37 protein-coding genes and 1 pseudogene (1 of these 38 running past the window's edge) are annotated in these 57,671 nt (G+C 75.2%); 15 read left to right on the top strand and 23 right to left on the bottom strand.

Annotated features, from left to right (window positions below; translation table 11 throughout):
- The 3 genes from ACFXHB_RS17600 to ACFXHB_RS17590 form a co-directional block, all read right to left on the bottom strand.
- Positions 1-35, bottom strand: the 5' end (the start) of a protein-coding gene (locus tag ACFXHB_RS17600; RefSeq protein WP_380575193.1) for a hypothetical protein. 862 nt of this gene lie to the left of the window's left edge; the window shows 35 of its 897 coding nt (coding positions 1-35); it begins with the start codon at positions 33-35; its stop codon lies beyond the left edge, outside the window.
- A gap of 176 nt (positions 36-211) precedes the next feature.
- Positions 212-790, bottom strand: a complete 579-nt coding sequence (locus ACFXHB_RS17595; RefSeq protein WP_380575192.1) for a hypothetical protein — start codon at positions 788-790, stop codon at positions 212-214.
- A gap of 141 nt (positions 791-931) precedes the next feature.
- Positions 932-2,323, bottom strand: coding sequence for a histidine-type phosphatase (locus ACFXHB_RS17590; protein WP_380575191.1), 1,392 nt, complete (start codon positions 2,321-2,323; stop codon positions 932-934).
- 240 nt (positions 2,324-2,563) lie between these two features.
- On the opposite strand from ACFXHB_RS17590, the gene ACFXHB_RS17585 reads away from it, so the two are divergent.
- Positions 2,564-3,214, top strand: coding sequence for a DedA family protein (locus tag ACFXHB_RS17585; protein ID WP_380575190.1), 651 nt, complete (start codon positions 2,564-2,566; stop codon positions 3,212-3,214).
- Positions 3,215-3,440: 226 nt separating this feature from the next.
- On the top strand, positions 3,441-3,734 hold the full coding sequence (locus ACFXHB_RS17580; protein WP_380575187.1) for a hypothetical protein: 294 nt from the start codon (positions 3,441-3,443) through the stop codon (positions 3,732-3,734).
- 43 nt (positions 3,735-3,777) lie between these two features.
- Here the strand turns inward: ACFXHB_RS17580 and ACFXHB_RS17575 are convergent, their stop codons facing one another.
- The 4 genes from ACFXHB_RS17575 to ACFXHB_RS17560 all read right to left on the bottom strand — a co-directional run bounded on the left by ACFXHB_RS17575 (position 3,778) and on the right by ACFXHB_RS17560 (position 7,469).
- Positions 3,778-4,479: a ribonuclease H gene (locus ACFXHB_RS17575; protein WP_380575186.1), complete on the bottom strand. Its 702-nt coding sequence runs from the start codon at positions 4,477-4,479 to the stop codon at positions 3,778-3,780.
- A 426-nt stretch (positions 4,480-4,905) separates the two neighbouring features.
- On the bottom strand, positions 4,906-5,919 hold the full coding sequence (locus ACFXHB_RS17570; protein WP_380575184.1) for a right-handed parallel beta-helix repeat-containing protein: 1,014 nt from the start codon (positions 5,917-5,919) through the stop codon (positions 4,906-4,908).
- A gap of 173 nt (positions 5,920-6,092) precedes the next feature.
- Positions 6,093-6,584, bottom strand: coding sequence for a MarR family winged helix-turn-helix transcriptional regulator (locus tag ACFXHB_RS17565; RefSeq protein WP_380575183.1), 492 nt, complete (start codon positions 6,582-6,584; stop codon positions 6,093-6,095).
- Between the two features lie 45 nt (positions 6,585-6,629).
- Positions 6,630-7,469: a class I SAM-dependent methyltransferase gene (locus ACFXHB_RS17560; protein ID WP_380575182.1), complete on the bottom strand. Its 840-nt coding sequence runs from the start codon at positions 7,467-7,469 to the stop codon at positions 6,630-6,632.
- A gap of 272 nt (positions 7,470-7,741) precedes the next feature.
- Between ACFXHB_RS17560 and dhbA the strand changes: the two genes are divergently transcribed.
- From dhbA to ACFXHB_RS17530, 6 genes are read left to right on the top strand one after another with little or no spacing between them, the layout of a single operon-like run.
- The gene (gene dhbA, locus ACFXHB_RS17555; protein WP_380575181.1) at positions 7,742-8,557 is read left to right on the top strand and encodes a 2,3-dihydro-2,3-dihydroxybenzoate dehydrogenase; all 816 of its coding nucleotides are present in this window, start codon (positions 7,742-7,744) and stop codon (positions 8,555-8,557) included.
- Between the two features lie 57 nt (positions 8,558-8,614).
- Positions 8,615-9,799, top strand: coding sequence for an isochorismate synthase (locus ACFXHB_RS17550; RefSeq protein ID WP_380575179.1), 1,185 nt, complete (start codon positions 8,615-8,617; stop codon positions 9,797-9,799).
- Complete coding sequence (locus ACFXHB_RS17545; RefSeq protein ID WP_380575178.1) at positions 9,796-11,388, top strand: (2,3-dihydroxybenzoyl)adenylate synthase; 1,593 nt, start codon at positions 9,796-9,798, stop codon at positions 11,386-11,388. The genes ACFXHB_RS17550 and ACFXHB_RS17545 overlap by 4 nt, the downstream gene beginning before the upstream one ends.
- Before the next feature lie 33 nt (positions 11,389-11,421).
- Positions 11,422-12,054, top strand: coding sequence for an isochorismatase family protein (locus tag ACFXHB_RS17540; RefSeq protein WP_380575176.1), 633 nt, complete (start codon positions 11,422-11,424; stop codon positions 12,052-12,054).
- The gene (locus tag ACFXHB_RS17535; RefSeq protein ID WP_380575175.1) at positions 12,051-12,869 is read left to right on the top strand and encodes an ABC transporter ATP-binding protein; all 819 of its coding nucleotides are present in this window, start codon (positions 12,051-12,053) and stop codon (positions 12,867-12,869) included. The genes ACFXHB_RS17540 and ACFXHB_RS17535 overlap by 4 nt, the downstream gene beginning before the upstream one ends.
- Entirely contained in the window at positions 12,866-13,348 is a 483-nt protein-coding gene (locus ACFXHB_RS17530; protein WP_380575174.1) for a GNAT family N-acetyltransferase, read from the top strand. Before ACFXHB_RS17535 ends, ACFXHB_RS17530 begins: the two co-directional genes overlap by 4 nt.
- An 84-nt stretch (positions 13,349-13,432) precedes the next feature.
- Here ACFXHB_RS17530 and ACFXHB_RS17525 read toward each other — a convergent pair whose 3' ends face one another.
- Both ACFXHB_RS17525 and ACFXHB_RS17520 read right to left on the bottom strand, forming a co-directional pair.
- On the bottom strand, positions 13,433-14,545 hold the full coding sequence (locus tag ACFXHB_RS17525; protein WP_380575173.1) for a FecCD family ABC transporter permease: 1,113 nt from the start codon (positions 14,543-14,545) through the stop codon (positions 13,433-13,435).
- Positions 14,542-15,651 (bottom strand): FecCD family ABC transporter permease, encoded by a 1,110-nt coding sequence (locus ACFXHB_RS17520; RefSeq protein WP_380575172.1) that lies wholly within the window; start codon positions 15,649-15,651, stop codon positions 14,542-14,544. The genes ACFXHB_RS17525 and ACFXHB_RS17520 overlap by 4 nt, the downstream gene beginning before the upstream one ends.
- A gap of 149 nt (positions 15,652-15,800) precedes the next feature.
- On the opposite strand from ACFXHB_RS17520, the gene ACFXHB_RS17515 reads away from it, so the two are divergent.
- The gene (locus ACFXHB_RS17515; RefSeq protein WP_380575170.1) at positions 15,801-17,198 is read left to right on the top strand and encodes an RNA-guided endonuclease InsQ/TnpB family protein; all 1,398 of its coding nucleotides are present in this window, start codon (positions 15,801-15,803) and stop codon (positions 17,196-17,198) included.
- On the opposite strand, the pseudogene ACFXHB_RS17510 reads toward ACFXHB_RS17515, so the two are convergent.
- The 12 genes and pseudogenes from ACFXHB_RS17510 to ACFXHB_RS17455 form a co-directional block, all read right to left on the bottom strand.
- A pseudogene (locus ACFXHB_RS17510) lies at positions 17,176-17,871 on the bottom strand (siderophore-interacting protein); the annotation flags it as partial. The gene ACFXHB_RS17515 and the pseudogene ACFXHB_RS17510 overlap by 23 nt on opposite strands.
- A 145-nt stretch (positions 17,872-18,016) precedes the next feature.
- Positions 18,017-19,747: an ABC transporter ATP-binding protein gene (locus tag ACFXHB_RS17505; RefSeq protein WP_380575169.1), complete on the bottom strand. Its 1,731-nt coding sequence runs from the start codon at positions 19,745-19,747 to the stop codon at positions 18,017-18,019.
- A complete protein-coding gene (locus ACFXHB_RS17500; RefSeq protein ID WP_380575168.1) occupies positions 19,740-21,581 on the bottom strand; it encodes an ABC transporter ATP-binding protein in 1,842 nt (613 codons plus the stop codon). The genes ACFXHB_RS17505 and ACFXHB_RS17500 overlap by 8 nt, the downstream gene beginning before the upstream one ends.
- A gap of 89 nt (positions 21,582-21,670) precedes the next feature.
- On the bottom strand, positions 21,671-21,895 hold the full coding sequence (locus ACFXHB_RS17495) for an MbtH family protein (protein WP_380575167.1): 225 nt from the start codon (positions 21,893-21,895) through the stop codon (positions 21,671-21,673).
- A gap of 55 nt (positions 21,896-21,950) precedes the next feature.
- Positions 21,951-31,685 carry an amino acid adenylation domain-containing protein gene (locus ACFXHB_RS17490; protein WP_380575166.1) on the bottom strand — a complete coding sequence of 3,245 codons (9,735 nt, stop codon included), beginning with the start codon at positions 31,683-31,685 and terminating at the stop codon, positions 21,951-21,953.
- Positions 31,682-44,155 carry an amino acid adenylation domain-containing protein gene (locus tag ACFXHB_RS17485; protein WP_380575165.1) on the bottom strand — a complete coding sequence of 4,158 codons (12,474 nt, stop codon included), beginning with the start codon at positions 44,153-44,155 and terminating at the stop codon, positions 31,682-31,684. Before ACFXHB_RS17485 ends, ACFXHB_RS17490 begins: the two co-directional genes overlap by 4 nt.
- A gap of 271 nt (positions 44,156-44,426) precedes the next feature.
- Positions 44,427-45,416 (bottom strand): ABC transporter substrate-binding protein, encoded by a 990-nt coding sequence (locus tag ACFXHB_RS17480; protein WP_380575164.1) that lies wholly within the window; start codon positions 45,414-45,416, stop codon positions 44,427-44,429.
- A 90-nt stretch (positions 45,417-45,506) separates the two neighbouring features.
- Complete coding sequence (locus ACFXHB_RS17475; protein WP_380575162.1) at positions 45,507-45,767, bottom strand: phosphopantetheine-binding protein; 261 nt, start codon at positions 45,765-45,767, stop codon at positions 45,507-45,509.
- Between the two features lie 157 nt (positions 45,768-45,924).
- Positions 45,925-47,295 (bottom strand): lysine N(6)-hydroxylase/L-ornithine N(5)-oxygenase family protein, encoded by a 1,371-nt coding sequence (locus tag ACFXHB_RS17470; RefSeq protein ID WP_380575160.1) that lies wholly within the window; start codon positions 47,293-47,295, stop codon positions 45,925-45,927.
- A gap of 131 nt (positions 47,296-47,426) precedes the next feature.
- Complete coding sequence (gene argB, locus ACFXHB_RS17465) at positions 47,427-48,422, bottom strand: acetylglutamate kinase (protein ID WP_380575159.1); 996 nt, start codon at positions 48,420-48,422, stop codon at positions 47,427-47,429.
- Between the two features lie 262 nt (positions 48,423-48,684).
- Complete coding sequence (locus ACFXHB_RS17460; protein WP_380575262.1) at positions 48,685-49,371, bottom strand: siderophore-interacting protein; 687 nt, start codon at positions 49,369-49,371, stop codon at positions 48,685-48,687.
- A 662-nt stretch (positions 49,372-50,033) separates the two neighbouring features.
- A complete protein-coding gene (locus ACFXHB_RS17455) occupies positions 50,034-50,192 on the bottom strand; it encodes a hypothetical protein (protein ID WP_380575157.1) in 159 nt (52 codons plus the stop codon).
- A gap of 151 nt (positions 50,193-50,343) precedes the next feature.
- Between ACFXHB_RS17455 and ACFXHB_RS17450 the strand changes: the two genes are divergently transcribed.
- From ACFXHB_RS17450 to ACFXHB_RS17430, 5 genes are all read left to right on the top strand, one after another.
- A complete protein-coding gene (locus tag ACFXHB_RS17450) occupies positions 50,344-51,309 on the top strand; it encodes an immunity 49 family protein (protein WP_380575155.1) in 966 nt (321 codons plus the stop codon).
- A 29-nt stretch (positions 51,310-51,338) separates the two neighbouring features.
- On the top strand, positions 51,339-51,662 hold the full coding sequence (locus tag ACFXHB_RS17445) for a plasmid stabilization protein (protein WP_380575153.1): 324 nt from the start codon (positions 51,339-51,341) through the stop codon (positions 51,660-51,662).
- A 395-nt stretch (positions 51,663-52,057) separates the two neighbouring features.
- Positions 52,058-52,309 (top strand): amphi-Trp domain-containing protein, encoded by a 252-nt coding sequence (locus ACFXHB_RS17440; protein WP_380575152.1) that lies wholly within the window; start codon positions 52,058-52,060, stop codon positions 52,307-52,309.
- A gap of 151 nt (positions 52,310-52,460) precedes the next feature.
- Positions 52,461-53,075 (top strand): histone deacetylase, encoded by a 615-nt coding sequence (locus ACFXHB_RS17435; protein ID WP_380575151.1) that lies wholly within the window; start codon positions 52,461-52,463, stop codon positions 53,073-53,075.
- A gap of 278 nt (positions 53,076-53,353) precedes the next feature.
- Complete coding sequence (locus ACFXHB_RS17430) at positions 53,354-53,941, top strand: lytic polysaccharide monooxygenase (protein WP_380575150.1); 588 nt, start codon at positions 53,354-53,356, stop codon at positions 53,939-53,941.
- 255 nt (positions 53,942-54,196) lie between these two features.
- On the opposite strand, the gene ACFXHB_RS17425 is transcribed toward ACFXHB_RS17430, so the two are convergent.
- Together ACFXHB_RS17425 and ACFXHB_RS17420 are read right to left on the bottom strand one after the other, a co-directional pair.
- Positions 54,197-54,877 (bottom strand): fasciclin domain-containing protein, encoded by a 681-nt coding sequence (locus ACFXHB_RS17425; RefSeq protein WP_380575149.1) that lies wholly within the window; start codon positions 54,875-54,877, stop codon positions 54,197-54,199.
- A gap of 105 nt (positions 54,878-54,982) precedes the next feature.
- A complete protein-coding gene (locus ACFXHB_RS17420; RefSeq protein ID WP_380575148.1) occupies positions 54,983-56,662 on the bottom strand; it encodes a molybdopterin-dependent oxidoreductase in 1,680 nt (559 codons plus the stop codon).
- A gap of 347 nt (positions 56,663-57,009) precedes the next feature.
- Here ACFXHB_RS17420 and ACFXHB_RS17415 point away from each other — a divergent pair, with 347 nt between their 5' ends.
- Positions 57,010-57,591: a hypothetical protein gene (locus tag ACFXHB_RS17415; protein WP_380575146.1), complete on the top strand. Its 582-nt coding sequence runs from the start codon at positions 57,010-57,012 to the stop codon at positions 57,589-57,591.
- The last annotated feature ends 80 nt before the right edge of the window (positions 57,592-57,671 follow it).

Raw genomic sequence — 57,671 nt, 5'->3', positions numbered from 1 at the left:
ACCGCGCCCGTGGGGATGCCCTGTTCGTCCGCCACTCGGCCACACCTCCTCGGCGTGGCCATCCTCCTCCCCCGGCCACGGGGCCGCCACCGGCCGTGTCACGGGCGGCAGCGCACCGGAGCCGGCCGGCGGCGCACCGGAGCCGGGCGGCGGCCGGCGCCCGCCGGGACGGCGGGTCGCGGCGGACCGGGTCAGGACACCACGGGCCGGGTCAGGACACCACGGGCCGGGCGTCCGGGCCGAACGCCCGCTCGGCGGCGGTCATCACCCAGAACGGGAACTGCTCCGGCGGTATCGCCGGCGACGCGGGGAACCCCGGCCGGATCGACTCCTCGGGGAAGTAGGCGACCCGGCAGCGCCGGCACAGCCACCCCGCCTGCCAGACCAGGAGGTGCTGCTTCCGGCGCGCCACCTCCTCGGGCGAGCCGGCACCGGAGACCCGCGGGCGGCGGTTCCGCTTCACCACCTCCACGATCGCGGCGATCGCCAGCAGGATCAGGGGCAGGACGAACGGACCCATCAGGTAGCCGGTCCGGTAGGCCGGGTCGTAGCCGGCGAGCTCCTCACGGTTGCGGACCAGTGAGAGGACCCCGAGCAGGCAGAAGACGGCCGCCAGGACGGACAGCGCGATCGCGGCCCCGCTGAGGCCCTCGCCGGCCGGCGGCGGCTCGGGCGGCGGTGACAGCAGCGCACGCAGCGGCTCGTCGAGCGGCTGCGCGGTGTCCCCGAGGGCGTGCGACACCGGGACGGACCGGTCCGGCGTCGCGCACTGCGGGCAGGTGGCACTCATCTGACGGTTCGCTCCTGAGGACGGGCTGTGGGTGAACGGTGAACGCGTAGTACAGCACGACGGAGTGTCACCCCGCTCGACGCTGCCCCGGGCCCGCTCGACTCCCTGCCCCGGCCGGGCCCGGGACCCTGCCCGCAGCCGCTACGACGCCCGGCCGAAGCAGCGCTCCAGCTCGTCGACGTCGTAGAAGTAGCTGCCCTTGGAGACCGGCACACAACCCGGCCGGAACGCGGTCTGCTTCTCGTTGTAGAGCATCCGGACCAGGTACTTCTCGCCCTTGCGGTACAGGTCCCACTGGATGTTGGCGCCCATCGGCGCCACCGTCGCACCGCGCCAGGCGTTGTTCGCGTAGGAGAAGGGCGACGCCTCGGCCGCCTGCGTCGTGCTGCCGGGCAGCCGCATCAGTGCGGCGAGCGGGATGATCTCCTCGGCGTGCGTGAAGCGCAGCTCCGCGGCCAGGCCGCCGGTGCCCGCCCGTCGCTCCTCGACCTTGCGGAACAGGTCGTCGAGCAGCACCCCGGCCATCCTGTACGTGATGTCCCGGCCCTCGAAGCCCGGCCCCTTCGTGTAGAACTCCTCGGCGTTGTCGAGGTAGCCGAACCAGGCCGCCTCGTCGGGGCCGATGTAGCGGCCGAGGTGCCAGTCGCCCTCGTCCGTGAGGTCGGCGGTCACGCTGTACAGGCTGAAGACCGTCTGCGCCGCGTCCAGCTCGTTCCCCGCGAAGGGGTAGGCGCCGGCCGCCAGGCGGGCGACGAACTGCTTGGTGAAGATCCGCTCCAGGACGTGCCGGGCCGCCTCGTGGCTGCGCGGCTGGTCGCGGATCGCGGCCAGCGTGGCGGCCAGCCGCGGGTCCTTCTTGACGTAGTCGGTGTAGTCCTTGTTCAGGGCGGACTTGTGGAAGTAGAGCAGGTCGGTGTCGGTCCTGGCCGGGTCGACGGCCTTCGCCAGCGACGGCTCCCCCGCCACCAGGCCCTTGGTGAACTCCGTCCCCGAGTCGACCGCCCGCGGCTGGCCCGAGCTGACCACATCGATCCGGTCCGGACCCGCCGGGTCGTCGGCACCGGCGGCGATCCGCTCGAAGAGGCCGGGCAACCGGCGCTCCATCCGCTCCGCCGTGTCCCGCAGCGCGCGCCGGCCCTGGCCGGTCAGGGCTCCGTAACCCACCTTCGCGTTGGCGTCGAGCAGCTCGCGGACATCGGGGCCGAAGCTCCTGCCCAGGCGGGTCAGGGCACCCTCGTCGGCGGCCTGCTGCCAGAGCTTCAGCAGGAGGTCGCCGTCCTCGCTGTCACTGAGCGCGCGGGCCCCGTGCCGGGAGACGGTCTGGGTGAGGACCGCCGTGTAGCCGGCGGGCGCCTGCTGAAGGCTCCGGACGCTCTGCGACGGCCGGTAGGGCGCCTTCGTGGTGGCGCCGGCCGGCGTGCCGAAGCCCGCGCCCGCCGCCGGGCCGTCGTGCGCCCGGGCGGGGGCAGCGACCGCCACGGACAGCAGCACGGAGGCGGTCAGCGCCACGGTGGAGGTGAGGGTGCGTCGCATGGGGAGTCCAGGGGGTCGCTGGGGGACGGAGAGCCGGGCCGATCCCACCCGATCCGCGTGGCCACCGGGCGTCCCACGCGTGTCGGCCCGGTGCACGGGCGGGCAACTCACCCGCACCTGGGCGGGCCCCGGCCCCGGCTGCTGTGGCGGGTGGAGCGGCGCCGCGAGTACGGTTCACCACGTGTCCAGTACTCCCGCAGGACGGCCCCCGAGCCGTCGGACGGCTGCGGTCGGGCCCGCGTGACCGGGGCGCTGCTGGCCGTCGACCCGACGAGCGGGGACTCCCTGCTCGCCGCCTTCGGCGCGCTGGCCGTGCTGGTGGTGGTCTTCGCCGAGTCGGGGCTGCTGGTGGTGGGCTTCTTCCTCCCCGGTGACACCCTGCTGCTGCCCGCCGGAGTGCTCTGCGCCGCCGGCACCCGGACCGGCCCCCACCTGTCGCTCTGGCAGGTGATGGTCTGCGCCGCGGTGGGGGCGGTGGCCGGGGCGCAGGTGGGCTTCCTGCTCGGGCGGCACGGGGGCCGGCCGGTCCTGGCCCGGACCCGGAGCGGACGCCTGCGATCGGCGGCGGCCCGGGGGGAGGCGCTGCTGCGGCGCTACGGCTACCGGAAGGCGATCGTCCTGGGCCGCTTCGTACCGCTGGTCCGCACGGTGCTCAGTCCGCTGGCGGGCATGCTGGACGTGCCCACCCGCACCTTCACCGTCTGGCAGATCGTCGGCGGCGTGCTCTGGTCGCAGAGCCTGGTGCTGCTGGGGTACTGGCTGGGCGCCGCCGTCCCCGGGATCGAGCACTACCTGTGGCTGCTGGTGGCCGGGGTCGTGGTGCTCTCGCTGCTGCCGCTGCTGCTGCGCTCCCGCAAGGGGCCGGACCCGCGGGGGCCGGACCCGGGGTGACACCCGGGGGCGCGGTGCGGCCCCGGGCGGGCCCTGGCGCGCGGGCCGGCGGGGAGCCCGGCCCCAGCGCCGACCGCGCTTCGGCGGTGTCGTTACACTGCGCCGATGACCGGGGAATCGACGCCACAGGTGCCCTTCCGGCGTTGGACCGACGCCTACGGTCCCGGCGGCCGCCGTCCGTCGTCCGACGCCTGTACCTGTGTCGAGTGGGTCGCCGTTTCCGCCGTTGCCTGCCGCGACGACCGGGGCCGCCGACCTCGGCGATCTCGACCCCGGGGTGCGGGGCGCGGCCTCGATCCGTACCTGCAGCGTCTGCGACCGGCGCTTCGGTGCCGCGGAGCTGCGCCAGGTGTGGATCTCGCTCCACACCTCGGGGGCCGATGTGCTGCCCCTGCTGGTCAACGCCTGCTCGACCGGCTGCGTCGACGCTCTCCCCGTGCCGGCCGGGGGCTACGTCCGGACACCGCACACCGGCGGACCTGGCGTGGACCAGCCACCCGCCGGCCGGCGACCACACTGACGCGCGGCGGCCGACGCGGGCGGGTGTCCGGGTCACCGGGCCGCTAGGCCGCCTGGGCGCAGTCCGGGTGTCCCCAGCCGTCGGGGTTCTTGGCGATCGGCTCGCCCACGGCGTAGGGGCGGCCGCAGCGGCACGAGCCGGGGAACTTGGCCTTGAGGCGGCCGCCGGCGGACTTGCCGGCCGGCCGGGCCGCGGACTTCTTGGCGGCCGACGACCCGGCCGGGCGGGAGCGCGCCGGTGCCGCGGCGTCGGCCCGGAGGGCGGGCAGCGCCGCGTCGAACGAGGTGCCGCCGGCCGGCTCCTGGGCCACCGCCGCGTCGCTGGCCGCCCGGTCGGCGACGGCGTTCAGCGGGTCGCCGTCGACCTGGTGGGCGGGGACGTAGACGAACTCGACGTCGCGCCCGGCCAGCAGCGCGTCGATCGCCACGATCAGGTCCTTGTTGGCCACGGGTGTCCCGGCGGCGGTCTTCCAGCCCTTCCGGCGCCAGCCGGGCAACCACTGGGTGACCGCCTTCATCGCGTACTGGGAGTCCATCCGGACCTCCAGCGGTACGTCGGGCTCGACCGCGCCCAACAGCTCCTTGAGCGCGGTCAGCTCGGCGACGTTGTTGGTCGCGCGGCCGAGCGGCCCGGCCTGCCAGCGCCCCGGCCGGCCGTCGTCGCCGGCGATGACCCAGGCCCAGGCGGCCGGGCCGGGATTGCCCTTCGAGGCGCCGTCACAGGCGCCGATGATGCGTTCTGCCATGCGGCGATCATGCCAGTGCCCCGCCCGTCGGCGCACGTACCGGGCACCGCCGGCCGGGCCCGACCGGTCGTCCGCCGGGGCCGCGCGGCTGGGCGGATCCGGGCGAGCGATCCGTTCAAGACCCGGTGGCCGCGCGCCGCCGACACTGGCCCGCACGACCGAACGAGCCTTCACTCCCGTGCCGGGCCGCTTCGCCCCCACCCGCTTCCACGACCCGGTGATCGCCCTGACCCGCGAACGCCCGTGGCGCGCCCCGACCGCCGTGCACGCCGTGCCGCGACCGGAGGACGTCGTCGTCGACGTGGACTGCGGCACCGGGACGCCGGCCCTGCTCCTGCGACGGATCGAACCGCGGGCGAGAATCGTCGGGGTCGACCCCGACCCCGAGGTCCTGGCCCGGGCCCGCCGTCCGGAGTCCCCGCCCGGTCAGCCGACCGGAATGCCCGGATTGACGAGGCCGCGCCCGCCGACCACGGTGTTGTCGGCGGTGACGGTGGTCGGGCAGGAGCCCGCGGCGTAGGCGGTGACGTCGATCGCGTACCGGGTCGCGCCGGTGGCGCCGGTCAGGTCGGAGCGGTTGCCGCGGAACACCGTGCCGCAGCCCCAGCCGGGCGCCTGGGAGTGGGTCTGGAACCCGTCGTTGCGCGTCCGCACACCGGAGTTGTTCTCCACGACGTAGTCGTTGCCCTTCACGTCGACCCAGGAGTCGTCGTAGTTGACGTCGGTCAGCCCGTTGCCGTCGAAGGTGTTGCCGGAGACCAGGCCCCCGGTGGTGCCCTCCTTGAGGTCGATGTTCTCCCCGCCGATGTCGGGGCCGATCACGTTGTTCAGGATCCGGACGTGGTCGCTGTGGTCGGTGAGCGTGTTGGCCGTCCCCACGTACACCCCCTCGCCCTTGCCGTCGTGGGCGGTGCCGGTGTCGCGCACGGTGGAGTTGCGCAGCACGCCGTAGCTGCTGGAGTTGCGGAAGTGCACGCCCTCCATCGTCATGTGCTGGACCGTCACCCCGTCGATCTCGACGTGGTCGGCGGCGTCCACCATGACGCCCTTCTGGGCGCCGGTCACGGTGACGCCCTGCACCGTCCAGTAGGCCGCGCCGTTCAGGTACAGCCCGTAGCCGCCGCCGGTGGTGGTGGTCAGCACGGCCTTCGGCGAACCGGTCAGGGTGATCCGGGCGGTGGCCGTCCCGGGCGCGGCGGCCTTGAAGTTGCCCTTGTAGGTGCCGTCGGCGAGCCGGATCGTCTGACCGGGAACCGCGGCGGTCAGCGCCGCCTGGAGCTCCTTGGCGGTGGCGACGTCGACCACCCGGGCGTCGGCGGCGCCCGCGCCGGACACGGGGGCGGGGGCGGCGCCGGCCGCGGTGGGCAGCAGGGCGAGCACCGCGGCGGCGAGGCCGAGCGCGGCGGCCGGAACCGCGGTGCGGAAGGGGGAGTTGGTCATCAGGGGTCGCTCCGAGTGGGGGTGAGAGCGGTGCCGGGACAGGTACGCGTTCAATGTGGACTGGACCACTGCGGATCGTCAATGACCCCGGCCGCCCGGCGCGGCCGGCGCGCGCCCCGCGTACGTCGACGAAGTCGGCGGCGCCGCGGGGCCGGGCCGGTGCGCCGGCGCCGTCACCGGCCCGGCTTGCGGACCGGCCGGGCGGCGCCGGGCGCCGGGCCTGGACCGGCCTGCCCCAGATGCCCGTTCAGGCGGTTCAGCATGTCGAACAGCCGTCGTCGCTCCTCCCCGGAGAGCGGGGCGAGCACCTCGTCGTCGGCGGCGGCCAGGTCCGCGTTGATCCGGGCCGCCGCCGTCCTGCCCAGCGCGGTGAGGTCGACCTGGACCCGCCGGCGGTCGACCGAGGACCGGGTGCAGGTGACGTACCCCGCGACGAGCAGGTCGTCGACCACCTTGATGATGTCGCTGGGGCCGATCTCCAGCCGGGCGGCCAACTGACCCTTGGAGTGACTGCCCCCGTCCTCCAGCGCGCCGAGCACCATGACGTGCCAGAGCCGGAGCCCCCGCCGTTCCGCCTGGTTCGCGAGCCGCCGGCGGGCGGCCTGGCCGGTGCGGGACATCAGGTAGCTGCTCAGTGCCAACAGGCCCGGCGCGGAGGGGTTCATCCGGCGGCCCGATCGTCGCCGGGACACGCGGCAGGGCGGGAGCCGTCACACATGGCGGGGCTCCCGCGCGGCGGTCCGCAGGTCGGCGACGGCGTAGGGGCGGTGACCCCGCAGCACGACGCGCAGCAGGGCCGCGGCGATCCGCTGCGGGGTGCCGATCCGCTCCATGACGGGGTACTCGGCCGTCGCGGTCCAGCCGGGGGTCACCGAGGCCAGGCCGCGGGCACCGCGCGCGCCGGAGCGGAAGCGGGCGCCGGTCGCCCGGACGATCGGGTGCAGCCCGCTGCGGGCGACCCACGGGTGGAAGAAGTCGGCGACGAGTTCGGCGCCGGGCCCGAGCCGGGCCCGGACGTCGGCGAGGAAGCGCGCCACCTCCCGGTCGGTCAGGTACATCAGCACGCCCTCGACCACGACCAGGGTCGGCGCGGGCTCGGCGGGGAACGCGTCGACCCAGTCCGGGTCGGTGATCGAGCCGGCGCGCAGCCGCACCGCGCTGTCCGGCAGCAGGCGACGGCGCAGCTCCACCACCTCCGGGGCGTCGATGCCGATCCACCGGACTCCCGGCGGGGTGGTGCCGGCCAGGCGCGCGTCCCGGGTGCAGAGCCCCACCCCGGCCGAGACGACCACGCCGTCGGGGTGACGCCGGAGGAACGCGGCGACCAGTCGGTCGAAGACGATCGCCCGGTGGACCGCGCCGACGGCGTTGGAACGGTCGGTCAGCACCTCGTCCGGCCGGAAGCCGGTGGCGGCGAGGACGGTGGCGGCCAGTGGGTCGTGGAACCCGCTCCCCGGGAGCAGACGGTCCGCGTGCGCGCGGCCGTAGAGCGGCGTCAGGAGGGTCTTGGCGACCCCGGTCAGCCCATGGCTCGAAGGATCATTCGACATAAGGTTAGCCTCACCTAATCTCCGAAGCATCGTCAAGAACCCTTGCGGACACACCGACAGGAATCTGCCCGCACCCGAACCACCGGCCTCGGCGCCGACCTTGAGGCACCGACACGGGAGCCACCGTCGAGCAGCCCCGCCCCGGGGCAGCCATCGGCCCCGCCCGCGGGCACACCCACCCTGGTCGCCCCTCGAAAACATGGTTAGGCTAGCCTTACCGAACTGTTGTGCTTCGGCCATTCGACCGACCTGCCCGCCACCGGAGAGCCCTCATGTCGACTTCCCACGCGGACGTCCCCGCCCAGCCCGTCACCGACACGGGAGCGCGGGCCGCCGCGGCCCCCGGCCGCGACGCGGAGTTCGAAGGCCGGGTCGCGCTCGTCACCGGCGCGGCCCAGGGCATCGGCGCCGCGGTCGCCCGCCTGCTCACCGAGCGCGGGGCCCGGGTCGTGGCCACCGACCGACGGGCCGACCACCCCGGTCTCGGCCGCCTGGACGTCACCGACGCGACCGCCGTCGAGGCCGAGGTCGAGCGCGTGGAGCGCACCCTCGGCCCGATCGACATCCTCGTCAACGTCGCCGGGATCCTGCGCCCGGCCCTCGCCGTGGAGACCACCGACGAGGACTGGGCGGCCACCTTCGCCGTCAACACCAACGGCGTGTTCCACACCTGCCGGTCCGTCGGGCGCCGGATGGCCGAACGCGGGGGCGGCAGCATCGTCACGGTCGGCTCCAACGCCGCCGGGGTGCCGCGCACCACGATGGCCGCCTACGCCGCCTCCAAGGCCGCCACCGCGATGTTCGTCCGCTGCCTCGGCCTGGAGCTCGCCCGCTCGGGGGTGCGCTGCAACCTGGTCTCCCCCGGCTCCACCGACACCGAGATGCAGCGCTCCCTGTGGCGCGACCCCTCCGCCGAACAGCGCGTCATCGACGGCGACCCGGCCAGCTACCGGGTCGGGATACCCCTCGGGCGGATCGCCTCCCCCGAGGACATCGCCGAGGCCGTGGTGTTCCTGGCCGGCGACCGGGCCCGGCACATCACCATGCAGGACCTCTACGTCGACGGCGGCGCCACCCTCCGCGCCTGATCCACCGGTCGGACGGTCCACCGGGCACACCGACCCCGCCTTTCCGAACGGAGCAGCATGACCACAGTGAACGAGACCGGCGGCGCCACCGCGGCCCACCACGTCGGCGGCGCCCTGCTCGCCACCTACCGCCCCGGGCCCGACCGGGCCTTCCTCGCCGGCCCGAGACGGACACTGCTCGCCACCGGCCGGCACACGGCCGTCACCGATCCCGCCGAGGCGGGCCGGCTGCTGCGCGAGGCGCGCACCGGGGAGCGGCCCGAGCCGCTCGTGGTCGGCGCCGTCCCCTTCGCCCCCGGCCGCCCCGCCGCGCTCTTCATACCCGAGCAGGCCCGGTGGGCCGAACCGGTCCATGACGACCCGTTGCTGCGGCTCGCCCCCGAGCCGCGGACCGGACCGGCGTGGACCAGCCGCCCCGTCCCCGCCCCCGAGGGCTACCGGAACGCCGTCGCCGACGCCGTCCGGATCCTCGGCGAGGACCCGGAGCTCAGCAAGGTCGTCCTCGCCCGCACCCTGGAGCTGTCCGCCCCCGGCGGCGCCGACCTCCCGGCCATGCTGCGCCGGCTGATCCACCGTGACCCGCACGGCTACACCTTCGCCGTCCCCGGCGAGGGCGGCGCGACCCTGGTCGGGGCCAGCCCCGAGCTGCTGGTCTCCCGGCACGGCACCGCCGTCACCTCCAACCCGCTGGCCGGCTCCGCCGCCCGCAGCGACGACCCCGTCGAGGACCGGCGGCGCGCCGCCGCGCTGCTGGAGTCGCCGAAGGACCTCGCGGAGCACGCCTTCGTGGTGGACGCCGTGCGGCGCTCGCTCGAACCGCACTGCTACGACCTGGTGGTGCCCGAGACCCCGTCGGTGATCCGCACCGCCGCGATGTGGCACCTGTCCACCGTCGTCACCGGCACCCTGCGCGACCCCGCCACGAGTGCGCTCGACCTCGCCCTCGACCTGCACCCCACGCCGGCGGTCTGCGGGACACCGACCGACCGGGCCCGCGCGCTGATCGGTACCCTGGAACCCTTCGACCGCGGCCTCTACACCGGTGTGGTCGGCTGGGGGAACGCCGACGGCGACGGCGAATGGGTCGTCACGCTCCGCTGCGCCGAGGCCGACGGGGACCGCCTGCGGCTGTTCGCCGGCGCCGGCGTGGTCGCCGGCTCCGTGCCCGATCACGAACTCGCCGAGACCACCGCGAAGTTCCGCACCTTTCTCCACGCTGTTGGACTGGGAGACGACAAGTGACCGACTGGCCCGACGAGTTCGCCCGACGCTACCGGGCGGCCGGCCACTGGACCGACGAACGGCTCGACCACATGGTCCGCCGGCACGCCGCCGAGCGGCCCGAGCGGATCGCGGTCGTCGACGGCGCCCGGCGCTGGAGCTACGCCGAACTCGACCGGCGGGCCGACCGGATGGCCACCGGACTGCTCGCCCGGGGCATCCGCCGCGGCGAGCGGATCGTCCTCCAGCTGCCCAACACCGCCGAGTTCTACGAGGTGTTCATCGGCGCGCTGCGGGCCGGGGTGGTCCCGGTGATGGCCCTGCCCGCCCACCGGCACGCCGAGATCTCGTACTTCTGCGAGTTCGCCGGGGCCCGGGCGCTGATCATCGCCGACCGGCACGCCGGCTTCGACTACCGGGAGATGGCCGGCAAGGTGACCGCGGCGGTACCCGACCTCGCCGAGGTCTTCGTGGCCGGGGCCCCAGGGCCCTACACCTCGCTCGACGACCTGCGGGCCGACGAGCCCGCCCCCGTCCAGGACCCGCCGGCCGCCACCGACCTGGCCTTCCTCCAGCTCTCCGGCGGCAGCACCGGCCTGCCCAAGCTGATCCCCCGCTACCACTTCGACTACCTGTACAGCGTCCGCGAGTCCGCCGAGATCTGCGAGCTGGACACGGACACCGTCTACCTCTGCGCGCTGCCGGCCGCGCACAACTTCCCGCTCAGCTCCCCCGGCAGCCTCGGCGTCTTCCACGCCGGCGGCAGGGTCGTGCTCGCCCCCGAACCCAGCCCGGCCACCGCGCTGGCGCTGATCGAGAGCGAGCGGGTCACCCTGACCGGCGTCGTCCCGCCACTGGCCCTCGCCTGGGCCAACGCGGCGCCCGGCGCCGGGCGGGACCTCTCCAGCCTGCGGCTGCTCCAGGTGGGCGGCGCCAAGCTCAGCGAGGAGGCCGCCCGGCGGCTGGGACCCGCGCTCGGCTGCCGCCTCCAGCAGGTCTTCGGGATGGCCGAGGGGCTGGTGAACTACACCCGCCCCGAGGACTCCGAGCAGACCGTGCTGACCACCCAGGGCCGCCCGATCTCGCCCGACGACGAGGTCCGCGTGGTGGACGACCAGGACCGCGACCTGCCCGACGGCACCACCGGCCACCTGCTCACCCGCGGCCCGTACACCATCCGCGGCTACTGGCGGGCGCCCGAGCACAACGCCGCCGCCTTCACCGAGGACGGCTTCTACCGCACCGGTGACCTGGTCCGCCGGACCTCCACCGGCCACCTGGTGGTCGAGGGCCGGGCCAAGGACCAGATCAACCGGGGCGGCGAGAAGGTCGCCGCCGAGGAGGTCGAGAACGTCCTGCTCGCCCACCCGGCCGTGCACGACGTGTCCGTCGTCGCCGTGCCCGACGAGCACCTCGGCGAACGCACCCGGGCCTACGTCATCCTGCGCCCCGACGCCCCCCGCCCGCGCGGCGTCGAGCTGAAGGCCTTCGTCCGGTCCCGCGGCCTCGCCGACTACAAGGTGCCCGACCTGGTCGAGTTCGTCACCGAGTTCCCGCAGACCGGGATCGGCAAGGTCAGCAAGAAGGACCTCCGCACCACCGCCCGCTAGCGCGCCGCCCCACAGAGAGCACGTCCAGACACCATGGCACTGCCCAGCATCGCCCCGTACGACCCACCGCGGGTCGACCAGCTCCCCGCGCCCAAGGTCCCGTGGCGGGTCGACCCCGCCCGGGCCGTCCTGCTCGTCCACGACCTGCAGAACTACTTCCTGTCGGCGTTCCCCTCCGACGGGCCGCCGCTGGCCCCGGCGCTCGCCCGGACGGCCCAGGTCCTGGAGTACGCCCGCGGGCACGGCGTCCCCGTCGTCTACTCCCACCAGCGCGGCGGACAGACCCCGGCGGAACGCGGCCTCCAACTGGACTTCTGGGGCCCGGGACTGCCCGCCGACGCGTGGGCCCAGGCCGTCCCGGACGTCGTCGCCCCGGCCGAGGGCGACACCCTGCTGCTCAAGTGGAAGTACAGCGCCTTCGCCCGCACCGAGCTGGCCGACATCCTGGCCCGCTCCGGACGCGACCAGCTGGTCCTGGTCGGCGTCTACGCCCACATCGGCGTGCTGATGACGGCCGCCGACGCGTGGAGCCGCGACATCCAGGCCTTCGTGGTGGCCGACGCCACCGCCGACTTCTCCGCCGAGAAGCACCTGGAGGGCCTGCGGTGGGCCGCCGAGAAGTGCGCCGTCGTCCTGACCACCGACCAGCTGCTGGAGGCCTCGTGACCACCCCCGCGGCGTCCGGGCGGCTCTACGCCGACCACGTCACCCTCCGCTACGGCGACCGCGCCATCGCGACCGACCTGTCGATCGGCGTCCCGGACGGCTCCTTCACCGTCATCGTCGGCCCCAACGCCTGCGGCAAGTCCACCCTGCTGCGGGCGTTCGCCCGGCTGCTCAAGCCGGCCGCCGGCCGGGTCCTGCTGGACGGCGAGCAGATCAGCGCCCTGCCGTCGAAGGAACTCGCCCGCCGGCTCGGCCTGCTCCCGCAGAGCTCCACCCCGCCCGACGGCATCACCGTGGCCGACCTGGTCGCCCGCGGCCGCTACCCGCACCAGGGGCTGTTCCGCCAGTGGTCCAAGGAGGACGACCGGGTCGTCGCGGAGTCGATGGCGGCCACCAACGTCGACACGCTCGCCGCCCGTTTCGTCGACGAGCTCTCCGGTGGCCAGCGCCAGCGCGTCTGGCTGGCGATGGCCATCGCCCAGCAGACCCCGCTGCTGCTGCTCGACGAGCCGACCACCTTCCTCGACATCGCCCACCAGGTCGAGGTCCTCGACCTGTGCGCCCGGCTGCACGAGGAGCAGGACCGCACCCTGGTCGCCGTCCTCCACGACCTCAACCAGGCCGCCCGCTACGCCAGTCACCTGATCGCGATGCGCGACGGCGCGGTGGTCGCCCAGGGCCCGCCCGGCGAGATCGTCACCGCCGAACTGGTCGAGAAGGTCTTCGACCTGCCCTGCCAGGTGATCGAGGACCCGCAGACCGGCACCCCGCTGGTCGTCCCGATGGCGCCCGGACACCGGTCGAGGACTCGGTGAGCCGCACCGGCACCCTGCCGGTCCGGGCGGCCACGGCGGCCGACGCGGCGGCGCTCTTCGCGCTCTCCGCGCCGTCCATGGCCTCGGGCGAGCTGCGCCGCCGCCGGGTCGCCGACTACCGCGCGCCGCGGGACCGGTTCCTGCTCGTCGACGGACCGGCCGGCCCGGACGGCTGCGTGGCGCTGCGCCTGCTCGCCCCCGAGCCGCCGGCCCACCCCGCCCCCGCGCTGCTGCACAACTTCTGTGTCCGCGCGGGCCTGCGGGGCGCCGGCCTCGGCTCGCAGCTGCTGGACGCCCTGCTGACCGAGGCCGGCCGGCACGGGGTGCGCACCCTGGTCACCGCCAGCACCGGCGACGGGGCGCTCTTCCGCCGCTACGGCTTCGAGGAGATCCCGGCCGGCCTCGCGCCCCGGGCCTTCGCCGCCGAGCTCGACCCGGCCCGGGGCTCCCGCGTCTACCTCCGGACCTTCGCGGACTGACCCCGCCGAACACCACGGAGCGAGCCCCGGATCCGATCACGGATCCGGGGCTCGCTCCGTCGTGCGGGTCGCGGCGACGCTCCCTCAGGAACGCCCGGCCCGCCACTGGCCGGCGATCAGCCAGACCAGGTAGCAGCCGCCCACCACGCCCGTGAAGACACCGACCGGCAGCTGGGTGGGCGCCAGCAACCGCTGCGCCGCCAGATCGCTCACGGCCAGCAGCACGGCGCCCAGCAGCGCGGAGCCCACCAGGTTGGGGCCGGTGGCCCGGGTCAGCCGGCGGACGGCCTGCGGGGCGATCAGGGCCACGAACGGGATCGGGCCGGCCGCGGCGGTGGCGGCCGCCGTCAGCGCGACGCCGATCAGCACCAGCCAGATCCGCACCCGCTCGGTACGCACCCCGAGCGAGGAGGCCGCGTCGTCGCCCATCTCCAGCATCCGCAGCGGGCGGCCGAGCAGCACCGCCGCGGGCAGCAGGACGGCCAGCGCGAGCGCCATCGGGCCGCAGTGCTCCCAGCCCCGGGCGTTGAGGCTGCCGGTCAGCCAGACCGCCGCGCTCTGCGCGTCGCTGAACGAGGCGCGGGCGATCAGGTAGGCGTTGAGCGAGGAGAGCAGTGAGCTGACCCCGATGCCGACCAGCACCAGCCGGTAGCCCTGGGTGCCGCCGCGCCGGGCCAGCAGGTAGACCAGGGCGGCGGTGACCAGTCCGCCGACCACCGCGCCGAAGGCGACGGTGGCGGCGCTCCCGCCGATCACCAGGATGACCGCCAGCGCGCCGGTGGCCGAGCCGACCGTGAAGCCGATGACGTCCGGGCTGCCGAGCGGGTTGCGGGCGAGCGTCTGGAAGAGCGCGCCGGCCAGGCCGAGCGCGGCGCCCACCAGGAGGGCGGTCAGCAGCCGGGGCAGCCGCACCTCCCTCACGATGTAGCGGTCCGCCCGGACGCCGCCGCCGGTGAGCACGTCGATCACGTCGGAGACCGGCAGCGGGTAGTCACCGGCCGTCAGCAGCCAGGCGGAGACGCCCAGCAGCGCGAGCACCAGCAGGGCGCCGACCACCGCGGCCCGGCGGTGCCAGCGCAGCGAGCGCCCGCCGGGGAGCCGCAGGGCGCGCAGCGGGACGGGGGGCCTAGCGGCGGGTACGTCCGGCCCGGCCGCGACCGGCGCGGCCGGCCGGGAGACCGTCAGGGGGCTGTTCACAGTTGGGCGATCCTTCGGCCGCGGACGAGAGCGATGAAGAGCGGTGCGCCGATGAAGGCGGTGACCACACCGGCCTGGAGCTCGGCCGGATGCAGGAGGACCCGGCCGAGGATGTCCGCGCCGACCAGCAGCACCGGGGCCAGGACCGCCGAGAGCAGCATGATCCAGCGCTGGTCCGGGCCGCAGACGTGGCGGGCCAGGTGCGGAACGGCGAGGCCGACGAAGGCGATCGGGCCGACCGCCGCGGTGGCCGCGCCGCACAGCAGCGTGACGGCGACCAGGCTGAACGCCCGGGTGCGGGCCGGGTGGGCGCCCAGGGCGTGCCCGGCGTCGTCGCCGAGCGCGAGCGCGTTCAGCGGCCGGCCGAGCAGCAGGGCGAGCACCCCGCCGACCGCCAGGAACGGCAGCACCTGGCCGAGGACGGCGGAGTCGACGCCGGCGAGCGCGCCGACCTGCCAGAACCGGAACCGGTTGAGGGTCAGCGGGTCCAGCAGGATCAGGCCGTTGACGAACGCGGTCAGCACGGCGGTGACGGCGGTTCCGGCCAGCGCGAGGCGCGCGGGGGTCGCCGAGGCGCGGCCGCCGCCGCCGAGGATCTGCACCACCAGGGCCGCGACGGCGGCGCCGGCCAGGGCGAACCAGACGTAGGAGTGGAAGCTCCGCAGGTCCAGCAGGGCCGTCCCGGCCGCGACGGCCGCGGCGGCTCCGCCGTTGACGCCGAGCAGGCCGGGGTCGGCCAGCGGGTTGCGGGTGAGCGCCTGCATCATCGCGCCCGCGACACCGAGGGCGGCGCCGACGGCGATGCCTAGCAGCGTGCGCGGGATCCGCGCGTGGTGCACCACGATCCAGTCCTCGGACGTCGGCTCGTGGTGGAACAGGACGTGCAGCACCTGGCCGGGCGGGATGTAGCGGGCGCCGATCGCGATGCCCGCGAGGGCGAGCAGGGCCAGCAGCAGCAGGGCGCCGAACAGCCAGGCCAGCCGTCGGCCGGTCCCGATCCGCCCGGGCAGGACGGGCGTGGCCCCGGTTCCGGCCCCGGCTCCGCCCTCGGCCTCGGCCTGGGCCTGGGCGGGATCAGCGGCGCTGGGCGGGGCGGCGGTCCTCATCGGGGACCTCCGGGAACGGACCCCGCCTTGACCGGGAGAGGGAGCGGACTGCCTGCGGAGCAGGTCCGGGGAGGGTGTTTCGCCGTCGAGGCGGACCGCAGCGCAGGTGACCGCACGGCGGTGTCAGTGCCTGCCGCTAGGTTGCTCTCGTGCATCTCAGGTACTCCTATCGGATCTATCCGACGGCAGGTCAGCGGCAGGCACTGGCCCGTACGTTCGGTTGCGCGCGGGTGGTGCACAATGACGCGCTCGCCCTGCGCAAGGCGGCGTGGAAGGCGGACCGGTCGAGGATTCCGACCGGGGCGCTGGCCAAGGCAGTGATCACCGACGCGAAGAGGACCGATGCCAGGTCGTGGCTCGGGACCGTGTCGGTCGACGCCCTGCAGTCGTCGGTCCGTGATCTGGACACGGCCTACCGGAACTTCTTCGACAGCCTGTCGGGCAAGCGACCCGGTCAGCGGGTAGGCCTTCCAGTGTTCAAGTCGCGGAAGGAGAACCGGCAGTCGCTGCGGTTCTCCCGCAACGGCTTCCGCCTGCGAAGCAACGGCCGGCTGAACCTCGCCAAGATCGGCGACGTGCGGGTCACGTGGTCCAGGGCGCTGCCCGCCGATCCGTCCTCCGTGACGATCGTGCTGGACCGGGCCGACCGGTACTTCGCCTCGTTCGTGGTGGACATCGAACCGGTCCATCTGCCGGCGCTCGACACCGAGATCGGCATCGACCTCGGGCTGACCACCTACGCTGTGATGTCCGACGGCAGTGTGATCGACAATCCGCGCTTTCTGCGGAAGGCGGAGAAGAAGCTCAAGGCCGAGCAGCGGGCGCTGTCCCGCAAGCGGAAGGGGTCGCAGAACCGGGCGAAGGCCCGCAGGAAGGTGGCCAGGGCACACGCCAGAGTGGCGGACGCCCGGATGGACTGGCTGCACAAGCAGACGACCGGGCTGATCCGCGAAACCCAAGCGATCTACCTGGAAGACCTGAACGTACGCGGCCTGGCCCGCACCCGCCTGGCCAAGACCGTCCACGACGCCGGCTGGTCCACCTTCCGCCGGCTCCTCACCGAGAAGGCCGCCCGCTACGGACGGCACCTCGGTGTGATCGGCCGGTACGAACCCACCAGCCAGGTGTGCTCCACCTGCGGGGTTCCGGACGGACCCAAGCCGTTGAACATCCGCACGTGGACCTGCGGCGCGTGCGGCACCTGCCATGACCGTGACCTCAATGCTGCTCGGAACATCCTGGCCGCCGGACGGGCGGACAGGCTAAACGCCTGCGGAGGGCCGGTAGGAACCAGCGTGGCGATCCCACGCCGGGCACGGCCCGTCGAAACAGGAACCCACCGGAACGCCGGCCGCACCGGGCGCCAGCCCCGTGCCGCGGGCGCGGCCGGAATCCCTGCGCCGGAGCACGGGGAGGATGTCAAGCGTGCTCGTGCTCGCCCTCGTGGTGGTCGTGGTTGGCGACGCCGCGCTTCCAGTAGCCGTCCACGTCGACCTGGTGGCGGTCCAGGCCCCGCTCCGCCCGCAGGTGACGGCGGATCGGCTTGAGGGTGTTGGCCTCCCCCGCGACCCAGGCGAAGCCCATACCGGGCGGCAGCTGCGCCGCGCGGACGGCCCGCTCCAGCAGGTCGGTGCTGCCGGCCGGGGCGTCGCCGCGGTGCAGCCAGGTGACGGTCGCGTCGGTGGCGGTCTCGAAGACCTGCTCGTCCTCGGGCCCGGGCACCTCGGCGAAGGCGATCACCTTGACGCCGGCCGGGAGCATCTCCAGCCAGCGGCCCAGCGCGGGGATGGCGGTCTCCTCGGCCGCGAGCAGGTACCAGTCGTGGACGAAGGGGATCTCCTCGGACCCGCGCGGGCCCAGGACGCCCAGCCGCATGCCGGGTTCGGCGGCCGCCGCCCAGCTGGAGCCGACCCCGGTGCCGTGCAGCACCATGTCGATGTCGAGCTCCTGCTCGGCCCGCCGGTAGTGGCGGATGGTGTAGTCGCGGGTGATCGGCTCGACCGGGGCGTCCATCCAGGTGTCGTTCTCGACCACCGGCTCGACCGGCAGGTCCGCGCCGTCCTCGGCGAAGCAGAGCTTCACGTGGTCGGTCGGGGCCTGCTCGCGGAAACCTTCGAGGTCCGGGCCGGCGAAGGTGACCCGGACCGTACCGGGGGTGATCCGGGTGACCCGCCGGACTTCCAGCAGACGGTACTTCAGGGGGTGGCGAACGATCCGCATGCGCGGCGGGGCGGTCTCTGTCGTCATCGGTCAGCCCAATCCGGTGGAAGGTGTGCGCAGGCCCGCAGGCGCCGGTGCCGCCACCCGTTCGACGGGTGGCGGCACCGGTACTCACTTCCGATTAGGTTAGCCTAACCTCGCATCTTCAGACCAGTCGCGGAGCCTCGATCAGCAGCTCAGCTGCCGGTTCGTCACCGACCAGGTGCCCGCCGTCCAGACGGACCACCCGGGGCAGCCGGGCGATGGTGGCCGGGCGGTGCGCGATCACGATCAGCGTGCAGTCGGCCCGCAGCTCGTCCAACGCGTGCTCCAGCCGGGCCGCGGTGGCCGGGTCGATGTCGGCGGTCGCCTCGTCGAGGACCAGGACGGCCGGGTCCGCCAGCACCGCGCGGACCAGACCGAGGATCTGCCGCTCGCCCGCCGACAGGTTGCCGCCGCGCAGCCCGACCTCGGCGTCCAGACCGCCCGGCAGCTCGGCGAGCCAGGCCCGCAGGCCCAACTGGTCGACCGTCCGCTCGATGGCCGCGCGGTCCGGGGCGCCCTGGACCAGGGCCAGGTTCTCCGCCACCGTGCCGGTGACCATCCGGACCTCCTGGGGGACCAGCACGATCCGCCGGCGCAACCGCGCCTCGGGCACCGCCGCGAGGTCGGTGCCGGCGAAGCTGACCGTCCCGGCGTCCGGGTGGTAGAGGCCGCAGAGCAGCTTGGACAGCGTGGTCTTCCCGGAGCCGGTCTCGCCGACGACCCCGGTCCGGCTCCCCGCCGGGAAGTCCAGGCTGATCCCGTGCAGGGTGCGGCCGTCCGCCCGGTAGGCGTACTCGACGCCCTCGCAGCGCAGGTCGCCCCGGGCGGGCAGGTCGCCGGCCGCCGGCTCCCGGCGGTCGGCCGGAGCGGTCGCCGCCAGCAGGTCCAGCAGCCGGGCCAGGCCGGTGCGCGCCGTCTGCACCTCGCCGACCAGCTGCGAGAGGTCGGCGAAGGAGTCGAAGAGGTTGCGGCTGGCGAGGACGAACACGACCACGGCACCGATGCTCAGGGCGTCCTGGCCGACCAGCCAGCCGCCGACCAGCAGCAGCACCACCAGGGCCAGACCCTCGATCAGGCTCACCAGGTCGATCCGGTTCTCCACCCGCAGCGCCCGGCGGGCGGCGTGCACCGCGCGGACGTTCTCGCCGGCGAAGCGGCGGGTCCACCCGGTCAGGCCGAGCGAGGTCTGCAGGGCCTCACGGGCGGTCAGCGTCTCGGAGAAGGTGGCCGCTACGGTGGCCTCGGCGCCGGCCTTGGCGCCGAAGGCCGCACCGGCGTCGCGCTGGAACCAGCGGGTGACCAGCAGGGTCAGCGGGACGAAGACGGCCAGCTGGACGAGGAGCAGCAGCCAGGAGTACCCGACCAGCACGACCAGGGTGAAGACCAGGGTCGCCACCGAGGCGACCAGGTTGCGCAGGTGCAACCGGACGAACGCGGCCAGCGCCGCGACCTCGCCGGTCGAGCGGCGCAGCAGCTCGCCGCTGCGGTGCGTCTCCAGGAAGCGCAGCGGCGCGACGGCCAGGTTCTCCACGCACTGCTCGCGCAGCGTGCGGACGACCTGCTCGCCGCCCTTGATCAGCAGCAGTTCGCCGACCCGGGCCAGCACCAGCTGGCCGACCGCGAGCAGGGCGAGCAGCAGGACGGCCTGGCCGAGGACGCCCCGGTCGCCGCGGTCGAGCGCGTCGGCGGCCACGCCGACCAGCGGGGCGACGGCCACCAGCGCGGCGGAGTCGGCCAGGCCGACCAGCAGCGCGACGAGGAGCCGGGCCCGGTGCGGGCGCAGGTACGGCGCCACCCGGCGCAGCACCCCCCGGTGGTCCGCCTCGTCCTGGAGCAGGGGCTGCTCAGCCATGGGCCGCCTCCGCGGTGGTCACGGTCATGGCGCTCTCGGGCCTTTCGGTCGGGTCGGCTCCGGGGGTGCCGGAGGGCGTGGTGGCGGTGTCCGCCGCCGGGGGGCGCAGCTCGACCACGCGGTCGGCGGTCTCCAGGACGGCGGCCCGGTGCGAGGCGAAGACCACCGTGCGGCCGGCGGCCCAGGCGCGCAGGCGTTCCAGCACGAGCTTCTCGGTCGTGGTGTCCAGCGCGGAGGTCGAGTCGTCCAGCAGCAGGACCCGGGGGTCGCCGAGCAGGGCGCGGGCGATGGCGAGGCGCTGGACCTGGCCGCCGGACAGCGCGGTGCCGCCCTCGCCGAGTTCGGTGCGGTAGCCGTCGGGCATCGCGGTGAGCTGGTCGTGGATGCCGGCGGTCCGGCAGGCCTCGTGCAGCGCCGCGTCGTCCAGCTCGCGGCCGAGCCGGAGGTTGTCGGCGACGGTGCCGGAGAGCAGGACCGGCCGCTGGGAGACGTAGGCGATCCGCGAGCGGACCTCGTCGAGCCGGGCGTCGCGCAGGTCGACGCCGCCGTAGGAGACGGTTCCGGAGTCCGGGTCGTCGAGCCGGACGACGAGACGCAGCAGGGTGCTCTTGCCGGAGCCGGTGGCGCCCTCCAGGGCGACGAACTCGCCGTCCTCGACGGCCAGGTCGACCGGGCCGAGCACGGTCCGGCCGTCCCGGACGGCGGTCACGCCGGTGAGCCGCAGGGCGCCGGAGTCCGGCAGGTCCCGGGCGTCGCCGGGGGCGGGTTCGGCGACGACGGGCCGGATGGCGAGCGCCTCGTCGATCCGGGCGGCCGCGACGTCGGCCTGGCCGCGCTCCAGGAGCCGGTCGACCAGCACCCGGGTGGCCAGCGTGACGATCGCCATCCAGGTGGTGAAGGCGACCAGACCGCCGAGGCTGAGCCGGCCGTCCAGCACGGCCAGGCCGCCGATGCCGACGCCGGCCGCGACGGCCAGCCGGGGGACGAACGGTGCCACGGCGGCCCAGCCGGCCTCCACCCGGGCGGCGACGACGGTCCGTTCGGTGACCTCGGCGCTGGCGGTGTGGTGCCGCTCGACCAACGGCCGGTGGCCGCCGGTGCCGCGCAGGCCGGTGCCGACCTGGAGCAGGTCGGCGACGGCGTCGGCGCGCTCGCCGTGGGCCCGGGAGAGCTCCCCGCTGGCGGCGGCGAACCGCTTGGGGAAGTGGAGGTTGACCCAGACCAGGAACGGCAGGGTCGCCAGGGTGACCAGCAGCAGGCTGAGGTCGAGGAAGGCGAGGGCGGGCAGGACGACCACGAAGGTGGTGGCCAGCACCACCCAGACGGCCAGGCCGTGCACCCACTCGCGGACCAGGTCGGTGTCCCGGGTCGCGCGCATGGCGAGGTCGCCGTGCCCGCGCGAGGCGAGGGCGGCCCGGTCCAGGCCGGAGAGGTGGTGCAGGAGCCGCGCCCGCAGGTCGGCGCCCACCTTGGCGTCGGCGTACCCGGCCCAGTACTGCCAGCCGTAGAGGCCGACGAACTGGACCAGGGCGGCGGCGGCGGTGGCGCCGGACCAGAGCAGCAGGGCCCCGTCGTCGCCGGGCTTGAGCCCGTCGTCGACGGCGTGCTGGACGCACCAGGGCACGGCCAGCAGGGCGAGCTGGCGGATCGCCGCCGCCACCATCGCCGCGGCCACGGTGGCCCGGTGGGGCCGCAGCGAGTTCCGCAGCAGGGCGCGCGCCCGACGGCGGCGCTCCGGGGAGAGCGCCCCGGGCGCCAGGTCCTCGTCCGCGAGTTCCTCGGCCGTCAGGCCGTCCCGGGGCCCCGCGGCGGGTTCCGTCTGTCGGTTGCTCACATCGCTCACAAGATCGCTCGCCCGTCTGGTCGCTGAATCGGTTACGGGGCGGGGGGACGGCCCGGTCGGGCCGTCCCCCCGGGTGGTGGTCAGACGCCGGCGGCGGCCGTACGGGCGACCAGGCCGGCCGGACGCATGTCCGTCCAGTTGGCGTCCACGTAGGCGGTGCACGCCTCACGGGTGTCCTCGCCGTGCACGACCGTCCAGCCGGCCGGGATCTCGGCGAAGGCGGGCCAGAGGGAGTGCTGGTTCTCCGCGTTGACGAGCACGAAGTAACGGGCGTCGTCGTCCTCGAACGGGTTGGTGGCGCTCATGTCGTCTCCTTGGGGAGTGGGGAGTGGTGGGTGGTCGGTGGTGGGTGGTGGGTGGTCAGCCGGAACAGGCCGGCGTGCTCGCGGGCTCCTCGCCGAGCGAGGTCCGGACGAGGCGGTCGACGAGGAACTCGGCGAGCGCCGCCACGGTCGGCCGGGCCAGCAGGTCGGCCAGGCCGAACTCGCCGGAGAACTCCGCCCGGATCCGCTGGAGCAGCGACAGCGCGAGCAGCGAGTGGCCGCCGAGGTCGAAGAAGTTCTCGTCGATCCCGAGCGCGGGCAGGCCCAGCACGTCGCTGAACGCCGCGTGCACGGCCTGCTCGCTCGGGTACCTCGGTCCGCGCAGCGGTCCCGCCGCGGTGAAGTCGGTGGCGCTGGGGGCGGGGAGGGCCTTGCGGTCGAGCTTGCCGTTGACGGTCAGCGGAAGCTCGGTGAGCACCACGAACGCCGAGGGCACCATGTACTCGGGCAGCCGGGCGGCCAGCATACGCCGGACCGCGGCGACCTCGATAAGGGTACCCTCACCCGGCACCAGGTAGGCGACCAGGCGCTTGACGCCCGGGGTGTCCTCACGGACCACCACCGCGGCCTGCGCGACCGACGGATCGAGCGCGACGGCGTCCTCGATCTCACCGGGCTCCACCCGGTACCCCCGGATCTTCACCTGGTCGTCCGCCCGGCCCAGGAAGTCCAGCAGACCGTCCTGACGCCAACGCACCACATCACCCGTGCGGTACATCCGCGCACCCGGCTCACCGAACGGATCCGCGACGAACCGCTCCGCCGTCAACCCCGCCCGGTTCAGGTAACCCCGCGCCAGACCCACACCCGAGACGTACAGCTCACCCGCCACACCCACCGGCACCGGCCGCAGATACGCGTCCAGCACATGCGCCCGGGTGTTCCAGATCGGCCGGCCCACCGTCGCCGTCGCCGAGTCCAGCGTGCCACCACCCAACGTGTTGATGGTGTACTCGGTCGGCCCGTACAGGTTGTACCCCATCACCCCCGGCGTCTCGCGCAACCGCGACCACAGCGTCTCCGCCACCGCCTCACCACCCAGCAGCACCAGCACCGGACGGTGCCGCCCCTCGTCCAACAGGCCGGACTCCACCAGGGCCTGGGCGTAGGACGGGGTGACGTTGATGACGTCGATGGCGTAGTCGGCGCAGTAGGCGGAGAGCGCCTCGGCGTCGCGGCGCAGCGCCTCGTCCATCACGTGGACCTCGTGGCCCTCGACCAGCCAGAGCAGTTCCTCCCACGACATGTCGAAGGAGAACGAGACCGTGTGCGCGATCCGCAGCCGACGGCCGCCCGCGGACTCCACCACCGGGTCGAAGATCGCCTCACGGTGGTTCAACTGCATGTTCGTCAGACCCCGGTACGGCGTGACCACACCCTTCGGCCGGCCCGTCGAACCCGAGGTGAAGATCACATACGCCGGACTGTCCTGGTCCACCACCACCCCCAACGGGGCGTCCGGCAGCACCGACAACTCCGCCACCACCTCGGGCGAGTCCAGCAGGACCTTCACCACCCCGGCGGCCTCCGGCATCCGGGCGATCGCGGTCGAGTCCGTCACCAGGCAGACCGGGGCGGTGTCCTCCACCATGAACGCCAGCCGGTCCACCGGGTAGTCCAGCTCCAACGGCAGGTACGCCGCACCCGTACGCAACACCGCGAACAGCGCCGCCACCATCTCCAACGAACGCGGCAGCCCCAACGCCACCACCTTCTCCGGCCCCGCCCCCCGCGCCACGAACAGACGCGCCAACCGGTTCACCCGCGCGTCCAACTCCGCGTACGACCACGACACCCCACCGAACACCAACGCCGTCTCGCCCGGCACCAACGCCGCACGCTCCGCCAACAGATCCGCCACCGTCGACCCCGGCAACCCACGACCCGTCGCCGCCCACTCCCCCAACACCAACCCACGCTCCCGCACCGTCAACACGTCCAGGGCGCCGATCCGGCGGTGCGGGTCGGCCGCGACCTGCTCCAGCAGGGCGAGCAGCCGCTCGACCAACGCCTCGGCGGTGGTGCGGTCGTAGAGGTCGGCCGCGTACTCGAAGGCGATGTCGATCTCCTCCGCGGCGGAGGTCTCCTCGAAGTTGAAGTCGAGTTCGAACTTGGCGGCGCCCAGCTCGAAGGGCAGGATCCGGCTCTCCAGGCCGAGCAGGCGCCCGGCCTGGCCGTCGTTGTGCTGGTAGCCGAGCATCACCTGGAACAGCGGGTGCCGGCCGGGCACGCGCGGCGGGTTGACCGCCTCGACCAGGCGGTCGAAGGGCAGGTCCTGGTGGGCGAAGGCCGCCAGGTCGGTGTCCCGGGTACGGGCCAGCAGCTCGGCGAAGGTCGGGTCGCCGGCCAGGTCGTTGCGCAGTACCAGGGTGTTGACGAAGAAGCCGACCAGTCCGTCGAGCGCGCTGTCGGACCGCCCGGCGACGGGTGCGCCGAGGGGGATGTCCGTGCCGGCGCCCAGGCGGTGCAGCAGGGTGGCCACGGCCGCCTGGAGCACCATGAAGGTGGTGGTGCCGGTGGCCCGGGCCGCCTCGCGCAGGCCGCGGTAGACCGCCGGGGGGACCTGTCCGCGCACGGTGTCGCCGCGATGGGCCGCCACCGGCCTGCGCGGGTGGTCGGTCGGCAGCGGGAGCTCCTCCGGCAGCCCGGCGAGCGCCTGCTTCCAGTAGCCGGCCTGCCGGGTGTGCAGGCTCCGCTCGTCCTCGGCCGAGCCGAGCAGCTCCTGCTGCCACAGGGTGTAGTCGGCGTACTGGACCGGCAGCGGCGCCCAGCTGGGGGTGCGGCCGTCGGTGTGCGCCGTGTAGGCGGTGGTGAGGTCCTCGACGAAGGGGAGCATCGACCACTCGTCACCCGCGATGTGGTGGAACAGCACCACCACCACGTGGTCCTCCGGGGCGAGCTCCAGCAGGCTGACGCGCAGCGGCAGTTCGGCGGAGAGGTCGAAGCCGTGGCGCACCGCGGCCTCGACGTCGGCGTCCAGGGTCGCGGGCGAGGACCGCACCACGTGGACGGCGGCCTCGGCGGCCGGCGCGTCCAGGATCCGCTGGTGGACGTCGCCGTCACGCTCGGTGAAGACGGTGCGCAGGCTCTCGTGGCGCTGGGTCACCGAGCGGACGGCCGCCCCCAGGGCGGCCCGGTCGAGCGGGCCGCTGACCCGGACGACCAGGGGCACGTTGTAGGTGGCCCCGGAGCCGTCCAGGTTCTGCAGGAACCACATCCGGCGCTGGGCGTGCGAGAGCGGCAGGTCGGCCGGGCGCTCGCGGCGGCCCAGGGCGGGGCGCGGGTCGTCGGCGGCGCCGGCCCGGTGGGCCAGCCCGGCCGGGGTGGGGGCCTCGAAGAGGTCCCGGACGGTCAGCCCGGCGCCGCCGGGCAGCGCGCGGATCCGGCTGATCAGCCGGGTGGCCAGCAGGGAGTGGCCGCCGAGGTCGAAGAAGTGGTCCTCGGGGCCGACCTCGGTGAGGCCGAGCACCTCGGCGAAGGCCCCGCAGAGGATCTCCTCGCGGGCGTCGCGCGGGGCGCGGCCGGTGCCGGTACCGGTGCTGGCGGGGGCGGGGAGGGCCTTGCGGTCGAGCTTGCCGTTGACGGTCAGCGGCAGCGCGTCGAGCAGCACGAACGCCGAGGGCACCATGTACTCGGGCAGCCGGGCGGCGAGTTCGTTGCGGACGGCGGCGAGGTCCACGGCCGTCGCGGCGGGGACGAGGTAGGCGACCAGGCGCTTGACGCCCGGGGTGTCCTCACGGACCACCACCGCGGCCTGCGCGACCGACGGATCGAGCGCGACGGCGTCCTCGATCTCACCGGGCTCCACCCGGTACCCCCGGATCTTCACCTGGTCGTCCGCCCGGCCCAGGAAGTCCAGCAGACCGTCCTGACGCCAACGCACCACATCACCTGTGCGGTACATCCGCGCACCCGGCTCACCGAACGGATCCGCGACGAACCGCTCCGCCGTCAACCCCGCCCGGTTCAGGTAACCCCGCGCCAGACCCACACCCGACACGTACAGCTCACCCGCCACACCCACCGGCACCGGCCGCAGATACGCGTCCAGCACATGCGCCCGGGTGTTCCAGATCGGCCGGCCCACCGTCGCCGTCGCCGAGTCCAGCGTGCCACCACCCAACGTGTTGATGGTGTACTCGGTCGGCCCGTACAGGTTGTACCCCATCACCCCCGGCGTCTCCCGCAACCGCGACCACAGCGTCTCCGCCACCGCCTCACCACCCAGCAGCACCAGCACCGGACGGTGCCGCCCCTCGTCCAGCAGACCGGACTCCACCAGGGCCTGGGCGTAGGACGGCGTCACGTTGATGACGTCGATCTCGTGCACGTCCAGGTAGTCCGCCAGGCCCTGGGCGTCGCGGCGGTCGTCCTCACCGAGGACGTGGACCTCGTGGCCCTCGACCAGCCAGAGCAGTTCCTCCCACGACATGTCGAAGGAGAACGAGACGGTGTGCGCGATCCGCAGCCGACGGCCGCCCGCGGACTCCACCACCGGGTCGAAGATCGCCTCACGGTGGTTCAACTGCATGTTCGTCAGACCACGGTACGGCGTCACCACACCCTTGGGCCGGCCCGTCGAACCCGAGGTGAAGATCACGTACGCCGGACTGTCCTGGTCCACCACCACCCCCAACGGGGCGTCCGGCAGCACCGCCAGCTCGGCCACCACCTCGGGCGAGTCCAGCAGCAGCACGTCCGGGAACGCGGGCATCTTCGCGGCGGCCGTGGAGTCGGTGACCAGGCAGACCGGGGCGGTGTCCTCGACCATGAACGCCAGCCGGTCCACCGGGTAGTCCAGCTCCAACGGCAGGTACGCCGCACCCGTACGCAACACCGCGAACAGCGCCGCCACCATCTCCAACGAACGCGGCAGCCCCAACGCCACCACCTTCTCCGGCCCCGCACCCCGCGCCACGAACAGCCGCGCCAACCGGTTCACCCGCGCGTCCAACTCCGCGTACGACCACGACACCCCACCGAACACCAACGCCGTCTCGCCCGGCACCAACGCCGCACGCTCCGCCAACAGATCCGCCACCGTCGACCCCGGCAACCCACGACCCGTCGCCGCCCACTCCCCCAACACCAACCCACGCTCCCGCACCGTCAACACGTCGAGCGTGCGGACGGGACGGTCGGGCCGGTCCAGGATCTGGTCCAGCAGGGCGAGCAGCCGCTCGGCGTGCTCCTCGACGACGGAGCGCTCGAAGACGTCCGGGCGGTACTTCCACTCGAAGGTGAGGTGCTCGCCGGGGTTGGTGATGAAGATCAGCGGGAAGTGCGTCGCGTCGACGTCCGTCACCTGCCGCAGGCCCAGGCGCTCGCGCAGACGGTCCCGCAGGCCCTCGTCGGCCGGGGTGTTGCGCAGGACCTGGAGGGTGTCGAACAGCCGGCCGAAGCCGGTGCCGCGCTGGATCTCGCCCAGCCCGGTCTGGTGGTGCGCCAGCAGGGCGCTCTGCTCGCCCTGGAGGCGGGTGAGGAAGGCGGCGACGCCCTCCTCGCCGTCCAGGCGGACCCGGACCGGCACCGTGTTGAGGAACATGCCGATGGTGGCGTCGATCCCGGGCAGCTCGGCCGGGCGGCCGGAGACGGTGGCACCGAACACCACGTCCTCGCGGGCCGTCAGGCCGGCCAGCAGCAGGCCCCAGGCGCCGGAGAGCACGGTGTTGAGGGTCAGGCCGTGCTCCCGGGCGAAGCCGGCCAGCCGCTCGCCCAGCCCGGCGGGGGCGTCCACGACGACCTCCTCCGGCAGCAGCGCGGCCCGCTCGCGGGCCTGCGGGGCGAGCAGCGTCGGCTCGGCCAGGCCCGCCAGCGAGGAGCGCCAGGCCTCCCGGCCGGCCTCCTGGTCCTGGCCGGCCAGCCACCGCAGGAAGTCCCGGTAGGGCAGGCCGGCGGCCGGCGGCCGCTCACCGGCGCACCGGGTCAGCACCTCCTGGAGGAACAGGCCGGAGGACCAGCCGTCCCAGAGCAGCGCGTGGTTGGTGATCAGGACGCGCTGGCCGCCGTCGGGGGCGAGCACCGAGACCAGCCGCAGCAGCGGCGGCGCGGTGAGGTCGAAGCGGGTGAACGCCTCGCGCTCCTTGAGCCGACCCAGTTCGGCCTCGAAGTCGTCCGCGCCGAGGGCCGACAGGTCGATCTCGGTGAGCGGCACGTCGACGGCGCTCGGCAGGAACTGCAGCGGGCGCTCCAGGCCGTCCTGGAGGAAGCCGGCCCGCAGGTTGGGGTGGCTCTCCAGCACGGCGGCCACCGCGCCGCGAAGCACCTCCAGCGGGATCCGGGCGGTCAGCGAGAGCACGTCGCGCGAGGTGTAGACGTCCAGCGCCTGCTCGTCGTAGCCCGCCTCGAACAGCAGGCCCTCCTGGAGCGGGGAAACCGGCCAGACGTCCTCGATCTCCAGCTTGGGCACGGCGGCTCGGACGAGGGCCAGTTCGGCCGCGGCCACCGGGGGCAGCTCGGGCAGCTCGGGGGCGGCGCCGGCCGCCTCGCGACGGTCGGCCAGCTCGGCCAGGGCGGCCGGGGTGCGCCGCTCGAACACGTCGCGCGGGCTGAGCGAGAGGCCCTCCGCGCGGGCGGCGCCGATCAGCCGGATCGAGGAGATGCTGTCGCCGCCGAGGCGGAAGAAGTCGTCCTCGACGCCGGCCCGCGGCAGGCCGAGCACCTCGGCGTACAGGTCGCAGAGCAGCTGCTCGGTCTCGGACTCGGCCTCCCGGCCGGCCGCCAGGCCGGTGTAGGCGAGCGCCTCGTCGGGCAGCGCGGCCCGGTCGAGCTTGCCGTTGACGGTCAGCGGCAGCGCCTCCAGCACCGCGAAGGCGGACGGCACCATGTACCCGGGCAGCCGGGCGCCGAGCGAGTGGTGCAGCTCCTCGGCGTCGATCCGGGCGTCCCGGGCGGGGACGACGTAGGCGACGATGCGGCGGACGGCGCCGGGGCGGACCAGCACGGCGGCCTGGGCGACGCCCGGCTGCTCGGCCAGGGCGGCCTCGATCTCGCCGAGTTCGATCCGGTAGCCGCGGATCTTCACCTGGTCGTCGGTGCGGCCGAGGTACTCCACCTCGCCGTCGGCGCGGCGGCGCACCAGGTCACCGGTGCGGTACATGCGCTCACCGGCGGCGAACGGGTCGGCGACGAACCGGCCGGCGGTCAGACCGGGGCGGTCCAGGTAGCCGCGGGCCAGCTGCGCGCCGGCCAGGTACAGCTCACCGGGCACCCCGGCCGGGACCGGCCGCAGCAGGCCGTCCAGCACATGGGCGCGGGTCCCGCGCAGCGGGCGGCCGATGACCGGGCCGGCGCTGTCCGCGAGGTCGGCGACCAGGGCGTCGACGGTGAACTCGGTCGGGCCGTAGTAGTTGACGGCGGTGACGCCCGCTTCCGCGCGCAGCCTGGTCCAGAGCGGCTCGGGCAGGGCCTCGCCGCCGAGCAGCAGCACGCCGGGGCGGTGCTCGCCGGCCAGCAGACCGCTGTCGAGCAGCTGCTGGGCGTAGGACGGGGTGACGTCCAGGGCGTCGACGCGGTGGGCGCGGGTGTAGCCGACCACCGCCTCGGCGTCCCGGCGGTCGTCCTCGCCGAGGACGTGCAGCTCGTGGCCGCCGATCAGCCAGATCAGCTGCTCCCAGGAGGAGTCGAAGGAGAACGAGGCGGTGTGCAGCGCGCGCAGCCGGGCCCGGCCGGTGGCGCGCAGCGCGTCGGCGAAGGTGGTGGCCAGGTGGTCGTGGATCAGGTTGCCGAGGCCGCGGTGCGGGATCACCACGCCCTTGGGGCGGCCGGTGGAGCCGGAGGTGTGGATGACGTACGCGGCGGCGTCGGGGTGGACGGGCCCGCCGCGTTCGGCGTCGGTGAGCGCTCCGGCGGGCAGCGCGGCGAGGCGGGCGGCGGTCGCCGGGTCGTCCAGCAGCAGCACGGCGGCGCCGGGCACCTCGGGCAGCCGGGCGGCGACCTGGGCGGTGGTCAGGACGACGGCGGGGCGGGCGTCCTCCAGCAGCAGGGCGAGCCGCTCGTCCGGGTGGTCGAGGTCGATCGGCAGGTAGGCGGCGCCGGCGCGCAGGACGGCGAGCAGGGCGGTGACCGACTCGGCGGAGCGGGGCAGCGCGAGGGCGGCGATGTCGTCGGCACCCAGGCCGTGGGCGCGCAGCAGCCGGGCCAGCCGGTCGGCGGCGTCGTCGAGTTCGGCGAAGGACAGCTGGACGGGCGCCGGGCCGCCGGTCAGGCCGGGGCCGACCAGCGCCCGGGTGTCCGGGGTGCGGGCGGCCTGCGCGGCGAAGAGGTCGGCGGCGGTGGCGTCCGGGACGCTGTGCCCGGCGCCGGAGACGGTGGCGGGCAGCGCGGCGCGCTCGGCGGCGTCGAGCAGGTCCAGCCGGGCCAGCGGGGTCTCGGGGTCGGCCGCGAAGGCGGCCAGCAGGCGCAGGAACCGGTCGGCGATCCGGCTGGCCTCGGTCTCGGTGAACAGCTCGGGCCGGTACTCCAGCTCCAGGCGCAGCCGCTCGCCGGGCAGCACGGTCAGGCCCAGCGGGTAGTGGGTGGCGTCGCGGGCGCCGAGCGCGGTGACGGCCAGGCCCTCGACGGTGCCGAGGCTGTCGCGGAGCGCGTCGCCGCCGCCCTGGTAGTTCTCCACCACGAGCAGGGTGTCGAACAGGGCGCCGTCGACCTCGGCCAGCCGCTGGACGGCGCCGAGGCCGAGGTGCTGGTGGGCGATCAGCTCGGCCTGCTCGCGCTGGACGGTCGCGGCGGCGCCGGCCAGGGTGGCGCCGGGGGCGAGCCGCACCCGCACCGGCACCGTGTTGATGAAGAGACCGACCATGGTGTCGGCGCCGGGCAGGTCGTCCGGGCGGCCGGAGACGGTGGTGCCGAAGACCACGTCGGCGGTGCCGGTGAGCGAGCCGAGCAGGACGGCCCACAGGGTGTGGGCGAGGTTGCCGAGGGTCAGGCCCCGGCCGCGGGCGGCCTCGGCGACGGCGGCGGACAGCTCGGGCTCGGCGTGCAGGGTGATCACGGCCGGTTCGACGGCGGTGGCGACGCCGGCGCCGGGGGCGACCGGGTGGGTCTGGGTGAAGCCGGCCAGCGCCGCGCCCCAGGCGGCCTCGGCGGCGGCGGTGTCGCGGGTGGCGAGCAGCGCCAGGTGGTCCTTGTAGGGGCGCACGGCGGGCAGCGCGGCGAGGTCGCCGGCCGATCCGTAGAGCGCCAGCAGCTCGCGGACCAGGATCGGCATGGACCAGCCGTCGAGCAGCAGGTGGTGGCAGGTGATGACGAGCCGGGAGCGGTCCGCGCCCAGCCGCAGCAGGGCCAGCCGCAGCAGCGGCGGGGCGTCCAGCTCGAACCGATGGTGCCAGTCCTGGTCCATCGCGGCCAGGACCGCGCCGTCCTGGTCCGGGCCGGCCAGGGCGGTCAGGTCGACCTCCCGCAGCGGGGTCTCCACCTCCCGCTGGACGAACTGGACGACCGCCTCCGGGTCCTCGTACCAGAACCCGGCCCGCAGGTTGGCGTGCCGCACGAGCAGCGCGTCGACGGCGGCGGCCAGCCGGTCGCCGTCGACCGGGCCGGCCAGGTCGAGGTGCGACTGCACGACGTAGACGTCGCGTGCCTCGTCGTCGTAGAGCGCGTGGAAGAGCAGCCCCTCCTGGAGGGAGGAGAGCGGGTAGACGTCCTCCAGGGCCGACGCGGCCGGGGCCTGGGCCTGGGAGTCGTCGATCGGTGCGGTGGCGTCGTTCATCACGGGGTTCTCGGTCCTGGGGGTGGGGTGGCGGTCGGTGGTCTCGGGGCCGGGTTCGCGGTTCATCGGCGGCGCCTGCGCAGCCGCGACTCCAACTTGTCGATCTGGGTCTGCTTGAGCCGGACGAGGTCGAGGTCGGACGGGGTCACCCCGCCCGCGTCGCCGCCGGCGGCGTGCCGGGCGAGGGCGTCGAGCGCGGCGAACCAGGAGTCGGCCAGCGCCGCCACCTCGTCCTCGCCGAGCAGCGCGCCCGGCCAGCTCCACTCGACGGCCAGCTCCGGGCGGCCGTCCGGGCCGGTGGCGACGACCGCGTCGATCTCCAGCGGGTAGCCGGCCGCCATCAGCGGGTCGGGCCCGGCCGCGGCGGTCACCGCGGTGCGCTCGTCCTGCGGGGCGAACGGCCAGCCGCCCTGCGGTCCGGCGCCGTTGTCGGTCCGGCCGCGGTAGTTGAACAGCACCTCGGAGCGGGGCACCGCGGCCAGCAGCGGCGCGGTCTGCGCGTTGAGGTGGCGCAGCAGGCCGAAGCCCAGGCCCCGGTCGGGGGCGGCCCGCAGCTGCTCCTTGACCTGCTTGAGCGCCTGTCCGGCGGTCTCGCCGCCGGTCATCGCCTCGGCCGGGTCCAGCCCGGTGAGGTCGAGCCGGACGGGGTACACGGTGGTGAACCAGCCGACGGTGCGGGCGAGGTCGGGGGTGAGCCCGGCGGACTCGCTGCCGCCCCGGCCGTGGCCCTCCAGGTCGATCCGGACGGCCGGCGCGGTGCCCGGGCGGGCCGCGGCCACGCCGAGGGCGAGGCCGGCCAGCAGCACGTCGTCCACGCCGGCGCCGAACGACTGCGGGAGGACGGTCAGCAGGGGCTCGGTGCGGTCGGCGGGCAGGGTGCGGCGCAGCGTGCGCAGGGTGGCGACGGTGTCCCGGGCCGGGTCGGCGGCGAGGGTGCCGAGCGGGCCGGCCGGGCCGTCGAGGGCGTCCCGCCACTGCCGGGCCTCGGCGATCCGGCCGCGCTCGTGGGCGTGCGCGAGGAGCCGCTCGGACCAGGCGCGCAGGCTGTGTGCCTCGGGTTCGAGGGCGGGCCGGCCGCCGGCCGCCAGCGCCTCGTAGGCGGTGCGCAGGCCGGGCAGCAGGGTCCGCCAGGAGACGCCGTCGACGGCGAGGTGGTGGACGGTCAGCAGCAGTCGGCCGTCGGTGTCCGGGCCGGCGTCGAACCAGACGGCGCGCAGTACCCGGCCGGTTCCGGGGTCGAGCTCCGCCGCGGCGGCGTCGGCCTCGCGGGCGAGCAGGGCGGCCCGCTCCTCGGGGCCCGCGTCCCGGGCGTCGACCCGGCGCAGGGTGTGCGGGTCGGTCAGGGCCGGGGCCCGGTCGGCGGCCAGGACCTCCTGGGTCCAGAGCCCGTCGGTGCGGTCCAGCCGCAGGCGCAGCGCCGGGTGGCGGGCGGCGAGGGCGGCCAGCGCGTCCCGCAGCGGCCGCTCCCGCAGCCCGGCCGGGACGGTCAGCAGCACGGACTGGTTGAACCGGTCGATCGGTCCGCCGCGCTCGCGCAGCCAGTGCACCACCGGCAGGGCGGGCAGTTCGCCGTCGGCCGGCGGCGTGACGGCCGACGGGCCGGCGGGTGCCGGGGCGGCGGGCGTGCCCAGCCCCTTGGCGGCGGCGAGCGCGGCCGGGGTCGGGTACTGGAAGACGTCCTTGGCGGCGATCGGGAAACCCGCCGCGCGGGCCCGGCTGACCAGTTGGATGGAGACGATGCTGTCGCCGCCGAGAGCGAAGAAGTTCTCCTCCTCGCCGACCTCGGGCAGGCCCAGCACCTCGGCGAAGACCCTGGCCAGCGAGCGGCCCGGGGTCTGCCCGGCGGTGGCCGGGGCGGCGACGGCGCGGCGGGCCGGGTCGGGCAGCGCCTTGCGGTCGAGCTTGCCGTTGACGCTCAGCGGCAGCGCGTCCAGCACGGTGACGGCGGCCGGGACCATGTGCTCGGGCAGCGTCGCGGCGACCGCGGCGCGGACGGCGTCGCCGCCGACCGAGGCGCCCGGCTGCGGGACGACGTAGCCGAACAGCTGGCGGGCCCCGCCCTCGGTGACGGCACGGGCGACGACCGCCGCCTGGGCCACGCCGGGCGCGGCGGCCAGCGCCGCCTCCACCTCGCCGAGTTCGATCCGGAAGCCGCGGATCTTCACCTGGTCGTCGGTGCGGCCGAGGTACTCCACCTCGCCGTCGACGAGGCGGCGCACCAGGTCGCCGGTGCGGTACATCCGCCCCCCGCCTTCGGCCGGGGGGACCCCCACACCGGCGGCGAACGGGTCGGCGACGAACCGGCCGGCGGTCAGGCCGGGGCGGCCCAGGTAGCCGCGGGCCAGCTGGACGCCGGCCAGGTACAGCTCGCCGGGCACGCCGACCGGGACCGGCCGCAGCCGGGCGTCCAGCACGTACAGGCGGGTGTTCCAGACGGGGCGTCCGATCGGGACGACGCCGGACCCGGCCCAGGCCCGGTGGTAGGTGACGTCCACGGCGGCCTCGGTGGGCCCGTAGAGGTTGTGCAGCTCGATCTGCGGCCACAGGGCGGCGAAGCGCTCGACCGCGGCGGGGGGCAGGGCCTCGCCGGAGCAGAACACCCGGCGCACGCCGGCGAAGCGGTCCCGGACGGTGCGGTCGGACTCGGCCACCGCGGTGAAGGCGGTCAGCATGGACGGCACGAAGTGCGCGGTGGAGATGCCCGCGCCGGCGGCGAGGGCGGCCAGGTACGCCGGGTCCCGGTGACCGCCGGGTTCGGCCAGCACCACGCGGGCGCCGCTGACCAGCGGCAGGAAGAACTCCCAGACCGAGACGTCGAAGCTGGCCGGGGTCTTCTGCAGGATCCGGTCCTGCGGGGTGATGCTGTAGACCTCGCGCATCCAGTCGAGCCGGTTGACGATCGCCCGGTGGGGGACGAGGACGCCCTTGGGGCGGCCGGTCGAGCCGGAGGTGAAGATCACGTAGGCGGGGTGGTCCGGCTCCGGGGCGGCCGGCTCGGCCTGCGGCCCGTCGGCGTCGACGTCGAGCACCGGCACGCCGGGGACGGCGGGCAGCGCACCGGCCGCGCCGGGCACGGTGAGCACGCACACCGGGGCGGCGTCCTCGACCATCGCGGCCAGCCGGTCGGCCGGGTACTCGGTGTCCAGCGGCAGGTAGGCGGCGCCGGACTTGAGCACCGCGAGCAGGGCGACCATCAGCTCCGCCGAGCGGGGCACGGCGACCGCGACGATCCGGTCCGGGCCGGCGCCGTGGCCGGCCAGCACCCGGGCGAGCCGGGAGGCGCGCTCGTCGAGGCCGCGGTAGGTGAGTTCGGTCCCCTCGAAGACCACGGCGACGGCGTCGGGCGTGGCGGCGACCCGCTCGGCGATCCGGGTCACCAGGGTGCCCGGCGCCACCTCGCGGTCGGTGGCGTTCCACTCCCCCGCGAGGCCGCGCCGCTCCTGGGCACCGGTCAGCTCGATCCGGGCGGCCGGGCGGTCCGGCGCGGCCAGCGCCTGCTCCAGCACCCGCAGCAGCCGGAAGCCGAACAGCCGGCCGGTGGAGCGGTGGAAGAGGTCGCTCGCGTAGATGACCGTGAGGTCGGTGTGGTCGCCGTCGGCGGACTCCACGAAGGTGAACGCCAGGTCGAAGCGGGCCGCGTGGACCGGGTCGGGCAGCAGCGCGGTGCGGGCGCCCAGCAGGCGGTCCAGGCCGCCGGCCTCCTTGCGGTGCTGCACCATCACCTGGAACAGCGGGTGGCGGCCGAGCGAGCGCTCCGGGTTGACGATCTCGACCAGCCGGTCGAACGGCAGGTCCTGGTGGGCGAGCGCGCCCAGCACGCTCTCCCGGGAGCGGGCCACCAGCTCGTCGAAGGTCGGCTCACCGGCGAGGTCGTGCCGCAGCACCAGGGTGTTGACGAAGAAGCCCACGACCGGCTCCAGCACCTCGTCGGCGCGCCCGGCGACCGGGGTGCCGAGCGCCACGTCGGTGGTGCCGGCGAGCCCGCCGAGCAGCAGCGCGGCGGCCGCCTGGGTGACCATGAACGGCGTCGCGCCGGTGCGCTGGGCGTAGCCGCGCAGCGCCTGGTGCAGGGTGTCGGGCAGCCGCAGCCGGACCGCGCCGCCCCGGCCGGTGGCCTCGGCGGGCCTCGGCCGGTCGGTGGGCAGGGCGAGTTCGGCCGGCAGCGCGGCCAGTCGCCCGGTCCAGTAGCGGGCCTGGGCGGCGGCGGTGCCGTCCGGGTCGGCGAGCAGGTCCGCCTGCCAGAGCGCGTGGTCGGCGTACTGCAGCGGCAGCGGCTCGAAGACCGGCGCGGTCCCGGCCAGGCGGGCGGCGTAGGCGTGGTCGAGGTCGCGCAGCAGCACCCCCTCGGACCACTCGTCACCCGCGATGTGGTGCAGCGCCACGCTCAGCACCGACCGCTCGGGCCCCGCGGTGAGCAGGGTGGCGCGGACCGGGATCTCCTCGGCGAGCTCGAAGGCGTACGCGCCGGCGGCGGCCACCGCCTCGTCGAGGCGGCCCGCGGCGACCTCCGCCGCGGTGAAGGGCACGCCGGCCTGCTCGGGGGTCAGGACGCGCTGGTGGGGCCGGCCGTCCCGGTCGGGGAAGACGGTCCGCAGCGCCTCGTGCCGGGCCAGCACGTCGCCGAAGGCGGCCCGCAGGGCCTCGGCGTCGACGGCGCCGTCGATCCGCAGCGCGCACGGGATGGTGTACGCGGTGCTGGGGCCCTCCAACCGGTACAGGAACCAGAGCCGGGCCTGGGCCGCGGACAGCGGCAGCGGCTCGGGGCGCGGCCGGGCCGCCGGGGCGGGGCGGTCGGTGGCGGCGGTGGCCAGCCGGGCGGCGAGGGCGGCGGGGGTGCGGCTCTCGAAGAGGTCCCGCACGGCGACCTCGACCCGCAGGGCGGCGCGGAGCCGGCCGACCACCCGGGTGGCGAGCAGGGAGTGCCCGCCGAGGTCGAAGAAGTCGTCCTCGACTCCCGCCCCCGGCAGGCCGAGCACATCGGCGAAGACACCGCAGACGACGGCCTCGCGCTCGTCGCGCGGGGCACGGCCGGCCGGTGCCGCGAAGGCGCCGGCCTCCGGTTCGGGCAGGGCCTGCCGGTCGAGCTTGCCGTTGACGTTCAGCGGCAGGACCGGCAGCACCGCGATCGCGGCCGGGACCATGTACTCGGGCAGCTCCGCCGCCAGTGCGCGGCGCAGCGCGGCCGGGTCGGCCTCGGTACCGGGCGCCGGGACGACGTAGCCGATCAGGCGCTTGACGCCGGTGGCGGTGGAGCGGGCCAGCACGGCGGCCCGGGCGACGCCCGGCAGGGCGGCGAGCGCGGCCTCGACCTCGCCCGGCTCGACCCGGAAACCGCGGATCTTCACCTGGTCGTCGTCGCGGCCCAGGTAGTCCAGCGTGCCGTCGGCGCGCCACCGGACCACGTCGCCGGTGCGGTACATGCGCTCGCCGTCGCCGAACGGGCAGGCGACGAACCGGCCGGCGGTCAGGCCCGGGCGGTTGCCGTAGCCGCGGGCCAGGCCCTGCCCCGCGATGTACAGCTCGCCGGGCACGCCGGCCGGGACGGGCCGCAGCCGGGCGTCCAGCACGTAGACCCGGGTGTTGCCGATCGGGCGGCCGACGAACGGGGTGGGGCTCTCGTCCAGGGCGGCGCCGAGGGTGTCGACGGTGTACTCGGTCGGACCGTAGAAGTTGTGGCCGAGCACGCCCTCGGTCTCCCGGATCCGGGTCCACAGGGCGTCGTCGACGGCCTCGCCGCCGACCAGGAAGAGCAGCGGGCGGTGCTCGGCGGAGTCCAGCAGGCCCCATTCGACCAGCTGGCGGCCGAACGACGGGGTCACGTCCAGGGTGTCGATCCGGTCGGCGAGCAGCCGGGCGGCCAGGGCCTGCGGGTCACGGCGCAGGTCCTCGCCGTAGACGTGCAGTTCGTGGCCGCGGATCAGCCAGAGCAGCTGCTCCCAGGAGGAGTCGAAGGAGAACGAGGCGGTGTGCGCGGCCCGCAGCCGGCGCCCGCCGGCGGCCTCCTCGGCCCGGGCGAAGACCGTCCCGCCGTGGTGCTCCAGCATGTTGGCCAGGCCCCGGTGCGGCACCTGGACGCCCTTGGGGCGGCCGGTGGAGCCGGAGGTGTGGATGACGTAGGCCAGGTCGTCGGGGTCGGGGCGGACGGGGTCGGCGTCCAGCGCGCCGAGCCGGTCGGTGGTCAGGGTGCCCAGGCCGTAGCCGGCGAGGGCGGGGCGGGTGCGGGCGACCTCCCCGGTGGTCAGGGTGACCAGCGGTTCGGCGTCGGCGAGCATCAGGGTGATCCGCTCGTCCGGGTGGTCGAGGTCGACCGGCAGGTAGGCGGCGCCGGACTTCAGCACACCCAGCAGGGCCGCCACGAGCTCGGCCGAACGGGGCAGGGCCAGCGCGACCACGTGCCCCGGGCGGGCGCCGAGCGCGGCGAGGTGGCGGGCGGTCAGGTCGACCCGCCCGGCCAGCTCGGCGTAGCTGAGGCGCTGGTCGCCGAAGACGACGGCGGTCTCGTCGGGGGTCGCGGCGACCCGGGCCTCGAAGGCGTCGAGGACGGTACCGGCGGGGACGTCCCGGGCGGTGGCGTTCCAGTCGCGCAGCAGCGTGTCGCGCTCCGGCCCGTCCAGGATGTCCAGCGCGCCGACCGGCGTCCGCGGCGCGGTGGCGACGGCCTCCAGCAGTCGCAGCAGGCGGGCGCCGACGGCGGCGGCCTGTTCGGCGGTGAACACGTCGGCCCGGTACTCGACGGTGAGCTGCGGTGCCTCGCCGGGGAGGGTGAGGACGGTCAGCGGGTAGTGGGTGGCGCCCCGGTTGCCGATCCCGGCGACCCGCAGGCCGCGGGCGGTCAGCCGGTCGGGGTCGACCGGGTAGTTCTCGAAGACCAGCAGGGTGTCGAACAGGGTGCCGTGCCCGGCGAGCGCCTGGATGTCGGCCAGTCCGAGGTACTGGTGGTCGAGCAGGGCGGACTGCTGGGCCTGGAGGCGGGTCAGCGCCTCGACGGCGGGCTCGTCCTCCTCGGGCCGGAAGCGGACCGGCACGGTGTTGCTGAACAGGCCCACCATGGACTCCACCCCGGGCAGGTCGCCGGGGCGGCCGGAGACCGTGGCGCCGAAGACCACGTCGGCGCGGCCGGTGAGGCGGCCGAGCAGGATCGCCCAGGCGCCCTGCACCATCGTGTTGAGGGTCAGTCCGTGCGCGCGGGCGGTGCCGGTGAGCGCCGCCGCGAGCGCGGCGGACAGCGGCAGGTGGATCTCGGCGCCGGCGGCGGCCGGTCCGCCGGCCGGGCGGCCCAGGGTGTCGGCCAGCAGGGTGGGCGCCGCCAGGCCGGTCAGCGCCTCGCGCCAGGCGAGCGTGTCGGCGCCGGCGTCCCGGGCGGCCAGCCAGCCGAGGTGGTCCGCGTACGGGGTGGTGGCGGGCAGCGCGGTGCCCGCTCCGCCGTCGCCGTAGGCGGTGACCAGCTCGCGCAGCAGGACCGGGGTGGACCAGCCGTCCATCACGATGTGGTGGCGGGTCAGCACCAGGCGGTGGTGGTCCGCGCCGAGGGTGACGAGGGCGCAGCGCACCAGTGGCGGCCGGGCGAGGTCGAACCGGCGGGAGGCCTCCTCGTCCTCGATCCGGGCGATCCCGGTGGCCTGCCGGTCGGCGGGCAGCGCGGTGAGGTCGTGCGCGGTCCAGGGCACCGTGACCGCTTCGGCGACCAGCTGCAGCGGGTGCTCGCCGATCGCGGTGAAGCCGGAGCGCAGCGCGGAGTGCCGGTTGACGACGGCGTCCACCGCCCGGCGCAGGGCCGGGAGGTCGAGCGGGCCGCGCAGGTCGAGCGAGGTGAGCGAGGTGTAGAGGTCGTCGGCGCCCGACTCCCGCTGGTACAGGGCGTGGAAGAGCAGGCCCTCCTGGAGCGGGGAGAGCGGCAGTACGTCGACGGTGCCGGGGTGCTCGGCGGCGATCCGGTCCAGCAGCGGCTGGGTGACGGCGGCCAGCGGGACGTCGGTGGGGGTGAGCCCGCCGGCGCCGGGGCGGTCGGCGTACGCGGCGAGGGCGTCCAGCGCGGCGAACCAGCGCTCGGCGAGGTCGCGGACGGCCTCCTCGGTCAGGACGCCGTGCGGCCAGGACAGGGTGACGGCGAGTTCGGCGCCGGCGGGGCCGTCGTGGACGAACGCGCCGATCTCCAGGGCGTGGGCGGCGGGCAGCTCCGGGTCGGCTCCGGCGGCGACGGCGTCGCCGGCCGCGCGGGCGGGCGTCCAGTCGGCGCCGTCCGCGGTGAAGCGGCCGAGGTAGTTGAAGAGCAGCTGGGGCTGGTCGGCGTCGGCCAGGGCCGGGCCGGAGACCGGGTCCAGGTAGCGGAGCAGGCCGTAGCCGGCGCCGGCGTTCGGCAGGGCGCGCAGCTGCTCCTTGACCAGTGCCAGGGCGCGCCCGGCGGCGGCGCCGCCGGCCAGCGCGTCGTCGAGGTCGAGGCCGGCCAGGTCGAGGCGGGCCGGGAACTCGGTGGTCAGCCAGCCCACGGTGCGGGTGGTGTCGGCGCCCGGGACGAGCAGGTCCTCGCGGCCGTGGCCCTCCAGCCGCAGCAACAGGTCGGCGCGGGCACCGGCACCGTGTCGGTCGCGGCGGCGGCCGAGCAGGGCGAGGGCGAGACCGGCGAGCAGGGTGTGGTCCACCCCGGCCCGGTGGCTGGCGGGCACCGCGGTGAGCAGCGGGGCGGTGCGGGCGGCGGGCAGCGTGAGGCGCAGCCGCCGGGTGGTGGCGGCGGTGTCGCGGGCGGGGTCCAGCGGGCGGTCACCGAGCAGCGGGCCGGCGCCGTCGGCCAGGACGGCCTGCCAGCGGGGCAGTTCGGCGCGGACCGGGTCGCCGGTGGCCGCCTCGGCGAGGCCGAGGGCCCAGCCGCGCGGCGAGGTGGCGACCGGGTCGAGCGGGCGGCCCTCGTAGGCGGCGCGCAGGTCCGGGAGCAGGATGCGCCAGGAGACGCCGTCGACGGCCAGGTGGTGGGCGGCGAGGACGAGCAGGCCCGGGGTGTCGGGGCCGGCGTCCAGGTGGACGGCGCGCAGCACGACGCCCTGCTCGGGGTCGAGCCCGTCGACGGCGGCCTCCCGCTCGGCCGCGGCGGCGGCGGTCAGCTCCTGCGGAGCGACGGTGCGGTGGCGCAGCCGGGCGGCGGCGGGGGCGCTGCCGATGGGCCGGACCTCCTGGGTCCAGGCGCCGTCCGCGGCGACGTGCAGGCGCAGCCGCAGGGCGTCGTGGTGGTCGGTCAGGGTGTCCAGGGCGGCGGCGAGGCGGGTGTGGTCGAGACCGGCCGGGACGGTGACCACGGTGTGCTGGCTGAACCGGGTGACCGGGCCGCCGCGCTCCCGCAGCCAGGCGCTGATCGCGGTGGCGGGCAGCGGGCCGGTGCGCTCGACGCCGGGCGTGCGGGCCGCCGGGGCGCTCCGCTCGGCGACGGCGGCGATCCGGGCCACGGTGCGCCGTTCGAAGACGACCCGGGGGGTGAGGGCGAGGCCGGCCCCGCGGGCGCGGCTGCCGAGCTGGATGGCGGAGATGCTGTCGCCGCCGAGCGAGAAGAAGTTGTCGTCGACGCCGACCGTGTCCAGGCCGAGGACCTCGGCGACGAGTTCGGCGAGGATCCGTTCGGCGTCGGTGCGCGGGGCCCGGGCGGCACCGTCGGCGGCCTGCCGGGGGGCGGGCAGCGCCTTGCGGTCGAGCTTGCCGTTGAGGCTCAGCGGCAGCGCGTCGAGGCCGATCAGGACGGCCGGCACCATGTGCTCGGGCAGCGTGGCGGCGAGCGCGGCGCGCAGCGTCTCCGGGTCGGCCGGCACGGGGGCGACGTAGCCGACCAGCTGGCGGGCGCCGCCGGGGCTGAGCTCGCGGGCGGTGACCGCGGCCTGGGCGACCTCGGGGAGCGCCTCCAGGGCGGCCTCGATCTCGCCGAGTTCGATCCGGAAACCGCGGACCTTGACCTGGTCGTCGGTGCGGCCCAGGTACTCCACGGTGCCGTCGGGGGCCCGGCGGACCAGGTCGCCGGTGCGGTAGAGCCGCTCGCCGTCGGCGAACGGGTCGGCGACGAACCGCTCGGCGGTCAGGCCGGGGCGGCCCAGGTAGCCGCGGGCCAGCTGGACGCCGGCCAGGTACAGCTCGCCGGGCACGCCGACCGGGACCGGCCGCAGCCGGGCGTCCAGCACGTACAGGCGGGTGTTCCAGACGGGGCGTCCGATCGGGACGACGCCGGCGCCGGGCTCGGTGCGGTGGTGGGTGACGTCGACGGCGGCCTCGGTGGGCCCGTACAGGTTGTGCAGCGGGACGTCGGGCAGCGCGGCGTACCAGCGCTCGACCACGTCGCCGGGCAGTGCCTCGCCGGAGCAGAACGCGCGGCGCAGCCCGCCGCAGCCGGCGGCGGCGGTCGGCTCCTCCAGGAAGGCGCGGAGCATCGACGGCACGAAGTGCAGGGTGGTGACGCCGGCTTCGGCGATCAGGGCGGCGAGGTAGGCCGGATCCTTGTGGCCCTCGGGGCGGGCCGGCACGACGGCGGCGCCCTCGCAGAGCGCCCAGAAGAACTCCCAGACGGAGACGTCGAAGCTGGCCGGGGTCTTCTGCAGCACGCGGTCCTCGGGGGTGAGGCGGTAGGCGTGCTGCATCCAGGCGAGGCGGTTGACGATCGCGCGGTGCGACACCACGACGCCCTTGGGGCGGCCGGTGGAGCCGGAGGTGTAGATGACGTAGGCGGCGGAGTCGGGGTCGACGGCCGGCAGTGCGGTCGTGGTGGCTCCGGCGGGGGCCTGTCCGGGGCCGATCAGCACGGCGGCGGCGCGCGCGGCCTCCGGCAGTCGGTCGAGCAGGCCGGGGACGGTGACGACGCGGACCGGGCGGGCGTCCTCGATCATGTAGGCGAGCCGGTCGGCCGGGTAGTCGGCGTCCAGCGGCAGGTAGGCGGCGCCGGTCTTCAGGACGCCCAGCAGGGCGACCATCAGCTCGGCGGAGCGCGGCACGGCGACGGCGACCACGGTGTCCGGGCCGGCGCCGGCGGCGGCCAGCGAGCGGGCCAGGGCGTCGGAGCGCTCGGCGAGCGCCCGGTAGGTGAGCGTCTCGCCCTCGAAGAGGACGGCGGGGGCCTGCGGCGTGGCGGCGACCCGTTCGGCGATCCGGCTGACCAGGGTGCCCTCGCGGACCTCCCGGACGGTGGCGTTCCAGTCGTGCAGCACGGCGGCGCGCTCGGCGTCGGCGAGCAGCGGCTGCTCGCCGATCGGGCGGTCCGGGTCGGCGGCGAGCCGGGTGAGCAGGGCCGCGCAGCGGTGGGCGTGCAGTTCCAGCGCGGCCGGGGTGTAGAGCTCCGGGTTGGCGCCGAACTCCAGCACCAGGCGGTCGTCCGGGGTCTTGGTCACGGACAGCGAGAGGTCGTCGACCGGGCCGGAGGCCAGGGTGACGGTCTGTCCGGGGCTGCCGGCGAAGTCGAGGTCGAGGTCGAAGGGCTTGATGTTGAGCAGCGGCCCGTGCAGTCGGTGGTCGGTGCCGACGAGTCCGAGGTCGCGGCGGATCTCCTCGCCCCGGTGGCGCTGGTGGCGGCGGGTCGCGGTGAGTTCGGCGGCCGAGCGGCGCATCAGGTCGGTGTGGCTGTCGGCGGCGCCGACGGGTATCCGGACGGGCAGGATGTTGACGGCCATGCCGGGTACGCGCAGGGTGCCGGGCGCGGTGCGGGCCATGAAGTGCATGCCGAGCACGACGTCCGGCGCGCCGGTCATCAGGTGCAGGTAGCCGGCGAGCCCGGAGACGGCGGCCTCGGCCCAGGTCGCGCGGGCCGCGCGGGCCGAGGCGAGGACGGCGGCCGAGTCCTCGGCGGTCAGCTCGACGCGGGACTGGAGCGCCGCCGGCGCCGCCTGGGCGGTCGCCTCGGTGAGGCCGACGACGGTGGGGCGGTCCGCGAAGCGGGTGTTCCAGTACTCCCGGCCCTCGGCGGCGGCCGGGCTCGCGAGGTACTCGCGCTCGGCCTCCACCAGGACGGCGAGCGGGCGGAACGGGCTGTCCGGCACGGCGGTCGTGGCGGCGAGCGCGGTGTAGACCTCGGCGACGCGGCGGGTGAAGAGGGCGACGCCGTACCCGTCGACGACCAGGTGGTGGAACCACTGGAACCAGAGGTGCCGGTCCTCGCCGACCCGGACCAGGAGGGCGCCGTGCAGCGGGCCCGCCCCGGGGCCCTCCAGCGGCGTCGGGGCGGCGAGCTGGGCCCGGACGAGCGCGGTGGCGGCGGCCACCGGGTCCGCGGCGGCGCTGGTGTCGAGCCGCGGCAGCTGCCAGGCCGCGTCGTCGAAGGCGCCGGGCGACTGGACGGTGCGGCCCTCGTGCTCGGCGAGCCGGACGTGCAGAGCGTCGGCCTCGGCGAGGGTGCGGCGCAGGGCCCGCTCCAGCAGCGCGGGCTCGAACGGCCCGGTGATCTCGACGTACTGGCCGACGTTGTAGGCCGGGTTGTCCGGGTCGATCCGCTGTGCGGCGAGTACGCCTGCCTGTGCCGCCGTCAATTCCTGGACCGCGGCCGGCTCGACCTGCGTGGTGTTGGTGCCCGCCTGAGGCATGGTCGGCCCTTCCCGGTTCGGTGCGGCCCCGCCGACGGTGCCAGTCCGGGGCGCTCGTTGGTGCGCTGTGGTGCTCGGTGGTGCGCGGTGCTGGTGGGTGTGCTGCTCGGCGCTCGACGCGGGTGCTCCGCGGGTGCTCCGCGGCTGCGCGCTGCTGCGCGGGGGTGCTGACCTGCGGGGGTGCTGCTGTCGCGGGGGTGCTGCTTTCGCGTCGTGCGCGGGGCTCCGGGTGGCCCGCCGGTGTGGGAGCGGCGGGCCACCCGGCCGGGGCCTAGAGGCCCTTGAGGATGGTCTCGATCTGGCCGAGCACGTCGATCGAGGTGCCGTACCGGTCGGTCGTCGCATAGGTGACCGGGATGACCTTGTTCGCCTGGACGGCCTTGAGGTTCTTCCAGGACGGCTGCTTGTCGAGGTCCTTGGTGTCCTGCGGGACCTCGCCGGTGGCCGCCATCTTGGGCACCAGGATGATGTCGGCGTCGGCGAGCACGTCGAGCTTCTCGGTCGAGTAGGTGACCTCGTGCTCCTTCGTGTCGCTGGACGCCTGGGAGAAGGTGGCGCCGGCGTCGGTCAGCACCCGGCCGACCCAGGAGGTGCTGGTGTCCACCAGGAACTCGCCGCCGCCGTAGGAGGACGCGATGGTCCACTTGACGGAGTTGAGCTTGCCGGCGTAGTCGGCCTTGATCTTGGCGGCCTTGGCCTCGTAGTCCGACTTCAGCTTCTTGAACTCGGCCTCCTTGCCCACGGCCGTGGCGATCTTCTCCTGGGCGTTGAACAGGTCGCCCGGCTTGTCGATGCCGAAGTACAGGGTCGGCGCGATGCCTTCGAGCTTGCTGACGCCCCAGTCGAAGGCGGTGGCGCCCTCGACCACGATCAGGTCCGGCTTGAGGGAGGCGACCTTCTCGACGTTGATCTCGATGCCGGAGCCGATCGCCTCGATCTTCTTGGCGGCCTCGGTCTGCGAGGGCAGCAGCTCCATCGGGTTGTTGTCGTCGATGGTGCTGGTGCCGACCGGCTGCACCCCGAGGTCGAGCAGGGCGCCGGTGGCGTAGGAGACGGACACGATCCGCTTGACCCCGGCCGGCACGGTGATCTTGCCGTTGGTCGCCTCGATCACCTGGGACGCCGCGGCGCCACCGGTCGAACCGGAGGCCGCGTCGCTCTTGCTGTCGCCGTTCGAGCCGCAGGCGGTGAGGCCGAGGGCGGCGACGCCCGCGATGGCGGCGATTCTCAGACCACGGGACGGCAGGGCACGGGTGTTCATGGTTCTCCTTGGGGGTACTGCGTGGCGTGCGCGGGGGGGCGCTCGGTGTGCGGTGGGGCGGGCGGGGGTTGCCCCGCGGGCCGGGCGGGGTCAGGTCGTCGAGAGGTGGGCGGACCACGCCCGGACGGTCGGGGCGCCGAGGTCGGCCAGGTCGGCGAACTCCACCCGGACGCCCCGGGCGCGCCAGCCCTCGATCAGGCTCATCAGGCGCATCGAGTCGAGCCCGAGGTCCCGGAGATCGTCGTCGTCACCGACCGACTCCGGTTCCTCACCGAGGAGTTCGGCGATGTCGGCGCGGATGCTCTCGGCGTCCAGGGCGGCGGCGGGCCCGGTCGGGTCGGTGTCGGTCATGGCGTGGTCCATTCACTTCAGGTCGTGGGGGTCGGCGGGGCGGCCCGGCGGGCGGGGCGGCTCGGCACTGTGGTCGGTCGGCACGGTGGTCGGTCGGCACGGTGGTCGGTCGGCGCTGTGGCCGGTCGGCGCTGTGGCCGGTCGGCCCGGCCGGTCGTCAGCCGGTGACGCCGAGGCGGCCGTCCTCGGCCCGCAGCTGGCGCCCGGTGTGACGCAGCAGCAGCGAGTCGCAGATCTCGCCGGAGCGCACCGCCAGGGTGGAGAGCAGCGACGAGGTGATGCCGTGGGTGTGCTCGGTGCCGCCCTGGAGGTAGATCCCCACCTCGACGTGGTCCTCGGTCAGCACCCGGTGGTCGCGGTCGACCCGGAGGCGGCCGAGCTCGTCGGTCCGGCAGGTCGCACCGAGGTCACCGAGCAGGTCGCGCGGGTCGAGGTGCTCGTAACCGGTGGCGAGCACCACGGCGTCCGACTCCAGGGCGAGGGTCTCGCCGGTGGTGAGCGAGCGGACCTCGGCGACGGCGCCGTCGGCCAGCTGCCCGACGCCGGTGAGGCGGGTGGCGTTGAGGATCCTCAGCCGCTCCTTGCCGGCCACCTTCTCCTGGTAGACCGTCCGGTACAGCTGCTCGATGAGGTCGCCGTCGACCACCGAGTAGTTGGTGTTGGCGTGGTAGTCGAGCAGGGTCCGCTTGGCCTCGGCCGGCGCGGCGTAGAACTCGTCGACCGCGGACGGGTCGAAGATCCGGTTGGCGAACGGGCTGTCGTCGGCCGGGCTGTACCCGTACCGGGTGAGGACGGCGCAGATCTCCGCCTCGGGGAAGGTCCGGTGCAGGAACTCCACGGCCTCGGCGGCCGACTGGCCGGCGCCGACGACCGTGAAGCGGCGGTGGCGCAGCTCGGCGCGTCGCTCGATCAGGTCGGGGGCACGGAACAGCAGGTCACGGGTGTGGATCACGCGGTCGCCGGCGGTCACACCCTGGGGCATCCGCGGCTTCAGGCCGGTGCCCACCGCGATGTTGCGCGCCGGCCGGACCTCGCGGTCCGCCGGGTCGGTGACCGAGCGGGACTCCACCTCGACGAACTCGACCCGGCCGTCCGAGGAGGTCACCGGGCGGACCGCGGTGACCTCGCGACCGTAGGCGGCGCGGTCGGCGAACTCCGCCGCGCACCACTCCAGGTAGTCGTGGAACTCCAGGCGGGTCGGGTAGAAGGACTTCTGGTTGATGAAGTCGGCGAGCCGCCCGCGCTCCTGGAGGTAGGTCAGAAAGGTGAAGCGGCTGCGCGGGTCGCGCATCGTCACCAGGTCCTTGAGGAAGGAGACCTGCATGGTCGCCCCCTCCAGCAGCATCCCGCGGTGCCAGCCGAACCCGGCCTGCTTCTCCACGAAGCCGACCTTCAGGGCCTGCTGAGGATCCCGCCGGTTGTGCTCGTCCACAGCGATGGCCAGAGCCAGGTTGGCGGGACCGAAGCCTATGCCGACCAGGTCGTCGGCGCTCTCGCCTCGGTCGATTGCGCCGTTCTCGCGCGACATGATCGATCCTTCCGTTGCTTCTTGCTTCTCGGCCCCGCCGGTGTCCGGTCGACCGTGGTGGCCTTCCGTCACTCGCCCACTCACTCGCCGTAGGTAAGGCTTACCTAACTTCTATCACCGGCGAGGGCGAGTCAAATCCATGTCGTACCCGAACCAACCATCGCGACCTGCCGACCTTCCGGACCGACCGCCGCTTCCCGGCACGCCCGCCGCGGTACCGGCGGTCCGTCCGGCAGCACTTCGGTGCCCACCGACGGTCCGCCGAACGCCGACAGCACCCCGTGCCGGACCCGCCCGTCCAGCACGCGCGCCCGGCCCACCCCGGCCCGGACGGCCCGCAGGCACCCCTCCATCTTCGGGACCATGCCACTGGCCAGGCCCGGCAGGATGTCGGCGAGTTGGGAGGCGGTCAACGAGCGGATCACCTCCTGGGAACGCGGCCAGTCCCGGTACAGGCCCTCCACGTCGGTGAGCATCACCAACAGCTCCGCGCCCAGCGCGGCGGCCACCGCGGCGGCGGCGGTGTCCGCGTTCACGTTGTAGACGTCGCCGCCCGCACCGCGCGCGACCGGGGAGATGATCGGGACCCGGCCGTCCGCCAGCAGCGTGCGGACCATCGAGGGGTCGACGGAGGCGATGTCGCCGACCTGGCCGATGTCCACCGGCTCGCCGTCCACGACCGCGTGGCGCCTGACCGCCGTCATCGTGTGGGCGTCCTCACCCGTCATGCCGACCGCGAAGGGGCCGTGACGGTTCACCAGGCCGACCAGCTCGCGCTGCACCTGGCCGGCCAGCACCATCCGGACGACGTCCATCGCCTCGGGGGTGGTGACCCGCAGGCCGTTGGTGAAGTGCGACTTGATCCCGAGCCGGCCCAGTTGGGCACTGATCTGCGGGCCACCGCCGTGGACCACCACCGGCCGGACTCCCGCGTAGCGCAGCAGGACGACGTCCTGGGCGAAGGCCGCCTTGAGGCCCTCGTCCACCATGGCGTTCCCGCCGAACTTGATCACGACGATCTTGCCGCGGAACCCCTCCAGCCACGGCAGCGCCGCGAGGGGGCCGCCCGTGTGCGAAGCTCCAGCGACCGCGGCGCGACGCGCGCGCCCGGCAAGGCCGTTCTCCACCGATCCCCCTGCGTTCAGGATGCCCGCACCGGGTTGTGCGGCATTCGCTCCCCCTCCCCCGGACCCGCTTCGCGGGTGCCCGGGGAAGCGCGGTTCGGTCGCTCCGGAACCACTTAGGCAAGGGTAACCTTACATTTCTTCACCCTGGACGTCACCATCCCGTGCGAACGTCGCCCCGGCGTGCGATCGCCGGGCCCGGTCCGGTGACGCGACGTGAGGACCGGGCGGCGACAACGGGGGTGGGCCGGGAGCGCACGGGCCCTCAGGGCCGCCAGTACCCGAGGGCGTGCAGGCGCGCCTTCGGGACGGCGAGTTCCTTGCGGGCGAACCGGGCGAGCGCGCGCGTGGTGACGGTGTCGCAGGCGACCCACACATACGCGCCGGCCGGGTCGCCGATCAGTCCGGGCAGCGTGGCCCGGACATCGGCGACCAGCCTCGCCCCGTCCTCCTCGCGCGGCAGCCGGCGCACCTCGTGGCGGGCGGGCCGGATCCGCAGCGGCAGCCCTTCGTCGCTGTCGTGCCGGGTCTCCAGCCAGATCGTGGCCGGCACCTCGGGCAGCGCCGTCAGCAGGGAGTTGAGCGCCGGCACCGAGGCGCGGTCGCCGATCAGGAACATCCGCTCGGGCACCGGATCCGGCAGCTCGAAGGCGGAGCCCTGCACGGTCACCCGGACGACGTCACCGGGCCGAGCCCCCCGCGCCCAGCGACTGGCGGGCCCCTCGTGCAGCGCGAACTCGACGGCGAACGCGCCGGTGGCCGCGTCCGGGTCGACCAGGGTGTAGGCCCGCTGGTGCGGGCGGCCCGCACCCGGGAACCAGACCCGCACCCACATGGTCGGATGCGCCCCGGTGGCCGCGAGCATCCCGCCGTCCGTGAAACGCACCCGCCGGCAGTGCTCGGTGATGTCCTCGGCGCCGGTCACCGTCCAGACGAAGTCCCTGCCCCGCATCAACTTGAGGACGACGCCCTCCCAGCCATGCCCCTGCTCCACGGCAGCCTCCCATCGGCAAAAGTTAGGGAAGGCTAACCTATCCTTCGGCGTGTCGGAGGTCGACCCTCAGGACCGTGGACAGCTTCCCCGCACGGCCGGGCGGGTCCGGCCGGAGGGCCATCCGGAGCGCGCGGCGGCCGGGGTGCGCGAGGGTCCGCGAGGGCGTCCACCGACACCATCGGGCCGGGGGGAATCCTGCCGGCCAGGCCGGTCGCCGACGCGGAACGAGCCCGGGGCCTTCGAACGGTTCGAAGGCCCGCGCATCGGTCGGGGTGGGCGACACCCGAGCCGGCTGCGGGGGACCCGACGCCGGCCCGCCACCGCGGCGCGGCGCCATGGCGGTGCGGCGGGCGGTGACAGCACACCGGCTGCGGCCGCCCGGCACGGGCGTCGAGGGGGTGGGGCGGTAGGACGGCGCGAGGTGTGAACCGCCGCTGCCGGGCCCGGTGAGGGCGGGGGCGACGGCGGTCGAGGTCGAGGTCGTGGCCGTCGTCGCGATCGCGGCGAAGGCGGTGCCGGTGCGATGCCGGTGCCGGTGCCGGTGCCGGTGCCGGTGCCGCCGGGAGGGTCGATCGGGGCGGCCGAAGGGCCCCGGATCGTCGGCCCCCGGCTCGTCGGCCTCAGGCCTCGGGCAGCTGCTCCTCGAACTCGGCCGGCACGGCGGGCTCCAGGAAGGGGGCCCGGTCCACGGGCAGCAGGTGGTGGCGGTCCGCCTGGACGGGGACGGTGGCGGAGGGCTCGGAGAAGGGCTGCCACAGGGGACGCAGATCGGTTGTCATGATCACCAGTCTGCCAGCCCCGAGGCCTCCCCGGCGCAACGGCCCGACGGAGCGGCTCGGCGCGTCCCCTCTCGGGTCGGGTCGGCCCGCGGAAGGGCACCCTGGTAGCGTCGGGCGGCCAGCTGGAATGATCATCGGAAAGGCAGCAGCCGTGCGGGAAGTGACGCGCCACGAGGTCGACGAGGAGCGCGTCGACCGGGCCCTCGACGACATCCGCCGACGGAGCTTCGGCCACTGGCACGGGCTCCGCTACAACTCCCTGTCGCTCCGGGGATTGGCCGTACTGCGCGACGAGCTCCTCGACCACGTCGGCGCGTGCACCCTCCAGGACCCCGCGCTCACCGGCGACGCCGGCCGGCTCGCCCTGCGGACCGCGGCCGAGTGCGGCCTCGGGGTACTGAGCCTCGGCGCCTTCCCCGGGGGTGACTTCGAGGTCTCCCTCCCGCTGATCGACGAGAGGCTCATCAGTGCGCAGTTCTCCTTCGAGGACGCGGTGGACCAGGCGCCCACGGCACGGACCTGGCTCGACGCGTTCGCGATCTGCCTGACCACCGGCCTGCTCCGGGAGCCGGCGCGGGTGATCGGCCCCCTGCTCAAGGAGGACTACGCGCCCGCGATCCGGGACGGGGTGCCCTACTCGCCACTGGAATCGGTGTCGGCTCCGGCCGACCTCGCGGCCATGGACGCGCTGTGCGCGTACCTCGTCGACACCTCGCCCGCGGCACGGCGGGCCGACGACCCGCTCGCCAAGCCGGACGCGCCGACGCGGGCCGAGGCGGCCCGCCGACTGGACGCGGCCGGGACGCTCACCCCGGACCAGCGGCTGCTCCGCGTCCTCCTCGACGACGACCAGGTGGCCTTCGACGAGGCCCTCGCCGACCGGCTCCGCCGCCACCGCGCGGACGCGGGCCCCGACCCGGAGCCGAGGACCCTGCTGCCGGTCGAGTCCGTCGCGCTGGCCGCCCTCGCCGTCCAGGCGCACGGCTGGCAGCCGGAGCTCCGCTCCGGGTATCTGCCGCAGGGCCTGCTGCACGCGCCGCGCCGACCGGTCCCCGGCCCGGCCGAGCGGAGCCGGGCCGACCGCCTTCGTCCGATTCACCGGCCCGCAACCGGGTAGGCGCGCACCGAGCGGAGAGGAGGGCTGCGATGCCCCGAGGATCGAGCCCCAAGCGTGAGCGCCAGTACGAGCACATCAAGGAGAGCGTGCTGGACCGCGGCGAGAGCGAGAGGACGGCCGAGGAGATCGCCGCCCGCACGGTCAACAAGGAGCGGGCCAGGCACGGCGAGTCGAAGAGTGCCGCCCGCGGCTCCACCCATGACATCTCCTCCGGCCGCCGGGGTGGACTGCGGTCCCACCAGGGCGCCCGGGGCCGCACCTACGACCAGCTGTACAACGAGGCCAGGAACCGCGGCATCAAGGGCCGCTCGAAGATGAACAAGCGGGAGCTGGAACACGCGCTCGGCCGCTGAAGCCGGACCGGAGGGCGACCCCCGCAACCGCCGCAGTCCCCCCAGCCCCCGCAGTCGCCACCGCGCGAGGTGACCACGATGACCAGACCGGTACCACCGAACTCGGACACCGAACCGTTCCCGCACCCGGCCCCCCGGCCGCGCCCCGGCGAGGAACCCGACCCCGTCCCGCCGCCCGTCCCCCCGTTCCCGGACCCCGATCCGGGACCGCCCCCGGCACCCGCACCCGCCGGAGGTCGACCGGCAGGGTGAGGCCGGAGGCGGGCCGGCCCGCCGGAGGCCCGGACAGGGCGCGCGGACCGGCCCGCCCGCGCTGCGCGACCGGTCGGATGCCCCCTCCGGGCGGCGGGGCCACAATGGGAGGTACCTGCTGTTCCTTCCGAGGTGGAGGCATCGTGAACGACCTCAAGTTCGAGCAGAAGGCCTCGCTGTCACGCTTGGAGGCCGCCGACCGGCTCTCCGCGATCGCGGACGCCCTGCGACACGGCGGCAGCGCCGAACTGGATCTCGGCCCCGGGACGCTGACCCTGCGCGTTCCCGACGAACTCCAGGCCGAGATCGAGGTCGAGGTCGAGGACGGGGAGATCGAGCTGGAGATCGAGCTCAAGTGGCGGACCGCGCAGGCGGACGCGACGCCGTCGTCGTAGCCGCCCGGCTCCCCCGCCGGGAGTTCGTGGTTCCCGGGACGCCCGGGAACGGCACGGCCGTGCCGAGACACCGGCCGCACCCGGCGGCGGGCCCGGCCGCCCCGACCGCCCTGCCCGAGCGCGTCTGGTACGCCGCCTACGGTTCGAACATGTGCGCAGGGCGGCTGGCCTGCTACCTCCGCGGCGGACGGCCGCCGGGCGGCGCCCGGACGTACCCCGGCTGCCGGGACGGGCGGCCGCCCGAGCGGGCCGTGCCCCTGCTGCTGCCCGGGCTGCTGTACTTCGCCCTGGAGTCGACGGTCTGGGGCGGCGGCACGGCCTTCTACGACCGGACCGGACCGGCGAGGTCCCCGCGCGCGCCTATCTGGTCAGCGCCGGGCAGTTCAGCGACATCGCCGCACAGGAGACGCACCGGGAGCCGGGTGCGGACCTCCCGCCGGCCGCGGTCCTGCGGGACGGCCGGGACCGGCCGGCGCCCGGCCCGTACGGCACGCTGGTGTGCCCCGGCTCCCTCGGCGACATCCCCGTGCTGACCTTCACCGCCCCCGGCGGCCTGGCCGACGCCGAGCCGCGGGCGCCTCGCGCCGGCTATCCGCGCACCGTCGCGGCCGGTCTGGTCGAGGCGCACGGCTGGGACCTCCGGCGGGCCGCCGAGTACCTCGGCACCCGGCCGGGGGCTGCCCCGGGGTGGACCCGCGAGACGCTGCTCCGGGCGCTGACGGACGCGGTCGACGAGCCCTGGGCGGCACCGGCCGGCACGGCCTGAGCGACGCCGGCCCGCGAGCCCTGGGCGACACCGGCCGGCACGGCCCGAGCGACACCGACCGACGCCGCTCCGCGCGGGCGGGAGTGCCGAACCCGCCTGTGGGTAAGGGAGGTTCGAGCCGGCGAATGGTTCAGACCATTGACGGGCCGGGGTGACAGCTCCTACGGTGGGACCACACCGACCTGGCGCAGGCATGCCAAAGGATCCACGGCCGCCGCACCCCCACGCGCGCGCCCTGCGTCGGGCGCACACTCCATCCACCCCCACGGAGGAGCACCATGCGCAAACGTCATCTCGCCGGCGCGGCCGCGGCCGCGATCGCGCTGCCGCTCACGCTCGCCCTGCCGGCGCAGTCGCACGGCTTCATCAATCTGCCGCCCAGCCGGGCCGCGCTCTGCGGCGCGGGAGTCGTCACCAACTGCGGCGACATCCAGTGGGAACCGCAGAGCGTCGAAGGACCGAAGGGCTTCCCCAGCCGTGGTCCGGCCGACGGCACGATCTGCGCCGGCGCCGACCCGCGCTGGGCCCCGCTGGACGCCCCGCGCAACGGCACCTGGCCGACCACCAACGTGACGGCGGGCCAGCAGCTCACCTTCACCTGGAACATCGAGGCCAGGCACGCCACCACCACGTTCAAGTACTACCTCACCAAGCCGGGTTACGACGCGACCCAGAAGATCACCCGGGCCAACCTGGACCTGACGCCGTTCCTGACCGTCAACTACAACGGCCGCCAGCCGGCCGCCACCACCACCCACACCGCGACCGTCCCCAGCGGCCGCACCGGGCACCAGGTCGTGGTGGCGGTCTGGGAGATCGCCGACACCAACAACTCCTTCTACTCCTGCACCGACGTGAAGTTCTGATCTGACGTCAGTGCCGAACCGACGCCCGTCGGCCCCCCTGCCCGGCACACCCGTCCCTGACCCCGGTCCGGCGCCCCTCCCGCACGCGACGAGGGCGCCGGACCGGCCGCGCCCGGACCGTCGCCGCACCGGCGGACCCCCGTGACAGCCCGGCGCCGCCCGGGTCCGCGAACGGAGCGGGCGGCGCCGGACGGGCACGGCCCCCGGTCCGAAGGGGGTTCGACCGGGGACCGCGCGGCTTGTGCCGATGCTCCGTCAGGAGGCGGGCATCAGAACGGTGTCGACGATGTAGACGGTCGCGTTGGCGGTCTGCACACCGCCGCACAGCACCTTGGCGGACCCGTTGACGGTGAAGTCGGGGACGGCGCCGGTGACGGTGACCTCGTGCGTCTCCAGGGTCTTGTGGCCGCCGGTGAGACCGGCCGGCTCCAGCCGCTGGGGGACGACGTGGTAGGTGAGGATCTTGGTGAGCTTCTCCTTGTCGGCCAGGACGGCGTCCAGGTCCTTCTTCGGAAGCTTGGCGAAGGCGTCGTTGGTGGGCGCGAACACGGTGATGTTCTGCGCGGAGTTGAGGGTGTCGACGAGCCCGGCCTGCTTGACGGCGGTGACCAGGGTGGAGAGCAGCGGGTTGTTCGAGGCGGCGGTGGCGACCGGGTCCTGGGCCATCCCGGCGAAGCTGCCCGAGCCGTCCTTGGGCACCGCCGAACAGGCGGCGCCGAACGGCCGGCCCGCCATCGCCTGGGTGGCCGGACTCTCCATGGCCGGGGTGCCGCCGCCCGTCGCGGGTGCGGACGAGGTACCGGCGGAGGCGGCCTTGGTGCTGCTGTCGCCGGACTTGCTGTCGCCGCCGCTGCTGCAGGCGCTCAGCCCGGTGACCAGGAAGCCGGCGACGAGGACGGCGGCGAGGGACTTGCGACGCAGAGTGCGCGAGGTCATGACGGTTCTCCTGTACGGGGTGTCCGGCGTTCGCGGACACGGTGAGGGGATCCGGCCGGTCCGGGTGGACCGCCGGGGTGACGGAGGGTCGGGAACGACCCGGGTTCAGGTCACGGTGACGACGGTGCTGTGCCAGCCCGTCGAACCGGAGGGGTAGGGCGGTCTGCGGGTCTCCTCCTGGACGGCGCCCGCCGCGTCGACGGCGCGGACCTCGATCCGGTGGGTACCGGGCGTGGCACCGGTCCAGCGGTGGCTCCACTGCCGCCAGACGTCCGGTCCGGCGTCCTCGGCGAGCCGGGCCTGCTGCCAGGGGCCGCCGTCCACCCGGACCTCCACGGCGCCGACGCCCCGATGGGTGGCCCAGGCGGTACCGGCCAGCGTGACCTCCCCGGCCGGCACCCGGGCGAACGGCAGCGGGACGTCGATCCGCGAGGCGGTCCGCACCGCCCCGGTACGGTCCCAGCCGCGCTGCACCCAGTACGGGTCGTGGGCGGCGAAGGTGGTGAGCTCCAGGTCGACGAGCCACTTGGTGGCGGAGGTGTAGCCGTAGAAGCCGGGCACGACGGTGCGACAGGGGAAGCCGTGCTCGACCGGGAGCGCCTCCCCGTTCATCGCCACGGCGAGCAGGCCCCGGCGGCCGTCCAGGACGGACTCCACGGGGGTGCCGATCGTCATGCCGTCCTTCGAGCGGCCGACCAGTTGCTCGGCGCCGGAGCGGACACCGGCACGGCGCAGCAGGGCGGGCAGTGAGGCGCCGAGCCAGCGGGTGGTGCCCACGTAGGGGCCGCCCACCTCGTTGGAGACGCAGGAGAGCGTGTGGTCGAACTCCTCCAGCGGCAGGGCGAGGAGCTCGTCGAAGCCGAGGAGCAGGGGCCGGTCGACCAGGCCGTGCACCCGCAGGGTCCAGTCGCGCGGGTCGATCCGGGGCAAGGTCAGGGCGGTGTCGACGCGGTAGAAGTCCGCGTTCGCCGTGACGAAGGGGGCGAGCCCCGGGACGCCGGGGGCCGAGCCCCGCGGCAGCGGGGGCGCGGGCCGTGCGGGGGCCGGGAGCCGGACGGCGGCCCGGGCGGCGCCGACGTCGGCCCGGCGGTCCGCCAGCACCCGGCCGCCCACGCCGACCAGCGCGGCCCCGGTGACGGTGGCGCCGCCGGCCACCAGCACCGTGCGACGGGCCGGTCGGGAGCGTACGGACGGGTCGACGGCCGGCACGTCGGCGGGCAGCGGGCCGGCGGGCTCCCGGCCGGCGGGCGGAGCGCCGCGGGGCGGCCCGTCCACGCTGGGCGGCCCGTCCACGCGGCGCAGCAGACCGGCGAGCCGGTCGAGGGCGACCGCCCCCACGAGGGCGGCGACGGCCGAGGGGAACGCGTCCGGCAGGGTGGAGTCGGGCCGGGCCAGGGCGGCCCAGACGCCGACGGCGCCGAAGAGGCCGAACAGGGCCGGGCCGTGGGCCCGCCGACGGACCGCGAGCAGGCCCGCGCCGGCCGCGAGCAGAAGCATCGTCAGGTAGATCCCGGCCAGCAGGACCGGCTTGTCCGCCGTCCCGAAGGTGCGAACGGCGTACTCCTTCACGGCGGTCGGGGCCAGGTCGATCGCCGCCGAGCCGACCGCGACCACCGGAGCCGCCGCCGGCCGCGTCACGGCCGCCACCGCCTCGCCCGCTCCCACGGCGGCCGCCGCGCCGGCCAGCCCGCACAGCACGGCCGACAGCAGCCGGACCAGCCGCCCGGCGCCGGGTCGGTCGGGCCCCGGGGGCCTGGTCGTCGTCTCGTCGCTCACGTCCTCCATTCGGCGTGACCCGGCACCCGGATGGGTGCGACATTCGCGTTCACCCCATCCGGTGTCACCCAGCGGCGTGTTGACGGCCGTTGCCCCCCGGCAGACCAGGTCGGACCGCCCCGCGGGCCGGGCAGTCCGACGCGGCCGGAGTCCGGAGCCCCGGTCGCCCGGGCCTGCGGTGCGCCCACGGTCACCGTCGCGCGGACCGGTCCCGCCGCCGTGACGAACGGCTGTTACCCAGCCGATGGACGGCCGTGACACGACCTCCCGGGGACCGCGACACAGCCCTCCTACCGTCGGTCAGGACGCGCCGCCCGAACCGGCCGGCCGCGTACCGCGACAAGGAGACACACCGTATGTCGAAGCACCGCTCCACCCGCACCGGCAATTCGTCCGCCCGCCGGGCCCTGGCGGGCTGCACCATAGCGGGGGCGGCCCTGTTCGCCACCGTCTCCGGCGGCCAGGCCTGGGCCGACGGGGCCCGGACCCCGGCTCCCACCGCCCCGGCCGTCGACAACCCCGACCAGCCCGTGGTCGCGGCGGCCGGTGCCGCCAAGGGCGCCCAGTCGGCGCCGAGCGCCGCGCCCACCAGCACCGCCACCCCGAGCCGGCCCGGTCCGGCCGTCGCGCCCGCCGCCGGTGGCGCCGGCGCCACCGTACCGACCGCCACGCCGAGCCACGGCGGTCCGGCCGTCGCGCCCACCGCCGCGCCGGCCGGCACGGCCACCGCCACCCCGACCCCGACCCCGTCGGGCGCCGCCGGCTCGGGCCGGCCGCAGGTCACGACGGTGCCGCAGGGCGCCGCCCAGGCCGGTGACGGCAGCGGTGCCCTCGACGACGCCGGCACCAAGCTGGTCGGCGGCAGCGCCGCGGCCGCCGTCGGCGCGGGTGCGCTGGGCTTCGCCCTGCTGCGCCGCCGGTCCGGTGCGCGCGGCTGACCCCGGTTCCGGGCGCTCCGACGGCTCGGCGGCGGCAGCCGCTCCCGACGGGTCCGCCGGCGCCCGGCCCGCGTACGAGG

The sequence above is a fragment of the Kitasatospora sp. NPDC059327 genome, assembly GCF_042752535.1.
Taxonomy (GTDB): domain Bacteria; phylum Actinomycetota; class Actinomycetes; order Streptomycetales; family Streptomycetaceae; genus Kitasatospora.
The sequence above is the reverse complement of the archived record's forward strand: the minus strand, read 5'-3'. Positions and strand labels throughout refer to the sequence as shown.

Bases quoted from the DNA above. Each gene is read 5' to 3' on its own strand.
- ACFXHB_RS17430 (WP_380575150.1), top strand. From the start codon at position 53,354: ATGCGCAAACGTCATCTCGCCGGCGCGGCCGCGGCCGCGATCGCGCTG.
- ACFXHB_RS17560 (WP_380575182.1), bottom strand. From the start codon at position 7,469: ATGTCGAATGATCCTTCGAGCCATGGGCTGACCGGGGTCGCCAAGACC.
- ACFXHB_RS17540 (WP_380575176.1), top strand. From the start codon at position 11,422: ATGGCACTGCCCAGCATCGCCCCGTACGACCCACCGCGGGTCGACCAG.
- ACFXHB_RS17480 (WP_380575164.1), bottom strand. From the start codon at position 45,416: ATGAACACCCGTGCCCTGCCGTCCCGTGGTCTGAGAATCGCCGCCATC.
- ACFXHB_RS17425 (WP_380575149.1), bottom strand. From the start codon at position 54,877: ATGACCTCGCGCACTCTGCGTCGCAAGTCCCTCGCCGCCGTCCTCGTC.
- ACFXHB_RS17420 (WP_380575148.1), bottom strand. From the start codon at position 56,662: ATGGAGGACGTGAGCGACGAGACGACGACCAGGCCCCCGGGGCCCGAC.
- ACFXHB_RS17485 (WP_380575165.1), bottom strand. From the start codon at position 44,155: ATGCCTCAGGCGGGCACCAACACCACGCAGGTCGAGCCGGCCGCGGTC.
- dhbA (WP_380575181.1), top strand. From the start codon at position 7,742: ATGTCGACTTCCCACGCGGACGTCCCCGCCCAGCCCGTCACCGACACG.
- ACFXHB_RS17470 (WP_380575160.1), bottom strand. From the start codon at position 47,295: ATGTCGCGCGAGAACGGCGCAATCGACCGAGGCGAGAGCGCCGACGAC.
- ACFXHB_RS17595 (WP_380575192.1), bottom strand. From the start codon at position 790: ATGAGTGCCACCTGCCCGCAGTGCGCGACGCCGGACCGGTCCGTCCCG.
- ACFXHB_RS17415 (WP_380575146.1), top strand. From the start codon at position 57,010: ATGTCGAAGCACCGCTCCACCCGCACCGGCAATTCGTCCGCCCGCCGG.
- ACFXHB_RS17590 (WP_380575191.1), bottom strand. From the start codon at position 2,323: ATGCGACGCACCCTCACCTCCACCGTGGCGCTGACCGCCTCCGTGCTG.
- ACFXHB_RS17445 (WP_380575153.1), top strand. From the start codon at position 51,339: ATGCCCCGAGGATCGAGCCCCAAGCGTGAGCGCCAGTACGAGCACATC.
- ACFXHB_RS17565 (WP_380575183.1), bottom strand. From the start codon at position 6,584: ATGAACCCCTCCGCGCCGGGCCTGTTGGCACTGAGCAGCTACCTGATG.
- ACFXHB_RS17460 (WP_380575262.1), bottom strand. From the start codon at position 49,371: ATGCGGGGCAGGGACTTCGTCTGGACGGTGACCGGCGCCGAGGACATC.
- ACFXHB_RS17455 (WP_380575157.1), bottom strand. From the start codon at position 50,192: ATGACAACCGATCTGCGTCCCCTGTGGCAGCCCTTCTCCGAGCCCTCC.
- ACFXHB_RS17575 (WP_380575186.1), bottom strand. From the start codon at position 4,479: ATGGCAGAACGCATCATCGGCGCCTGTGACGGCGCCTCGAAGGGCAAT.
- ACFXHB_RS17520 (WP_380575172.1), bottom strand. From the start codon at position 15,651: ATGAGGACCGCCGCCCCGCCCAGCGCCGCTGATCCCGCCCAGGCCCAG.
- ACFXHB_RS17490 (WP_380575166.1), bottom strand. From the start codon at position 31,685: ATGAACCGCGAACCCGGCCCCGAGACCACCGACCGCCACCCCACCCCC.
- ACFXHB_RS17505 (WP_380575169.1), bottom strand. From the start codon at position 19,747: ATGGCTGAGCAGCCCCTGCTCCAGGACGAGGCGGACCACCGGGGGGTG.
- ACFXHB_RS17495 (WP_380575167.1), bottom strand. From the start codon at position 21,895: ATGAGCGCCACCAACCCGTTCGAGGACGACGACGCCCGTTACTTCGTG.
- ACFXHB_RS17550 (WP_380575179.1), top strand. From the start codon at position 8,615: ATGACCACAGTGAACGAGACCGGCGGCGCCACCGCGGCCCACCACGTC.
- ACFXHB_RS17475 (WP_380575162.1), bottom strand. From the start codon at position 45,767: ATGACCGACACCGACCCGACCGGGCCCGCCGCCGCCCTGGACGCCGAG.
- ACFXHB_RS17570 (WP_380575184.1), bottom strand. From the start codon at position 5,919: ATGACCAACTCCCCCTTCCGCACCGCGGTTCCGGCCGCCGCGCTCGGC.